This window comes from Sphingomonas faeni, assembly GCF_024273235.1.
GTDB lineage: Bacteria > Pseudomonadota > Alphaproteobacteria > Sphingomonadales > Sphingomonadaceae > Sphingomonas > Sphingomonas faeni_A.
Genome location: NZ_JANBVH010000028.1, coordinates 1 through 57,671 on the forward strand (window position 1 = coordinate 1; position 57,671 = coordinate 57,671).

The 57,671-nt window shown below is 62.9% G+C and carries 46 protein-coding genes, 2 pseudogenes and 1 other annotated feature (1 of these 49 running past the window's edge); of the genes and pseudogenes, 20 read left to right on the forward strand and 28 right to left on the reverse strand.

Annotation, left to right across the window (positions count from 1 at the left end):
- Positions 1–11: 11 nt before the first annotated feature.
- The 4 genes from NLI89_RS14940 to adh all read right to left on the reverse strand — a co-directional run bounded on the left by NLI89_RS14940 (position 12) and on the right by adh (position 5,526).
- Entirely contained in the window at positions 12–2,264 is a 2,253-nt protein-coding gene (locus NLI89_RS14940; protein WP_254687745.1) for a hybrid sensor histidine kinase/response regulator, read from the reverse strand.
- Positions 2,261–3,436 carry an FIST N-terminal domain-containing protein gene (locus NLI89_RS14945; RefSeq protein WP_439144525.1) on the reverse strand — a complete coding sequence of 392 codons (1,176 nt, stop codon included), beginning with the start codon at positions 3,434–3,436 and terminating at the stop codon, positions 2,261–2,263. The genes NLI89_RS14940 and NLI89_RS14945 overlap by 4 nt, the downstream gene beginning before the upstream one ends.
- Positions 3,437–3,476: 40 nt before the next feature.
- Positions 3,477–3,893 carry a DUF779 domain-containing protein gene (locus tag NLI89_RS14950; RefSeq protein ID WP_254687746.1) on the reverse strand — a complete coding sequence of 139 codons (417 nt, stop codon included), beginning with the start codon at positions 3,891–3,893 and terminating at the stop codon, positions 3,477–3,479.
- Positions 3,894–4,005: 112 nt separating this feature from the next.
- Positions 4,006–5,526: an aldehyde dehydrogenase gene (adh, locus tag NLI89_RS14955; RefSeq protein WP_254687747.1), complete on the reverse strand. Its 1,521-nt coding sequence runs from the start codon at positions 5,524–5,526 to the stop codon at positions 4,006–4,008.
- Between the two features lie 189 nt (positions 5,527–5,715).
- Between adh and NLI89_RS14960 the strand changes: the two genes are divergently transcribed.
- Positions 5,716–6,168, forward strand: a complete 453-nt coding sequence (locus NLI89_RS14960) for a pseudoazurin (RefSeq protein WP_254687748.1) — start codon at positions 5,716–5,718, stop codon at positions 6,166–6,168.
- Position 6,169: 1 nt separating this feature from the next.
- Positions 6,170–6,469: an EthD family reductase gene (locus tag NLI89_RS14965; RefSeq protein WP_254687749.1), complete on the forward strand. Its 300-nt coding sequence runs from the start codon at positions 6,170–6,172 to the stop codon at positions 6,467–6,469.
- A gap of 73 nt (positions 6,470–6,542) precedes the next feature.
- Here the strand turns inward: NLI89_RS14965 and NLI89_RS14970 are convergent, their stop codons facing one another.
- Entirely contained in the window at positions 6,543–7,094 is a 552-nt protein-coding gene (locus NLI89_RS14970) for a rhodanese (protein ID WP_254687789.1), read from the reverse strand.
- A gap of 73 nt (positions 7,095–7,167) precedes the next feature.
- On the opposite strand from NLI89_RS14970, the gene NLI89_RS14975 reads away from it, so the two are divergent.
- Complete coding sequence (locus tag NLI89_RS14975; protein WP_254687750.1) at positions 7,168–7,965, forward strand: quinoprotein dehydrogenase-associated SoxYZ-like carrier; 798 nt, start codon at positions 7,168–7,170, stop codon at positions 7,963–7,965.
- A gap of 47 nt (positions 7,966–8,012) precedes the next feature.
- On the forward strand, positions 8,013–8,912 hold the full coding sequence (locus NLI89_RS14980; protein ID WP_254687751.1) for a quinoprotein relay system zinc metallohydrolase 1: 900 nt from the start codon (positions 8,013–8,015) through the stop codon (positions 8,910–8,912).
- A 78-nt stretch (positions 8,913–8,990) separates the two neighbouring features.
- On the opposite strand, the gene NLI89_RS14985 is transcribed toward NLI89_RS14980, so the two are convergent.
- The 6 genes from NLI89_RS14985 to NLI89_RS15010 all read right to left on the reverse strand — a co-directional run bounded on the left by NLI89_RS14985 (position 8,991) and on the right by NLI89_RS15010 (position 18,425).
- Positions 8,991–11,483, reverse strand: coding sequence for a TonB-dependent receptor (locus NLI89_RS14985; RefSeq protein WP_254687752.1), 2,493 nt, complete (start codon positions 11,481–11,483; stop codon positions 8,991–8,993).
- Positions 11,484–11,574: 91 nt separating this feature from the next.
- A complete protein-coding gene (locus NLI89_RS14990) occupies positions 11,575–12,255 on the reverse strand; it encodes a response regulator transcription factor (protein ID WP_254687753.1) in 681 nt (226 codons plus the stop codon).
- A complete protein-coding gene (locus NLI89_RS14995; RefSeq protein WP_254687754.1) occupies positions 12,252–13,547 on the reverse strand; it encodes a sensor histidine kinase in 1,296 nt (431 codons plus the stop codon). Before NLI89_RS14995 ends, NLI89_RS14990 begins: the two co-directional genes overlap by 4 nt.
- A 471-nt stretch (positions 13,548–14,018) precedes the next feature.
- Positions 14,019–15,062 (reverse strand): NAD-dependent epimerase/dehydratase family protein, encoded by a 1,044-nt coding sequence (locus NLI89_RS15000; protein ID WP_254687755.1) that lies wholly within the window; start codon positions 15,060–15,062, stop codon positions 14,019–14,021.
- A gap of 188 nt (positions 15,063–15,250) precedes the next feature.
- Positions 15,251–16,327: an L-glyceraldehyde 3-phosphate reductase gene (mgrA, locus tag NLI89_RS15005; protein WP_254687756.1), complete on the reverse strand. Its 1,077-nt coding sequence runs from the start codon at positions 16,325–16,327 to the stop codon at positions 15,251–15,253.
- Positions 16,328–16,457: 130 nt separating this feature from the next.
- A complete protein-coding gene (locus tag NLI89_RS15010; protein WP_254687757.1) occupies positions 16,458–18,425 on the reverse strand; it encodes an alpha/beta fold hydrolase in 1,968 nt (655 codons plus the stop codon).
- Between the two features lie 629 nt (positions 18,426–19,054).
- Between NLI89_RS15010 and NLI89_RS15015 the strand changes: the two genes are divergently transcribed.
- A complete protein-coding gene (locus NLI89_RS15015; protein WP_302675809.1) occupies positions 19,055–19,951 on the forward strand; it encodes a VOC family protein in 897 nt (298 codons plus the stop codon).
- 30 nt (positions 19,952–19,981) lie between these two features.
- Here the strand turns inward: NLI89_RS15015 and NLI89_RS15020 are convergent, their stop codons facing one another.
- Together NLI89_RS15020 and NLI89_RS15025 are read right to left on the reverse strand one after the other, a co-directional pair.
- Positions 19,982–21,331, reverse strand: a complete 1,350-nt coding sequence (locus NLI89_RS15020) for a PQQ-dependent sugar dehydrogenase (RefSeq protein WP_254687759.1) — start codon at positions 21,329–21,331, stop codon at positions 19,982–19,984.
- A complete protein-coding gene (locus NLI89_RS15025) occupies positions 21,328–21,720 on the reverse strand; it encodes a DUF2231 domain-containing protein (RefSeq protein ID WP_254687760.1) in 393 nt (130 codons plus the stop codon). The genes NLI89_RS15020 and NLI89_RS15025 overlap by 4 nt, the downstream gene beginning before the upstream one ends.
- Before the next feature lie 360 nt (positions 21,721–22,080).
- Between NLI89_RS15025 and NLI89_RS15030 the strand changes: the two genes are divergently transcribed.
- Together NLI89_RS15030 and NLI89_RS15035 are read left to right on the forward strand one after the other, a co-directional pair.
- Positions 22,081–23,312, forward strand: a protein-coding gene (locus NLI89_RS15030) for an IS3 family transposase (RefSeq protein ID WP_432715116.1) whose coding sequence is annotated in 2 segments (ribosomal slippage) — positions 22,081–22,378 and positions 22,378–23,312 — 1,233 coding nt in all. Because the reading frame shifts where the segments join, the coding sequence is not laid out codon by codon here.
- Positions 22,365–22,481, forward strand: a sequence feature (AL1L pseudoknot). Its footprint overlaps the gene before it by 117 nt.
- A 56-nt stretch (positions 23,313–23,368) precedes the next feature.
- Complete coding sequence (locus NLI89_RS15035; RefSeq protein WP_254687761.1) at positions 23,369–24,175, forward strand: hypothetical protein; 807 nt, start codon at positions 23,369–23,371, stop codon at positions 24,173–24,175.
- A gap of 225 nt (positions 24,176–24,400) precedes the next feature.
- Here NLI89_RS15035 and NLI89_RS15040 read toward each other — a convergent pair whose 3' ends face one another.
- A complete protein-coding gene (locus NLI89_RS15040) occupies positions 24,401–25,066 on the reverse strand; it encodes a dihydrofolate reductase family protein (protein WP_254687762.1) in 666 nt (221 codons plus the stop codon).
- 231 nt (positions 25,067–25,297) lie between these two features.
- Between NLI89_RS15040 and NLI89_RS15045 the strand changes: the two genes are divergently transcribed.
- Complete coding sequence (locus NLI89_RS15045) at positions 25,298–26,407, forward strand: ABC transporter ATP-binding protein (RefSeq protein WP_254687763.1); 1,110 nt, start codon at positions 25,298–25,300, stop codon at positions 26,405–26,407.
- Here NLI89_RS15045 and NLI89_RS15050 read toward each other — a convergent pair.
- Genes NLI89_RS15050 through NLI89_RS15060 form a run of 3 tightly spaced genes read right to left on the reverse strand, consistent with a single transcriptional unit; the run spans position 26,368 to position 29,365 of the window.
- A complete protein-coding gene (locus NLI89_RS15050) occupies positions 26,368–27,219 on the reverse strand; it encodes a carbohydrate ABC transporter permease (RefSeq protein ID WP_254687764.1) in 852 nt (283 codons plus the stop codon). The genes NLI89_RS15045 and NLI89_RS15050 overlap by 40 nt on opposite strands.
- Positions 27,210–28,091 carry a carbohydrate ABC transporter permease gene (locus NLI89_RS15055; protein ID WP_254687765.1) on the reverse strand — a complete coding sequence of 294 codons (882 nt, stop codon included), beginning with the start codon at positions 28,089–28,091 and terminating at the stop codon, positions 27,210–27,212. The genes NLI89_RS15050 and NLI89_RS15055 overlap by 10 nt, the downstream gene beginning before the upstream one ends.
- The gene (locus tag NLI89_RS15060) at positions 28,088–29,365 is read right to left on the reverse strand and encodes an extracellular solute-binding protein (RefSeq protein ID WP_254687766.1); all 1,278 of its coding nucleotides are present in this window, start codon (positions 29,363–29,365) and stop codon (positions 28,088–28,090) included. Before NLI89_RS15060 ends, NLI89_RS15055 begins: the two co-directional genes overlap by 4 nt.
- Positions 29,366–29,536: 171 nt before the next feature.
- On the opposite strand from NLI89_RS15060, the gene NLI89_RS15065 reads away from it, so the two are divergent.
- The 4 genes from NLI89_RS15065 to NLI89_RS15080 all read left to right on the forward strand — a co-directional run bounded on the left by NLI89_RS15065 (position 29,537) and on the right by NLI89_RS15080 (position 35,452).
- Positions 29,537–32,431 carry a TonB-dependent receptor plug domain-containing protein gene (locus NLI89_RS15065; protein ID WP_254687767.1) on the forward strand — a complete coding sequence of 965 codons (2,895 nt, stop codon included), beginning with the start codon at positions 29,537–29,539 and terminating at the stop codon, positions 32,429–32,431.
- 72 nt (positions 32,432–32,503) lie between these two features.
- Positions 32,504–32,938 (forward strand): acyltransferase, encoded by a 435-nt coding sequence (locus tag NLI89_RS15070; RefSeq protein ID WP_254687768.1) that lies wholly within the window; start codon positions 32,504–32,506, stop codon positions 32,936–32,938.
- 337 nt (positions 32,939–33,275) lie between these two features.
- Positions 33,276–34,784, forward strand: coding sequence for a tryptophan halogenase family protein (locus NLI89_RS15075; RefSeq protein WP_254687769.1), 1,509 nt, complete (start codon positions 33,276–33,278; stop codon positions 34,782–34,784).
- Positions 34,781–35,452, forward strand: coding sequence for a DUF6445 family protein (locus NLI89_RS15080; RefSeq protein ID WP_254687770.1), 672 nt, complete (start codon positions 34,781–34,783; stop codon positions 35,450–35,452). Before NLI89_RS15075 ends, NLI89_RS15080 begins: the two co-directional genes overlap by 4 nt.
- On the opposite strand, the gene NLI89_RS15085 is transcribed toward NLI89_RS15080, so the two are convergent.
- The 4 genes from NLI89_RS15085 to NLI89_RS15100 form a co-directional block, all read right to left on the reverse strand.
- The gene (locus NLI89_RS15085; protein ID WP_254687771.1) at positions 35,449–37,470 is read right to left on the reverse strand and encodes a hypothetical protein; all 2,022 of its coding nucleotides are present in this window, start codon (positions 37,468–37,470) and stop codon (positions 35,449–35,451) included. The genes NLI89_RS15080 and NLI89_RS15085 overlap by 4 nt on opposite strands.
- A gap of 76 nt (positions 37,471–37,546) precedes the next feature.
- Positions 37,547–40,339, reverse strand: a complete 2,793-nt coding sequence (locus tag NLI89_RS15090) for a TonB-dependent siderophore receptor (protein WP_254687772.1) — start codon at positions 40,337–40,339, stop codon at positions 37,547–37,549.
- Between the two features lie 94 nt (positions 40,340–40,433).
- Positions 40,434–41,360: a FecR family protein gene (locus NLI89_RS15095; protein ID WP_254687773.1), complete on the reverse strand. Its 927-nt coding sequence runs from the start codon at positions 41,358–41,360 to the stop codon at positions 40,434–40,436.
- Positions 41,344–42,048: an RNA polymerase sigma factor gene (locus tag NLI89_RS15100; protein ID WP_254687774.1), complete on the reverse strand. Its 705-nt coding sequence runs from the start codon at positions 42,046–42,048 to the stop codon at positions 41,344–41,346. Before NLI89_RS15100 ends, NLI89_RS15095 begins: the two co-directional genes overlap by 17 nt.
- 389 nt (positions 42,049–42,437) lie before the next feature.
- On the opposite strand from NLI89_RS15100, the gene NLI89_RS15105 reads away from it, so the two are divergent.
- Entirely contained in the window at positions 42,438–43,460 is a 1,023-nt protein-coding gene (locus NLI89_RS15105; RefSeq protein WP_132737998.1) for an IS110 family transposase, read from the forward strand.
- Positions 43,461–43,785: 325 nt separating this feature from the next.
- Here the strand turns inward: NLI89_RS15105 and NLI89_RS15110 are convergent, their stop codons facing one another.
- From NLI89_RS15110 to NLI89_RS15120, 3 genes are read right to left on the reverse strand one after another with little or no spacing between them, the layout of a single operon-like run.
- Positions 43,786–44,214, reverse strand: a complete 429-nt coding sequence (locus tag NLI89_RS15110) for a hypothetical protein (protein WP_254687775.1) — start codon at positions 44,212–44,214, stop codon at positions 43,786–43,788.
- A gap of 47 nt (positions 44,215–44,261) precedes the next feature.
- Positions 44,262–44,651, reverse strand: a complete 390-nt coding sequence (locus NLI89_RS15115) for a type II toxin-antitoxin system VapC family toxin (protein WP_254687776.1) — start codon at positions 44,649–44,651, stop codon at positions 44,262–44,264.
- Positions 44,648–44,890, reverse strand: a complete 243-nt coding sequence (locus tag NLI89_RS15120) for an AbrB/MazE/SpoVT family DNA-binding domain-containing protein (RefSeq protein ID WP_254687777.1) — start codon at positions 44,888–44,890, stop codon at positions 44,648–44,650. Before NLI89_RS15120 ends, NLI89_RS15115 begins: the two co-directional genes overlap by 4 nt.
- A gap of 179 nt (positions 44,891–45,069) precedes the next feature.
- Between NLI89_RS15120 and NLI89_RS15125 the strand changes: the two genes are divergently transcribed.
- The 3 genes from NLI89_RS15125 (at position 45,070) to NLI89_RS15135 (ending at position 49,458) form a co-directional block, all read left to right on the forward strand.
- Positions 45,070–46,323, forward strand: coding sequence for a hypothetical protein (locus NLI89_RS15125; protein WP_254687778.1), 1,254 nt, complete (start codon positions 45,070–45,072; stop codon positions 46,321–46,323).
- Positions 46,320–47,372 (forward strand): site-specific integrase, encoded by a 1,053-nt coding sequence (locus tag NLI89_RS15130; RefSeq protein ID WP_254687779.1) that lies wholly within the window; start codon positions 46,320–46,322, stop codon positions 47,370–47,372. The genes NLI89_RS15125 and NLI89_RS15130 overlap by 4 nt, the downstream gene beginning before the upstream one ends.
- A gap of 70 nt (positions 47,373–47,442) precedes the next feature.
- Complete coding sequence (locus NLI89_RS15135; RefSeq protein WP_254687780.1) at positions 47,443–49,458, forward strand: hypothetical protein; 2,016 nt, start codon at positions 47,443–47,445, stop codon at positions 49,456–49,458.
- Positions 49,459–49,858: 400 nt separating this feature from the next.
- On the opposite strand, the pseudogene istB reads toward NLI89_RS15135, so the two are convergent.
- The 3 genes and pseudogenes from istB to NLI89_RS15150 form a co-directional block, all read right to left on the reverse strand.
- Positions 49,859–50,503: pseudogene (istB, locus tag NLI89_RS15140) on the reverse strand (IS21-like element helper ATPase IstB); the annotation flags it as partial.
- Positions 50,504–50,519: 16 nt separating this feature from the next.
- A pseudogene (locus tag NLI89_RS15145) lies at positions 50,520–51,004 on the reverse strand (transposase); the annotation flags it as partial.
- A gap of 149 nt (positions 51,005–51,153) precedes the next feature.
- Positions 51,154–52,020, reverse strand: a complete 867-nt coding sequence (locus tag NLI89_RS15150) for an AraC family transcriptional regulator (protein WP_254687781.1) — start codon at positions 52,018–52,020, stop codon at positions 51,154–51,156.
- 202 nt (positions 52,021–52,222) lie between these two features.
- Here NLI89_RS15150 and NLI89_RS15155 point away from each other — a divergent pair, with 202 nt between their 5' ends.
- Complete coding sequence (locus NLI89_RS15155) at positions 52,223–53,062, forward strand: sterol desaturase family protein (protein WP_254687782.1); 840 nt, start codon at positions 52,223–52,225, stop codon at positions 53,060–53,062.
- A 114-nt stretch (positions 53,063–53,176) separates the two neighbouring features.
- Complete coding sequence (locus NLI89_RS15160; protein WP_254687783.1) at positions 53,177–54,592, forward strand: sodium:solute symporter family protein; 1,416 nt, start codon at positions 53,177–53,179, stop codon at positions 54,590–54,592.
- 77 nt (positions 54,593–54,669) lie between these two features.
- Here NLI89_RS15160 and NLI89_RS15165 read toward each other — a convergent pair whose 3' ends face one another.
- A complete protein-coding gene (locus NLI89_RS15165) occupies positions 54,670–56,058 on the reverse strand; it encodes a UbiD family decarboxylase (protein ID WP_242201577.1) in 1,389 nt (462 codons plus the stop codon).
- Between the two features lie 129 nt (positions 56,059–56,187).
- On the opposite strand from NLI89_RS15165, the gene NLI89_RS15170 reads away from it, so the two are divergent.
- The gene (locus NLI89_RS15170) at positions 56,188–57,108 is read left to right on the forward strand and encodes a LysR family transcriptional regulator (RefSeq protein WP_254687784.1); all 921 of its coding nucleotides are present in this window, start codon (positions 56,188–56,190) and stop codon (positions 57,106–57,108) included.
- Between the two features lie 91 nt (positions 57,109–57,199).
- Positions 57,200–57,671, forward strand: the 5' portion of a protein-coding gene (locus tag NLI89_RS15175) for an SDR family NAD(P)-dependent oxidoreductase (RefSeq protein ID WP_242201579.1). Its footprint extends 287 nt past the window's final position; the window shows 472 of its 759 coding nt (coding positions 1–472); its start codon is at positions 57,200–57,202; its stop codon lies off the right edge, out of view.

Below are 57,671 nucleotides of genomic sequence, written 5' to 3' on the forward strand. Positions count from 1 at the left end.
CTTTGCGTGTTCTACCCCGTCAGCCGCGCCAGCAGCGCCCGCAACTGCGCCGGCTTCACCGGCTTCTGCAATACATGCAGCCCGGCACCCAACAGCCGGTCGCGCAGGTCGGGTTCGCGGTCCGCGGTGATGATCACCGCCGGTGTCGGCCGGTCGAGCGACGTCCGCAACTGCGCCACGACAACCTCCCCGGTCATGCCGTCACCCAGATGATAGTCCGCCAGGATCACGTCGACCGGCGCGCCCGACAAGGCGATCGCTTCTCTGGCCTCGGACGCGCCGACCGCGGTGAGCACATCGCAGCCCCAGCCCTCCAGGACGGCGCGCATGCCCTCCAGGATGGTCTCCTCGTTGTCGATCACCAGCACGGTGCGCGCGGCGATCCCGCGGGGGGCGACAGGGTTGGCCGCGCGAACCTGACGCGTGCCCTCGACCGCCAGCGGCACCGTCACGCAGAAGGTCGACCCAGCCCCGATCGCCGATCGTACGCCGATCGGGTGGTCCAGCATCCGCCCGGCACGTTGCACGATCGCGAGGCCCAGTCCCATGCCGCGCTCATGCCCTGCGTTCAGCCGGCGAAACTCTTCGAAGATATCGGCATGGTGCGCGGGATCGATCCCGGGGCCGGTATCGGTGACCGCGATCCGGACATTGGCTCCTTCGTGCCGCGCGGCCATCACGACGCCGCCCTGCCGCGTGTAGCGCAACGCGTTCGACAGGAAGTTCTGGAGGATCCGCCGCAGCAGGCGCGCGTCGGAGCGGACCCAGGCGGTGGTCGGCTCGACGGTCAGCGTCAGCCCGCGCGTGCCCGCTGCCAGCGCGAACTCGGCCTGCAGCGCGTGCAGCAATTCGCCGAGCGGTACGTCGACGATCTTGGGCGTTACCGCACCTGCGTCGAGCTTCGAGATCTCCAGCAGCGCCTCCAGCAGATCCTCGATCGAGTCGAGCGCGGAGCCGGTCTGTTCGACCAGCGTCCGGTTCGCGGGCGCCATCCGCCGCATCGCCAGCGCCGAGACGAACAGTCGCGCGGCGTTCAACGGCTGCAACAGATCGTGGCTCGCGGCGGCGAGAAACCGCGTCTTCGACAGGTTCGCCTGTTCCGCGGCGGTCTTCGCCTCGCGCATCGCAGCTTCCGCAGCGACGCGTTCGGCGACCTGCTGCTGGAGCTCGATATTGACCACGACGACCGCGGCGGTGCGTTCCTGCACCCGGCGTTCGAGCGTCTCGTTCGTCTCGCGCAACGCCGCGGCCGCACGCAGCCGGTCGGTGACGTCGTCGAAGCTCATCACCATGCCGCCACCGGGCATCGGCAGTCGCCGCACCTCAACGCTACGGCCGTCCTCCAACGCGCGAATCGCGACGATCTCCGGCTCGCCCTCGCTGAGCCAGCCGAGCGTGTCGGCGGCATCCGCACGCGGCAACGCGGTGCGGCACCACTGGATCAACGCGGCATGATCCGCGATTTTCAGCCTCGCCCGCGTCGGCTGCAGCTTGAGGAACGCGAGCAGCGGATCGTTCCACGCGAGCAGCGCACGTTCGCGATCGAACACGCACACGCCCTGCGGCATCGCATCGAGCGTCGCCTGCAGCACGACCGCGCGCTCGGCGAGTTCGCGCGCGCGCAATCGGGCATCCTCGGCTTTGATGTCGGTAATGTCGGTATAAACGCCGACGACGCCGCCCTCGGTCGTCCGCCGCTCGTTGACTTGGATCCAGCGGCCGTCGGCAAGCGCGATAACCTGGCCACCCTCGGCGATCTCGTGCGCCGCGCCGCGCTCCGAAATCCAGCGGTCGGGCGCGACCATCGCCCCAAGCATCCCGCTGGTCTCGCCGATCCTGCCAAGAATCTCATCGAAGCGCACGCCGGGCACGATCTGGTCGGCGACCTTGGGCCAAAGCGAAAGATAGGTCTGGTTGCACAGCACCAGTCGGTCTTCCGCATCGAAGATCGCGAACCCCTCGTTGATCGTCTCGATCGCATCGCCCAGCCGGCGGCGCGCGCTGTCTGCGGCTTCCTTGGCCTGCGCGAGTTCGGCATTCGTCGAGGCCAGTTCGCCAAGCGCGCGTTCGAGGTCGGCGGTGCGTTCGCGGACCTTGCCCTCCAGCGAGATCGCGGTCTCGAACACCGAAAAGGCATTGCCGCGCAGATCGGTGGATCGCTCGACTCGACCCATCAGCGATGCATTGATCCGCGCGAGTTTCCCCAGCTGGATCTCCAGCGCGGCGACCCGGTCGTCGCCATGGCCATCGGTGTCCGCGATCATCGCCCGATCGCCAGTCCACTGAACGTCTGGTTGACGTGCAGCGCATGATATTGCTCGCCGTACGTGTTGAATCCGACGACTCCGCGGTCGGCGAACAGCGCCGATACCGCGCTGCGCAACTGGCGCTGTTCGACTTCGACATTGTTCAGGACGCAGTCGAAGCCGAGGATACGGTCGATCCCGCCGACCGAACGATCGAGATCCTCGAACAGCTCGTGGAGGTTCTGCATGATGTCGGTCGCTTCGCCCAGCGTCAGGACGATACCCTCGTCGATCGCGCAATAGAAGGTGAGGCTGCCATCGGGGTTCGCGGTCTGGATCGATCGCACGAAATATTCGCCGCCTGCGCGGACCATCGGCGGATGTGCGGCAAAGTGGTTGGGGCTGAGTTCCGCCACGGTCGTGCCGATCAGCCGGGCATATTCCTCGACCGCGGGCTCGGCATTGATCTCATGAACGATGCGCGTCACCGGGTCGGCGACGGTGATGACCATCTTGACGTCGCCCGGTCCATAATGCTGCGCGCGAAACACCTTCATGCGGCGCGAGGACGACAGGATCGCGACGATCGCGGCGTCGCGGCGGAATTGGCCTTCGTAGAAGACGAACGTCTCGCGGAAATCGAGACCATCGCCCGACGATCCTCCGATCAGCGGGACTTCGCCGAGCGCGTCCTGCAACGTCAACGTCAGCATCTCTTCGCGGTGCGAAAGCCCGTCGACCAGGAAGATCGCTGCGTGGCTCGGCGTGTCGCCCAGTTGCGGTCCGGGCAGCGCGGCAGTGGCGACCATTGATCGCACCGTCTGTTGCGCGACGCGGGAATCGAACGTGTCGAGATTCTCGAAACAGGTCGCGCTCAACCGGAAATCGCTCGCGGGAAAGCCGATCGCGGTGATCGTGCCCTCGTCCAGTCCGTTTGGCGTGATCTCGCCGGACGACGTGCAACCGACGATCGTCAGACCCTCGGCACGGCTGCCGATCGCTTCGGCCAACGCATCGAGCGGATATCGGCTCGAACAGAACAGGACGATGCCGGCGAGCTCGGGCAGATCGAGCCGACCGAACAGATCGCGGATCGCCAGCTCGGGATCGGTGACGTGGGTCGCGGCGACACGGATCGGTGAGGACGGCGCACGCGACGGGTGAGGCGGAACGAACATCGCCGCGATCATGTCATGCTCGGGCAGTCTCGTCATCCGCCGATCGACCGGGTCAGGCGCCACGCTCGGGCGGGCCGGCCGCGTCGAGCGCATCGACTTCGGCGTCGGTGAAGACGCGGCTGCGGATCATGAAGCGCAGCCCCTCGGGTCCCTCGAGCGAGAACCCCGCGCCGCGCCCCGGCACGACATCGATCGTCACCTGGGTATGTCGCCAATAGTCGAATTGCGCGGCGCCGATCCAGACGGGGACGCCACCTTCCGTCGTGCCGGGCGCGATACGCCCGAGCAGGATGTCCTGCGTTCCGACGCGGAATTCGCCTGCCGGATAGCACATCGGCGCAGACCCATCGCAGCAGCCGCCGGACTGGTGAAACATCAGCGGGCCGTGTTGCGCGGCGAGCTTTGCGATCAGCGCATCGGCGGCGGCGGTCGACAGGACCCGGGGCGGAGCGAGCGTAGCAAGGGTCATGGAGCCAGCCTTTAGAACGGAAAAATGCGGCGGACCCTGGGGCCCGCCGCAGCGCGGTCGCGAGATCATGAGAGAAAGGGGATCCGATCTCGCGTGCGTACCAGAAGCTGAATCAGAAGAAGCCGAGCGCCTTGGCGGAGTAGCTGACCAGCAGGCACTTGGTCTGCTGATAGTGATCGAGCATCATCTTGTGGTTCTCGCGGCCGATGCCCGACTGCTTGTAGCCACCGAACGCGGCATGGGCAGGGTAGAGGTGGTAGCAGTTGGTCCATACACGGCCGGCTTGGATACCGCGGCCCATCCGGTAGGCGGTCGTGCCGTTGCGCGACCAGACGCCCGCGCCGAGGCCGTAAAGCGTGTCGTTGGCGATCGCGAGCGCGTCGGCTTCGTCCTTGAAGGTCGTGACCGCGACGACCGGGCCGAAGATTTCCTCCTGAAAGACGCGCATCCGGTTGTTACCCTCGATGATCGTGGGTTCCATGTAATAGCCGTCGGAAAACTCACCGTCATGCTGCGCGCGTTCGCCGCCGGTCAGGATTTTGGCGCCTTCCGCCTTGCCGATGTCTATGTACGACAGGATCTTCTCGAGCTGATCGTTCGACGCCTGCGCGCCGATCATCGTCGCGGGATCGAGCGGCGAGCCCATTTTGATCGCCTTCACGCGCTCGATCGCGCGCGCGATGAACTTTTCGTAGATCGATTCCTGGATCAGCACGCGGCTCGGGCAGGTGCAGACCTCGCCCTGATTGAGCGCGAACATCGCGAAGCCTTCGAGACACTTGTCGAAATAATCGTCGTCGGCGTCCATCACGTCGGCAAAGAAGATGTTGGGCGACTTGCCGCCGAGTTCGAGCGTGACGGGGATCAGATTCTCGGTCGCATATTGCATGATCAGGCGGCCGGTGGTCGTCTCGCCGGTGAACGCGATCTTGGCGATGCGCTTGTTCTGCGCGAGCGGCTTGCCTGCCTCGACACCGAAGCCGTTGACGACGTTAAGTACGCCGGGCGGCAACAGGTCGCCGATCACGTCCATCAGCACCATGATCGACATCGGCGTCTGCTCGGCGGGCTTCAGCACGACGCAATTGCCGGCACCGAGCGCGGGAGCAAGCTTCCACACCGCCATCAGGATCGGGAAGTTCCAGGGGATGATCTGGCCGACGACGCCCAGCGGCTCGTGGAAATGATAGGCGATCGTGTCGTGATCGATCTCCGAGATGCCGCCTTCCTGTGCGCGAACGCAGCCGGCGAAATAGCGGAAATGGTCGATCGCGAGCGGAATGTCGGCGTTGGTCGTCTCGCGGATCGGCTTGCCGTTGTCGATCGTCTCGACCATCGCGAGCAGATCGAGCTTTTCCTCCATCCGGTCGGCGATCTTGTTGAGGATGTTGGCCCGCTCGGCCGGGCTGCTCTTGCCCCAAGCGTCCTTCGCCTTGTGCGCGGCGTCAAGCGCCAGCTCGATATCCTCGGCGGTGCCGCGCGCGACCTGGCACACCGTCTTGCCGGTGACGGGGGAAGGATTGTCGAAATACTGGCCCTTGGTCGGCGCGACCCACTCGCCGCCGATATAATTGTCGTATTTCGATCGGATCGCGATCTGACCCTTCAACTGGTCGAGTGCCTGCTGCAGCATGGTAATCCCTCCTCGGTACAATGATCCGCGCTTCGGTGATTGCGGACGTATCTATGGCTTGCAGCGACCATCGACCCGTCGCGTCGCGGGCGCCATTGCACCAAAGGGCAATTGCGGGATTGCGCCGCAGCGTGCGTGAGGGGGACGTCAGTCGCGGATGGAGCCGCGCGCGTTTCAGGAGAGTATCGCATGAAGCTTACCATCGCATCGCTGGCCGCCCCCTCGCTGATGATCGGCGCCCTGTTCGCCGCGGCGCCAGCGGCCGCCAAGGACGTCACCGTGCACATGAAGACCAGCGGGAAGGGCGGCATGATGGTGTTCGAGCCGTCCTTCATCAAGGCGCAGCCGGGCGACGTGATCCACTTCGTCCCGACCAACCCGAGCCACAATGCCGAGACGATCCCGACGATGCTGCCCGACGGCGTCGCACCGAGTGCGGGCCTGATGAACAAGGAGTTCGTCCTCCCCGTCACCAAGCCGGGCATCTACGGCATCAAGTGCAAGCCGCATTACGCGATGGGCATGGTCGCGGTCGTCCAGGTCGGCAACGGCCCGTCCGCGAACCTCGCCGCGGCCAAGGCGGTGAAGGTCCCAGGATTGGGCGGCAAGCGCATGGCCGCGGCTCTGGCACAGGCCAAGTAAGATGGCGGGTATCCTGCTCGTCAGCTATCCAGCCACCGAAGGCGCGAGCTTCGATCGTGACTATTATACGGGCACGCACATGCCGCTCGTGGAGGAAAAATGGGGACCGCTCGGCCTGACCGACGCGGTGGCGCTGTTTCCCGACGACGATGCGCCGGCTGCCGTCGCGGTCGCGGTACTGACCTTCACCGACGGGGCCGCGCGCGATGCGGCGATCTCGGGATCGACTGCGACGACGGTGTTTGGCGACGTTGCCAACTTTACGACGATCACCCCCGCGGCGCAGCGCCTGACCGGTTGATCGAACCCCTAAGTCTGGGTCCCCGCGAAGGTGGGACCCAGACCGGGCACCCGCCTTCGCCGATGAACGTTCGTTAGTAGGCGTGAGTTCGAAACGGTAGGGCATCGACAAGCGGCCGCCCGCTTTCGCTCCAGCCATCGGTACCGTCCGCATACCAATAGACCTGCCCATACCCAGCCTTCGCCAATCGACGCGAGGCATTCCAGCTCATCCAGCAGTCTGCGAGGCAGAAGACGATCAGCGGACGCGGATCGCGCTTGCCGCGCAGCGAGGCAATGCCCGTCTCGAACCATGTCGCAATGCCGGGATCCACCACCCCGCGCCCCGCTTCGGGAAACCAGTGTGCGCCGGCAATGCTCGGACGCGGCCTGGCAAGTCGCCAAACCCCCGTTGCCGCATCGCGTACGCCACCCTCGGCAGGCATGACATCGATCAGGATGGCGTGCTTCTTCGCCAACAGCCGTGCGACGGTCGCGGTGTCGATTCTCGGTACGCCCTCGGGCGCAGCGGGCACGATCGCGCGGTAATGGGCGGTCCGGTATCCGGTCGCGGGGTCGGTGTCGGGAGCAGGCGCGACCGATTGCCCAGCGACTGCGACAGCGACTGCGGCAGCGAACATCATCATCCGGATCACGGCGGCTATCCTCCCAAAGTCGGATTGTAGCGCAAGTCTCTCTTCCGTACCTTTCTACCAAGGTATGAAGACACTTGGCATCTTGCTCGCAGGCCTTTTGGCCATCCCCGCCACCGCCGATGCGGCGTTGCCGAAGGATCAGCTTGGCTCGCCGATGTGGGGCTATGTCGGCAAGCAGGTGTTCGGCGAAAACGCGGTCGTCCGGTTCGATCCGCGGGTAAAGGTCGACTTTCCCAAGATCGCGGAGAATCAGCGTTCCTTCCCGGTCCAGGTCGATGCGCGCGCGATACCCAACGTCGTGCGGATCGTGATCTTCGCCGACATGAACCCGATCCAGCAATCGATCGACTTCAGCTTGGCGAATGCCGAGCCGTTCATCGCCACGCGGATCAAGCTCGACCAGCGCACGCCGGTACGCGGCGCTGTACAGTTGAAGGACGGCAGCTGGCTGGTTTCGGGCGGTTGGATCGATGCGGCGGGCGGCGGCTGTTCGGCACCACCGGTGAGCCGCGTGAAAGGAGACTGGGCCCAGCATCTCGGCGAGTCCCGTGGTCGGCTCTGGGAAAATGCCGGTGCTGCGCGCGTCATGCTGTCGTTCCGGCATCCGATGGATACCGGTTTCGTCGATAATATCCCGGCCTATTATCTCGAACGGATGACGGTCACCTCCTCGGGCGGTAGCGCGATCGGCACGGTGCATATGCAGGCGTCGGTTGCCGAGGATCCGGTCCTGACGCTCATGCCCAAGATCAAGCCCGGCGAGTCGGTCTCGTTCGACGGTCGCGATACCAACGGTATCGAATATGCCGGCATTGTGACCGCAGCGACGGTGGGTGCAGCAGTGCAGGGAGCAGGTCGCTGATTCACCGACGAGCATTCGTCGGCGGCTGCCTGGCGAGCGTTGCGGGAATGCCGGTCGCGGCAGCCGCGTTCCACTATGACCTGAAACCGGAGGTCGTCGCCGATGGCATCTGGGTGATCCGCGGCGCCGACGATGCGATCCTGATGGGCAATGGCGGCGCGATCGCCAACGTTACGATCCTGGATACCAAGGATGGCGCGGTGCTGGTCGATGCCGGCCCGTCGCTGCGGTATGGGACCGAACTTACAGCGCTCGCGAAGAAACTGACCGGCAAGCCCGTCGCGCGCGTCTATCTGACGCATCTCCATCCCGATCATACTTACGGCGATGCCGCGTTCCAACCTTTGCAGATCGCTGCGACGCCTGCGCTGATCGCAGAGCTGAAGAGCGAGGGGCCGGGCTTTTCGGACGGTATGTACCGCTTGCTTGGCGACTGGATGCGCGGGACCGAGTTGCACATCCCCGGTCATGTGATCGCCACACCCAGCGAGACGATCGGCGGTCGTACGCTACGGATGCTGGCGTTGGCCGGGCACAGCGGTGCAGACCTGGCGATCTATGACGAGGCGACAAAGACGCTGATCGCCGGCGACCTGGTATTCCACGATCGCGCGCCATCGACTCCGCATGCCGACCTGCCGCGCTGGCGTACGTCGCTCGATACGCTGAAGGGGCTTGGTCAAGCGCGCGTCGTGCCCGGACATGGGCCGATCGACCTCACGCCGCACGCTGCGATCGACCAGACCCGCGACTGGATAGACTGGGTCGACACGGCGTTGACCGATGCGATCCAGGCGGGGCTCGACCCAGTCGAAGCCGGCGAGATCGCGATTCCTCCCCGCTTCGCGATGATGAAGGCCGCGCGCTATGAACTGCAGCGGTCGGTGTCGCATTTCTATCCGGGGCTGGAGGAACGATCGCTGCCGCTGGTGGGCAAGCGAGCCTAGGACTCTGCTTCTGGCCCGCCCGGAGACAGTGCGGAAGGGCCCTGTTATCCTCGATACGAATGAGCGGCCACGAACGCGTCAGAACCGCACTTTGGCCCCCACCTGAATCGAGCGCGGGGCACCCGGTGCGTAGAAGGTCGACGACACCAACGGCCGTTCGCCGTCAATCACCGGCCCAGCGAACGGTCGCGCGACGAAGTTGCCGCTCGCGTCGAAGCCGGTCGCACCCAGTTGCGCGGCGGTCGCATAGCGCGTGTCGAACGCGTTGTTCAGCTGTGCGAAGATCGTCAACTGGCGTGCCGGGCGGACCTCCGCGCCGAAATTGACGACCGCATACGCGTCGGTCTTGCCCTCGCCGAGGTAATACACCCCGTCGGGCTCATGCTCGTTATTCTCGTTGCCGCGCGCATACACGCCCGAGATCGCGATCATGTCCGCGCTGAGCGAGAACGTCCCGGCCGGTTTCCAGCGCGCGCCGGCCTTCAAGATGTGTCGCGGGATCAGGGGGATGCGATCACCCTTTTCGATGTCGATCTCACCCTCGAAACCGGGCGCGACACGCTCGCTCGAACCGTTGCCCGAACCGTTGACGGTCTCGCCATTGCGATAAGTCGCGTCGAGCAGCGTGTAGTGGCCGGTCAGATGGACCGAGCCGACATCGCCGGCGAGATCGACGTCGATGCCCTGACGGCGGGTCTTCCCGAAGTTGCGGAAATAGCCGAAGCCCGCGGTATCGTCGGCAACGAACAGGATGTCGTTCCGACTGACGGTGCGGAATGCGCCGAGCCGCAGCGCGATACCGCGGAGGTCGGCGTTGAAGCCCGTCTCGACGGTGCGCGCAACGACCTGGTCGAGCGGCGGATCGCCCGCCAGGGCGTTGGGCAGGCGGCAGGGGCTCTCGGGGTCCGCGCAGCCAAGCTCGATCGCCGATGGCGCTCGGCTCGTCTGGGCAAGCGCCGCATCGATCGCGAAAGTCTTGGTCGGGCTCCAGCGGACCGCGATCGCCGGGTTCACGCGGTTAAATTTATGATCGCCGTCGAGCGATCCGGTACCGCCACCCGGTTGCAGCCCGTCGCGGTTATGGACGACGGTGCGATCGTAGCGCGCGGACACGTCGACATGCAGCGTCCGACTGACGTCGAACGCATCGAGCGCGTAGGCGCTGAGCGTGGTCGTGTGGCCGGTCAAGTCGACGCGCGCATCGAACGCGTTTTCGGAATCCTGCGTGCCGTCGGCGAACGCGCCGAGGCCGGCGACCGGAACAACGCCGCGGTCGGGAGTGAGATACCCGAATTGCGACGACTGCACGAACACCGAGCGACCGTTGACGTAGCTCGCGCCCAGCGTCAGCGCGTTGAAACCGCCCGCGACCGGCGTCCTCAGCATCAGCTCACCGGTCGCGCCGAACTCGCGCTGTCGTGTGCCCGAACGGTTGGCGAGCCCGTTGCACTTCTCGTTCGGCTCGCTGTTCAGCAATGCGTTGGCGATGCAGCGCCAACTGGGGAAGGGGGTGTTGGCCTGCGTTTCGCCCACGACCGGGAAGCCGCCATATCCGGCCGCGGCCAGTGCGGCGCGCTCGGCGGCGCTGGGCTGATACAGGTTTTCGCCGAGCGCATCGTCGTTGATGTCGCCGTTGAACGTACGCGTCCTGATGTTGCGGTAAAAGGCGTTGCCGGCGAACGAGACCGTGTCGGAAAACCGATGATCGCCGGTCAGATTGATCAGATACGCGGTGTTCCGTGTGGTGTCGGGATAGGTGTAGACGCTGGACCGGTCGCGTTCGAGCAGGCGCTGATCCTGTAGCCCGTTGCCGTTGAGATCTGTGCTCGCATAGCTCCCCGACAGCGCGATGTTGGTTGTCGTATCCGACCAGCCGAGCTTGCCGAACGCCTGCCCCGCCTCCGACCGCGAGACATCGCGCCAGCCGTCCTCGGCAAAATAATCGCCGCTGAAGAACCAGTCGAGGCCGTTATCGGCGCTGCCGCCAGCCTGCACGTCGACGGTGCGGCGATCAAAGGATCCATAGCTTGCCTCGATCTCGACACCCGGGTCGGATTTGCCGTCCTTGGTCCGGACGGAGATCGCGCCGCCCAGCGAATTCCGTCCGAACAGCGGGTTGGATCCGGGAACCAGCGTCATCGAACGGATCGCGGATTTGGGGATCAGGTCCCAGCTGACGACGTCGCCGAACGGCTGGTTGACCCGCACGCCGTCGACATAGACCGACAGCCCCTGCGGCGTGCCGAGCAACGGCGATGCGGTGAAGCCGCGATAGTTGATGTCGGGCTGCAACGGGTTGTTCTGGATGTCGTTGACGAACACGCCGCCCGCCATGCGCTTCAGATAGTCGGTGATGTCGGTCGCATGCGCGGCCTCGATTTCCTCGTCGCTCGTAGTTTGCGCGGGGAAGGGCAGCGTCCCTTCGCCAACGTCGTACAGCGGGGTCGCAGTCACGATGATCTCGGGGGAGGGGCTTGTTTGCGTTTGCGTTTGCGCCTGCGCCTGCGCGTGGCCGGCAGCTGGCATCACGACCAGGGCGACACCGGCGAGCCAACGGAAACGGGTCTTCATGCTGCATCCCCCCAAACGCCTGCGATCTGCGTCGCTGAGGAAACGATAACTTGGCTGATCGACACTTACCTGAGATCGGTCTCAGGTTACGTCATACCTTGGTTGGTGGCACCAGTCGGAAGCCACGACCGCGCAGTGTCTCGATAGCCGGCGCGCCGCGAAGTTCGCTCAGTCGTCGGCGAAGATAGCCGACATAGACGTCGAGCGCATTGTCGCTGACACCGGCATCGGCGCCCCAGACGGCGGCAGCCAGTGCCGCTCGTGTAGCAGTGCCGCCATTGGCCGCGACGAGCCGCTGGAGCAGGTCGAACTCACGCCGGCTCAGCACGAGCGGGCGGTCGTCGACCATCGCGCTCCGCGAAATCGGATCGAGCGCGATATTGACGTAGCGCATCGGCGGCGGTGCGGCGTCCGCTCCCCGCCGGACGATCGCCGCCAGCCGCGCGACGAGTTCTTCGAATGCAAACGGCTTGGGGAGATAATCGTCCGCGCCGCTATCGAACCCATCGAGCCGATCCTGTAACGTTCCTCGCGCCGTCAGCATCAGGATCGGCACGCGGATTCCGTCGTCACGGAGGCTGCGGCACAGGTCCATCCCGTCACGGTCGGGAAGGCCCACATCGAGCAGTGCCGCGGCAAATCCGCCGGTCTTCAGCATAGCCGGCACCTCCCGCGCTTCGCGTTCCCAGGCGACCTCATACCCGCGCGCGGTCAGTCCACGGCTGACGAAGCGGCCGATGCCGGCATCGTCCTCGACCAGCAGGATCTTCATGCCCGCACCAAGGGAAGCTCGATCGTCACGGTACAGCCGGAGCCCACGTCACTGCCAAACCCCACGTCACTGTCAAACCCGTTGGCGGCGCGGATCGATCCGTTGTGCTGCTCGACGACCCAGCGCGCGAGGGCCAGACCGAGTCCCGTGCCGCCCCGTGATCTTCCCGCATCCGCCTGATAATAGGCATCGAAGATACGCGGCAAGGCCTCGTCCGCGACGCCGGATCCCTGATCCACGACATCGATCCGCGCCGCATCTTCCGCACGCGTAAGCCGTACCGTGACGGTCCCCGCGAACGGCGAAAACTTCACTGCGTTATCGATGATTGCAAGCACCGCCTGTTGTAGCCACCGCGCGTCTCCCTGGATCGTCATCTGCGGCACCGGAGCCTCGACTGCCAGCGCGACCTCCGCCGATCGCGCATAGCCGCGCGCGCCGTCGGCCGCGGCCTGCACCAGCGTCGCAAGATCGATCGGCTCGTCCATCAGGTGCAGTTGGCCGTCGTCAGCACGCGCCAGGGCCAGCAGTTCCGCGATGCGGTGTTCGAGGAATTCGGCGTTGGCGACGACATGCCAGAGCGCCTCTCGCAGAGCAGGCGGCTCGGCGGCGGGATCCGCCAGCGCCACTTCCGCTTCTCCGCGCATCACGGTTATCGGCGTTCGCATCTCATGACTGGCCTTGGCGAAGAACAGCCGTCGCGATTGGTCGATCGTTGCGAGTTCAGCAGTCTTCTGCGCAACTTCGTTGGCGAGCTTGCGATTGGCTGCGATCAGCCCGAATGCGCCCAGCAACGCCGATCCGCCCGCCGCCAGCACGAGCAGTATGGCCAGCACCGTCATTCGCGTCCTCAGCCGGACCATGTCGCCGCCGATCCGCCCAGCTTCGTCGCGTTCGCGCGCGACGATGATCGCCACCAGATCCGCGAGTTCGCCGCGCCGCTGTGGATTGGTGGCCAGCGCAGCAAGTCGATCCGCGTCCATCGCCTCGCGTACCTGCGCCGTGTGCGCGGCGGACGCGGTAGGCAACAGCGCCGCCTCGTCGCGGATCGACCGTGCATACGCGCCGAGATGCGGACGCAGCGCCGCAGCGTCACCGGTGTTTGCCAGCGTTTCGATCCGCGACACGGCTGCGAGCTGCGCCTGCGCGATTCCGGCGCGGTCAAAGTTTCGTCCCGCACTCGCGAGGCTCAGGATGAACGCCGTCGCCAGCGCCGCCAGCGATATCAACAGCGCAATGCAACACAGCGCAGCGAGCGTTAGCGGCTGACGTGGGCAACGTTCGATCGACATGGCCCGATCCTAGTCGTCGCGCGCCGCCGAACAAGCACGCGCGCATTGCACTAACGCACAAGGAGACTGCCTCTCACGGCATCGCCTTACAAAATCGGTTGCACTCACGACATGAACAAATGGCAGAAGTTTGGGAACGAGAACTGCCTTTCGGATGTCCGGATGTGGGTCCAGTTCGTGAAGGTAGTCATTCAGCGGGCGACGAGGAGAGGCGCACCGCCGCCAAGCGAGACATGGGCGTCAACGTCGGTGCGCACCAGCCCGGGCACCGCAAAGCTGATGTCTTCGCCATCGATCCGCTTGAACGTTGGATGTGGCCCTGAATCGTACCTCCCATGCCTTGTTCTATTGGTTCATCAGACCTTGCCCTTGGCGATCGCAAGAAGGGTCCGTCGCAACTGTTTGCTGTTAGCGTCATAGTCGGTCGGCTCATCTCACTTAAGAGCACCCGCCAAGCTCTCACCAAGCGGGCTAACTGGCCGGCTTGATTTGAGGGATCACACCCGCAGCTTGTTGACGCTCGATTGCTCGGATCACTGCGTCAACCGGGTCGCGATCCTCGTGAAAGCCGGCAAGGCGGATCTTGGTCATGTCGGAGATAACATCGGCCTCGGTGCCGAAGATGAAGTCGCCAAAGCTCCACCCCACCGCCTTCGTGAAATCGGTCTGGAGTAAGCCCGCGGATATCTGCCGCCATACGGGCTCGAGCGCTGGCATATGGTTAGTGAGCGCGAACGGGATAGGCTCGCCAATTTCGATGCCGAAATGCCGGGCAACCTTTTCCCACATGCGCCGCCAGCGGAACGGCGGGTGAACGTAGTTGAAGGCCTGGTCGGCCGCTTCACTGGCGGTAGCGGCCCATAGGCTGGCGCGCGCCAGTGCATGTGCATCCGTCACCTGAACTAGACAGTCATCGTAGGTTGTACGGGAGCCAGGGAAGCGAAACGCTGCCCCGTCCGCGGCCGACAATGCGGCGTAGGCGCCGATTACCGTCGCGATATTCATCGCATTGCCAGCTGCGTCGCCAACGACAACATCCGGTCGCAGGATCGACCATTCCGGTCCACCGGCGGCACGGCGTCGTTGTAGCTCGCGTTCCTGCGCGAAATAGAAGTTTGGTCCGATCGGCCGCGGGTTTTCGTCCTCATAGAATGGCGTCGTTACTGGTCCGAGGTGAACGCCGTAAACCTTTGCGCCCTGATACAGCACCACTCTCTCGAGCGGGGCGCTGGCAGCCTCTAAACCGTCGAGCAGGTTGCGGAGCATGGTCGAGTTGCGCTCGTCCTCCTCTGCCAAGCCTCCGCCTGGCCCATAGGCCGCATAAAAAAGGTGGGTGACATCGCTCGCTTTAGCCAGTGCAGTTCGGCTTGCCTCCGCGTCGCTAAGATCAGCAAGGATATCACCATGGCTACGCGACAGGGCTACATCATGCCAGCCTGGCGTTCCGGCGATCTCTTCGAGGAGAGCCTTGCCGATAATGCCGCCTGAACCGGCAACGAGTGCAACGTTGGTCAAGAACCTGCTCCTGGATCATTGCGGGGAGGCTAACGGAACGATCCGCTCCGCCAAACTATCCAGTCAATCGGTTCTGGCGTTAGCGTCCTCGAGGAATTTGACGCCAGCTGCATCACCTTCCTGAGCGAACGACCGGAATTGAATCTGTAAAAGTTGCCACGACCGCTTTTGGTCGTGACCGCCCTCGTTCAGCCCGGGACTCCTTGCGGTGCTGGCAGAGCAGTAATATCAGACGATCCTGACCAGAGATTGACGCCACCGTCGTCGGCAGCCTTGTCGATGGCAGCGAGTTCGTCGGCAGAAAAGTCGAGCATCTTAATCGCGTCCAAGGAGTCGTCGAGCTGTTCTACCGTGCGTGCGCCGATTAGTGCCGACGTGACCCTCGGGTCACGCAGAGTCCACCCGATCGCCATCTGAGCGAGGGTTTGGCCGCGCTCACCTGCAATATCGTTCAAGGTGCGAATGGCGGCGAGGTTTTGATCCGTGAGCAAAGACTGTGACAGCGACCCATCGCGGGTAGCTCGCGCATCCTGTGGGACGCCTTTGAGGTATTTGTTCGTCAGCATGCCCTGCGCCAACGGTGAGAAGGCAATGCAGCCGATGCCCAGCTCCTCCAGTGTTGCCAGCAAGTCCCGCTCGATCCACCGGTTCAGGATGGAATAGCTGGGCTGGTGGATAAACAGCGGGACCTTCTCCTCGCTCAGGATCTGGGCCGCCTGACGAGTAAGTCCCGGCTCGTAGGAGGAGATGCCCACATACAGAGCTTTGCCCTGTCGATGAAGTTGCACCAGTGCGCCCATCGTCTCTTCAAGCGGGGTCGCAGAATCTACCCGGTGCGAATAGAAGATGTCGACATAGTCCAGGCCCATCCGCTTAAGGCTCTGGTCACAGCTCGCGATCAGGTATTTTTTGGATGAGCCGACATCACCGTACGGCCCGGGCCACATGTCCCAGCCTGCCTTGGTCGAGATAATGAGTTCGTCGCGGTGGGCGGCAAAATCAGAGGTGAGGACGCGACCGAAATTCTCTTCCGCCGAACCATAAGGCGGTCCGTAGTTGTTAGCGAGATCGAAGTGAGTCACTCCATGATCGAACGCCCGACGCAGGATGGCTCGCCCCGTTTCGAACACATCGTGTCCGCCGAAGTTCTGCCATAGCCCTAGGCTGATTGCCGGCAGCCTCAGCCCGCTTCGGCCGGTGCGTCGATAGGGCATGCCGCTTTCATACCGGAGCGGGGACGCGACGTACGGACGAGGAAACGACATTGGTTACTCCTTGTGTATTTCTCTAACGCACGAAATCCAAACCGTTTCAGCGCAGGGTGCCCCTTGTTGAACTGCATATCGAGTGGGGAAGCGGCGACCGAAGTCGACACGGATGCTGTGCTAAAGGTGGCTAAATCAGCCAGTCGAAAGCGCGCTTCAGTTGCGCCGTACCATTGCTTTCGAACGGTCGACCGTGAGCGAAGATCACCCGGTCAGGCTCGAGCGCCACAATCGCTTGCACAGCCTTTTTAGCGTCCGCGCCACCTAGCCGTACAGGTAGCCGCAGGTAACGTGCGGTAGTGCCGTCGGTGGCAGCGGATGCCTGCATCAATAGCCGCGCGATAGGTGGCAGCTTGTCAGGATCGAGGTTCTCGATGAGGTCGACGAGCACGAGCGTCTTGGTCTGCCGGTGGAAGAACCAGACTTCGTTGAAGCCAGCACCCCCTGGCACGACGCCCTGATCAAGTGTGTCTGCCCATTCGACTGGAGCCGTCTCACCGAGTTCAGCATCGAACCGCACCGATGATGCGCGGACCTGCGCCCGGTCCTGTAGCCCAGGCGCTGCCCAAGTGGTTGCATCAGGGTAGGCCCGTTGCCAGTCGACAAGGAAAGTCCAGTGCGCGATGTTGGGTGCGACGAGATGCCGCACTCGCCCAAGTGCCTCGACGGCCTTGGCCACCTCGACCGAAAAGGGCGTTGGCGAGTGCAGCAACAGGTCGCCGTTTACGAGCCGGAGGATCGTCATGCGCACAGGTAACGTCAGGCCCATCGCGTTTATTGGCCCGCTGTCGACGATCCAGACACCCTCGGCAAAAGCTTTCGGGACATCCAGTGGTGGATAAGTCGCGCGGTGCCGGGCGTCTTTATTCTCTGGACGTCGATTAGCGCCTGCCAACGCGCAGAAACCTATGGCAGCGACGCCAACGAAGCCAGCCGCACCGACCAACCGACGCCGTCTGCGGGCTTTTGACGACGCTTGGGCGGCAAAGAAGCGTCGCATGTCGGCGAGCAGGAGCTCAGGCTGTTCCAGCGCCGCGAAATGGCCGCCTGCTGCCATTTCGCTCCAGTGAACGATGTTGTAGGTCCTGCGAGCATGCGAACGCGGGGGCGGTGGGAAGACCGGATCAGGGAAGGCTGCGACGCCGGTTGGTACCTTGATACGGCTGCCGGCGGGAAATTGGCCCGACCCCTCCAATACGCGACCTCGATACATCCAGGTCGATGTGATGAATGACCCCTCGACAAGGTAGAGCATGATGTTGGTGAGGAGCGTATCCTCGTCGAAGGCCTGCCAAAGATCGGGCCTGCCCTGTTCGTCGCGCGGCACGTCCGCCCATGCGCCGAACTTTTCGAGGATCCAAGCGGCAACACCGACGGGGCTATCCGCCATGGCGACGCCGAGCGTCTGCGGACGTGTGCCCTGCTCTTGCGAGTAACCGGTCTCCTCCTTGGCCAGCGTCGCACGTCGAGCTGCCCAGGCGAGTTCGTCTGGCGTCTTCGGCGATACGTCTGCCGCCTGGATGAGAACCATGTTGAGGTGCAGCGCGCCGACGGCTTCAGGATGATCGTGCGCCATCCAGCTTCCGATCGCTGCGCCCCAGTCGCCGCCGTGCACCAGATAGCGAACATTACCGAACAGTTCGGTCATCAGGCCATGCATGATCTCGCCAGTTCGGCGCGGTCCGATCGGCGCCGTAGGGCGCCCGGAGAAGGCGTAGCCCGGAAGCGAGGGCACCACGACGTCATGGCCGTCGGCGACTAACGGAGCGACCAGCGCTTCGAACTCGATGAATGAGCCCGGCCAGCCGTGCAGCAGAAGCAGCGGTGGGCGCGAACCATCGCCACGCGAATGAATGAAATGGACCTTTTGTCCCAGCACTTCGCTGGTGAAGTGGGGTAAAGCATTCAACCGACGTTCCTGCGCACGCCAATCGAACCGAGTACGCCAATAGTCCACGAGCCGCTTGAGGTCGGCGAGGCCGACACCTGATTGCCAGCCTCCGGCGTCCGGCAGAGCGCCCCAGTCGAATGATGCGACTTTGGCGTTGATGAGGGCGAGCCGCTCGTCGGGTACTGCGATCGTAAAGGGCTTTGCCATCTCGTGTCCTAACTTTTGGGGGTGCACCCCTTTTCAAGCCCCACCAACGCACTCGCGTACGTCCCGTTCAAATGACCAGTTGGCAGAGCACCTCAGGCAGATCGAGTAAGCACGCAGCCTTGGATCGAAGCCGACCAAATTGCGGAGATGAATGGGCGTTCGAATTGAAAGGCGGTAGAGAGAGTAAAGATTTGCGAACGGCCTTGGCGCGATATCAGAAAATTAAATAAAAGGTGCCATCGAAAGCGCGAAATCCTAGCTGTCGAAAAAGTAAAGTATGCGCTCTACGGCAGGGTATTGTTTTTTCGTAAAGATCTATTGGTAGACTAACAGCGAATTAGCAAATGTTACCAAATCAGGATATTTTACTAGAAGTCAAAGTGAGAACTTTAATAATCGATGCCAAAGACTCATCAAGCGCGAGGCCCGCGCCGAAGTGATTACTAGCAGGATTTAGCTAAGACCTAAACTGCGACATTTTTCTTTTTCGGCCTCTTTTGACGGATCCATCCTGACAGGCGTGTCTACGTGACAAGCGTTATGGAGCCCTCTATACCGTCCAATAGGCGGCATACGATCGCGCGTAGAACAGTGGGAGGATTGAACCTTTGACGACTCGCCTATTATTGTTGGCATGCTGTGCGACTGCACTGATTGGGGCCAAGACACCTGAGCCTCGACCCGCAATCACGGGTATATCGCATCTCGCTGTCTACTCGCGCGACATGGCCAAATCGGAGCATTTCTACACGCACGTACTTGGTGCACGGAAAGGTATGGACCCGGAGAACGCAGCCGGGATCCGCTTTTATTTCAGTTCTCGTCAGTTCGTCGAGGTGCTGCCCGCGCCTACCGGACACGGCGCCAGCATGCTTGCCCATGCGGCCTATCTCACGACGGACGCAGCGCGCCTGCGCTCATGGCTCGTGGCGCAGGGCATGACGGAGCTTGGTCCGGTCCGGGGCGTGGCTGGCGGCGATCGTTGGTTCGTTACGCATGATCCGGAAGGTAACGAGGTCCAGTTCGTTCAATCCGCCAGCCCGGATGCCACTGCGGTACCTGGCGCGATAAGTAGTCGCGTCATTCATGTCGGCTATGCGGTCCATGATCGCTCCAAACAGGACAGCTACTACCGCCGCCTGCTCGGCTTTCGACCCTATTGGTTTGGTGCGTTCGAGCCGACAAAGGTCGACTGGGTATCCCAGCAGGCACCGGATGGGCGTGACTGGATGGAATACATGATGATCGGGCCGGGATCAGACGTGCCGATCGCCAAGGTGAACGCCAACCAGCTTGGCGTCCTCAACCATCTTTCGCTTGGCGTGCCGAACATGCAGGCAGCCGTCACGACATTGTATCGGGAAAGCCGCTTAAGCCCGCGTCACGATGGACCCCAGATGGGGCTGGACGGCAAGTGGCAGGCCAACTTCTACGATCCAGACGGGACCCGGGTCGAGTTGATGGAGTTCCAGCCAGTCACCAAGCCATGCTGCTCCCCCTTCACCGCTGAAAGCCCCACGGACTGAAGCCAATGTGATCCTCCGGCGCGTATCGCGTCACCGCGCCGCCGAGACCCGCCAAACGACGTTGCCGGTATCATCGGCAACGAGGACCGCGCCTGCTCGGTCAACAGTAACGCCGACGGGACGACCGCGAACCTTGCCATCGGCCGACACGAAGCCGGACAGAAAGTCCTCGGCCTTGCCGCTTGGACGCGCGTTGCTGAACGGTACGAAGGCAACCTTGTAGCCATTCAGTTCATCGCGATCCCAACTGCCGTGCTCGCCGATCAGGGCACCGTCGCGGTAGCGGGGCGGAAGCGACGACCCGGAATAGAATGTGAGTCCAAGCGCCGCGACATGGCTGCTCAATGCGTAGTCTGGCACGATTGCGCGCGCGACCAGATCAGGTCGCTGTGGCATGACGCGTGGATCCACGTGACGGCCGTAATAGCTATAGGGCCACCCGTAGAATCCGCCATCGCGTACCGAAGTGAGATAATCCGGAACAAGGTTCGGCCCCAGTTCATCGCGTTCGTTCGCGACGACCCAAAGCGTGTTGGTCCCTGGGTAAAAGTTGGGGCTGTTCGGATTGCGCAGTCCCGTGGCGAACACGCGGGAGCGGCCCGATGACCGATCGATTTCCCACACTGCCGCGCGGTTCCTCTCGGCCTCCATGCCGTTCTCGGTAATGTTGCTGTTCGATCCAACCGTCGCATAGAGCAGTTTGCCATCCGGGCTCAGCGTCAGGCTCTTCGTCCAATGATGGTCGATTGGTCCCCCGGGCAATTCGGTCAACCGCACGGGGGCGGCCGTGATCCGGGTTTGACCCAGCGTATAGGGATATCGCAGGACTGCGTCGGTGGCTGCGACGTACAGATAATTGTCGGCAAAGACGACGCCGAAAGGCGAGAAGAGATGGTCGACCAGAACCGTACGCAGTTCGGGTACGCCGTCACCATTGGTGTCCCGTACCAACGTGATCTGATTGGTCCCGCCCTTTGGTTTAGCACCGTTCTGGCCAGTGGCGCGCTTTTGAACCCATGACACGATAGGGTTCTTCGGGCGCGTGATCGGATCGAGGTTCGGGCCCTGGGACTCGACAATGAGTACGTCGCCGTTCGGCAACGCCAGGACGTTTCGCGGATGATTCAGATCGCGTGCCAGCGCCTGTACGCGAAGGCCAGCCGCAGCGGTGGGTGCTTGGCCGGCACTCCATCCCACGACCTCGGCGACGTGGATGGGCGGAACCAGATATTGCTTTGATGCGGGCAAGACGGGATTGGACCCGATCTGAGAGTTGCGATCGAACTCTGCGCCGCCATCGTTGCAGCCGGAAAGCGCGATCACCGATGCCACCGCGACACCCGCGAGAAGGTTCCGGGCGCGCGCCCGTGCGACGATCACGACTTCACCCCGACGCGATGCCTGTAGACGAGCGACCCGCCAAGCCACGCACTGACCCCGAGCAACACCACCGAGATCACCGATAAGGTCAGGCCCGTCGGTACCACGCTCGTCCAACCATCGCGGCTGTGAACGAATGCATTGAAGAGCTCGATCACGAACACCCCTAGGTTGATGATCATATGCGGCGTCGCCGGACGTGCCGCGCGCACTCGCCGGTCACCGGCATAGTCGATCATCCCGGTCACGGCAGCTAGTCCACCCATCACCAACCCGGCGGTGATCAGCCAGATAGAAAAGTTGCTCCACATGATGTTTGCCGACCCTAGATAAGCAAGATCGGTTAGCAGTGCGCCTATGAAGCAAACGATCGGGAACGGTACCAGCATCGGATGGAGGGGGTGGCCAAAAAGCTTGGCCGTGGACCTTGGGTTTCCCCCGTCGGTGCGATGCTCTTCAGATCGAATGCTCATACTGTCTAAGCGTTAAACTGGGCAGTCAGTTCCCGGCCATAAAGTATCCGAGCAAGTATCGATCGTATTTAAATGTAGATCAGTACGTTTTTCCCCAAATTAACCGCCGTTCTTCGGTCATACTAACGACGATGGTACACGAGGCTAAGTAACATGAAATTTCTGACATGTTGTCGTGGCGCGCGCTTTGCGTGGTCGGCAATCGCCGTGCTGGCGTCCATCGATGTGAACCGCGCCGGGTTTGTCGGAGGCTCCAACTCCTGAGAAGGTGGAGCCATGACGAGCAAGACGACGAACAAGTTTGCGCCCGAAGTCCGCGAGCGGGCGGTACGGATGGTTTTCGATCACGAGCGTGATCACCCGTCCAGATGGGCGACCGTGGTATCGATTGCCGAGAAGATCGGCTGCGTTCCGCAGACGCTGCATGAATGGGTGAAGAAGGCCGAAGTCGACAGCGGCAAGCGTGGCGGTGTCCCGACCGAGGTGGCCGACAAGGTGAAGGCGCTGGAACGCGAGATCCGCGAGCTGCGGCAGGCCAACGAGATTCTGCGTAAGGCGTCGGCATATTTCGCGCAGGCGGAGCTCGACCGCCCGTTCCGGCGATGATCGCTTTCATTGACGATCACCGCGATGCCTATGGGGTCGAGCCGATCTGCCGCGTCCTGCCGATCGCCCCATCCACCTACCACAAGCACGTCGCGCAGCGACAGGATTCAGCGCGTCTGTCGGCGCGGGCGCGGCAGGATGTGGCCCTCAAACCCGAGATAGCTCGCGTGTTCGCCGAGAACTTCGCGGTCTACGGCGTGCGCAAGGTCTGGCGGCAGATGATGCGGGAGGGCTTTGCGGTCGCGCGCTGTACCGTGGAGCGGCTGATGCGCGAGATGGGCTTGGCAGGGGTAATCCGGGGCAAGCCGGTGCGCACGACCATCAGCGACAAGACGGCGCCGTGCCCACGCGATCACGTCAATCGCCAGTTCTTTGCGCCAGCGCCAAACAGGCTTTGGGTGTCGGACTTCACCTATGTCGCGACCTGGGCGGGGTTCGTCTACGTCGCCTTCGTCATCGACACCTACGCCCGCCGGATCGTCGGATGGCGTGCCAGCAGGACAGCACATGCCAGCTTCGTCCTGGATGCGCTCGAGCAGGCGCTTCATGACCGCCGGCCGGTTCACCGTGGTGGCCTGATTCACCACAGCGACCGCGGGTCGCAATACGTGTCTATCAAGTACACCGAGCGACTTGCCGAGGCAGGGATCGAGCCGTCGGTTGGCAGCGTCGGCGATAGTTATGACAACGCTTTGGCCGAGACGATCAACGGCCTCTACAAAGCCGAGGTAATCCACCGGCGCGGACCCTGGCGCAGCTTCGAAGCTGTCGAATATGCCACGCTCGAATGGGTCGACTGGTTCAATCATCGTCGGCTGCTCGAGCCTATCGGCAACATCCCGCCTGCCGAAGCCGAACACCAATATTATGCTGCCGCAGACAACATCGATATGGCGGCGTGACTCACAACCCAAGGCCTCCGGCAGACCCGGGGCGGTTCAATGCGTCAGCGCAGTCGGTGCCGACGATCGATACTGAGGATGCGACGTTAGGGTCGGCCAAAATATCCGGGGCCGGCGACCTTCATCCTCAACTGGCCTTCGACGTTCGCAATGGCGACTTCGCGCGAGGCAATTATGATGACGATCGTGCGGACCTAGACCGGCTGCCTGTCCATGCGCAACTCGGGGTCGCGATCGATCTGTCGCACGGCTCGGATGGCGTGGCGACTAGCTGGCTGGTGTTGCGCTCCTCCAATGGTTTTCATGCGCCGTCGACGGGAGAAATGTCGACACCGCGAATATGGTACGAGAGCAACAACCTCGCGGCTCTGGTGTTCACGCCGGTGAAGGGGCTGAGAGCCGCCGGAGTCTATACGATCAAAACGAGTCCCAACGGCGTGTCGGCCACGACGCACGAGGCGAGTCTGTCGCTTGCCTATGACGGCGATGACGTGGTTGGCAAATTGTCGCCGACCTTCGCCATCACCATGCGACCGAAGGGAGACAACGGGGTCTTCACGCTGGCGGCGATCGAGCCGGGCTTCGACCTTTCCGAGCGCAAAGACGGGCCGAAATTGAGCATACCGGTCGCGATCGGGCGAGGATGGGGCGGCTTCTATCGTTCGGGAAGTGGCAGCCGCAGCTACCTCAGCGCCGGCGCAGCCCTTGAGCAGCCATTTCTGCTGGGCACCATGCAGTGGAGTACGCGCCTTGAGGCGCTGGCAGTCGTACGTGATGATCGCCTTGCCGTGCTGAGCGGTCCACGCGGGGAAACCGGTACCGTCGTGCCGTTGATAACATGGTCGGTTTCAACCGCATATTAGGTCAAGTGCTCTAGAAGCTCCGCCAATGACCGCTCCTGGGAGATGGTGTCGTTCGTCGTGCGGCCTGCAACCAACGGCTTCATCCCACGTCGTTTCATTTCACTATCGATCATTGAGGCGCCGAACGGACATGAACAAATGTCTGAAGTTGGGAAGCGCCTAACGACTGCTGAATGTCGTCTTGTGGGTCAGGTGTGACTTTAGGTTGGGAGCGTAGATCTTAGACTACCACGTCCCCTCGTTCATGCGTCGCTGGCGTTCAACCTCCGCTGCACTAGTGCTGGGGTGGGGATGGTCGACGCTCGGGATCGGCCCGGCTTGTGCCCAGCGTGTGACGATCACGCCTTTTGCGCCAACCTGATGGTCGAGCAGGCGCAGTGCGCCTGAAGGGGTGCCGTCGCCGAACAGACGCTTGCCGGTCCCCAGCACGACAGGAAAGGTCATGAGGACCAATTCGTCGATTAGCCCGGCAGCGAGGAGTGGAGGGTAGAGCGTTGAGGAGCCTTGAATCAGCAAGTCTGGACCGCCGCTTTCCTTAAGGGCTCCGATCGCGGCAATGCCGTCCAGGCGATAACTGTTTGCCCAGTCGAGCGGCTGATCACCATGCGTTACAACATGCTTGTCGGCGGAAGTCAGTGCATCACCCATGCCTTCCATCTCGCCTTCGACGAATGGCCAGTAGGCCGCAAAGATATCGTAGGTCCGTCGACCTAGAAGCAGAGCGTAGGGCGGCTTGAACAGCTCGCCGAGCACTGGATCGATCTCATTGTCGCCGATGCCGAATACCCAGCCGCCCTGGCCAAAGTCTCCGGTCGGATCTTCAGTAGGCCCGCCAGGTGCCTGCATTACGCCGTCAAGCGATACGAATGCCGCACCGGTCAACTTTCGCATGGATCAAATCCTTCCGGTTGCTACTCTCGACTGGAACGGCTCGCGCAGCAAGGGCTCAATCGCAGCTCCGCGAGACCTGAATAAACGGCCAGTCTCGGGAAGCGGCTGCGAGCTGCTGAACGTCCGGTACTGGGTCCTCGTCAGCGCGTAGCGGCTTGGTTGCAAGGTACGATAGCTTTGCCCGCTGTCGTGTCAGCCGCTACCCAACGTGTGATAAGTAAAGGACATGCGGTGGCGAACGTCGAAATCAGCGGACTTTCCAAGAGCTTCGGCGACACCACAGTGCTCCTGCCGACCGACCTGACGATCGAGGAAGGCGAGTTCGTCGTCCTCGTCGGGCCGTCGGGTTGCGGCAAGTCGACACTGTTGCGGATGATCGCCGGGCTTGAGGTGCCAAGCACTGGAAGGGTGGTGATCGGCGGACGCGATGTGACCGATGCGGCGCCGTCGGATCGCGGGCTGGCGATGGTGTTCCAGTCCTACGCGCTGTACCCGCATCTCACAGTCGCGGAGAACATCGCGTTTCCGTTGAAGGTCGCAAAGGTCGCCAAGCGCGAGATTACCGAGCGCGTCGCGGAGGTCGCGGCGATGCTCGATCTGTCGGATCTGCTCGACCGGCGGCCGCGGGCCTTGTCGGGTGGGCAGCGTCAGCGGGTATCGATCGCGCGCGCAGTCGTGCGTCGACCGAAGGTATTGTTGCTCGACGAGCCGTTGTCGAACCTCGATGCCAACCTGCGCGCACGGATGCGGCACGAATTTGCGCGGCTGCATCAACAGCTTGGCGCTACGATGATCTACGTGACGCACGATCAACTCGAGGCGATGACGCTCGCCAACCGCATCGTCGTGATGAGCGAGGGGCGTGTCGAGCAGGTCGGGCCGCCCATCGAAGTGTACCGGCGACCGGCGAGCCTGGCGGTCGCCGCGGCGATCGGCTCGCCCGGGATGAACCTGCTCGCGGCGACGATTGCGTCGGTCGACGCCGACGGCACGACGGTAAGACTGGCAGGCGGCGAGATGGTGAGGACCGGCGCGATCGTGTCGGAGGAGGCGGTCGGCGCGGCGGTTACACTCGGCGTCCGGCCCGAACACCTGCACGTCGACGATGCAGGACCGTTCGTTGGCGCGGTCGAGCTATTCGAGCGGCTCGGGCCGTTGTCGTTCGCGCATCTCGGCGCGCGCGGCGCGGCGGATACGATCGTCGCGCAATTGCCGGGGGACCGCTCGATCACGCTTGGCGAAGCCCTGCGGGTCGGCGTTGCGCCCGACGACGCGCATGTGTTCGGCGCCGATGGCTGCGCCTATCCCTTCACGCTGCCGCCGAGCAGCCCGGTCAGGTAATAACGCTGCATCGCCAGGAAGAGCAGCAGCACGGGCATCGTCGTGACGACCGCGGCGGCCATCATCAGCTCGCCATCCGCCGAATGCTCGCGCGCGATCGCCGCGACCGCGACCGGCAGCGTGTAGAGATGCTGGTCGGCCAGCACGATCAGCGGCCAGAGGAAGTCATTCCACGAGCCGAGGAACATGAACAGCGCCAGCGTGACGACGATCGGGGTGAGCAGCGGGAGGACGATCGTCACGAAGATCCGCGCCTCACTCGCACCGTCGATCCGCGCCGCGTCGATCATCTCGTCGGGGATCGCCAGGGTCGCCTGCCGTACGAATAGGATCGCGAAGATGCCAGCGAGCGACGGCAGGATGACGCCCGCATAGCTGTTGACTAGCCCGAGCTGCTTGAAGATTAGGAAGAGCGGCAGCATCGCGACCTGGCCGGGTACGACCAGCGACGCGATCAGGATCTTCAACAGCCGCTCGCGCCCGCGGAAGCGCAGTTTGGCGAAGGCGTAGCCGGCCGGCACCGTGAGCAGCAGGCCGAGCAGCGTCGAGATCGCTGCGATGGCGATGCTGTTGAACAATGCCGGGACGATCCGGTAGTCGAACCACGCGCCGTCGATCAGCCGCCGGACGAGCAGTTCGTGGTAGTTCTCCATCGACCAATGCGATGGCCAGAGCGGTGTCGGCGGATTGCTCGACTCGCCGCGCGGCATGAACGAGACGATCACCATGTAGAGCAACGGTGCGATCGTCAGCGCGGTCAGCAGCGCGACGAGCGTATTGGCGAGGATCGCACGCGGTTTCATCAGAGCCATTCGTAGCGCCTCCCGATCCACGTCTGGAACATCGTCAGCGCGAGGATCATCAGGAACAGGACGAACGCGACCGCGCTGGCCTGACCGAGGTTCCACCATTTGAAGCCCTCGTCGAACATGAAATACAGGATCGTCGTCGTGCTCTGCGCAGGCCCGCCGAGCGTCATGACATAGGGCTCGGCAAAGATCTGGAGGAAGCCCGCGACGCTCATCACCGCGGCGAGCAGTAACGTCGGGCCGATCGCAGGGAGGGTGACGTGGCGGAAGCGGCCCCAATGACCGGCGCCGTCAAGCCGCGCGGCTTCCATCAGGTCCTGCGGCACGGCAGACAGCGCGGCGGTGAAGACGATCATGTTGTAGCCGAAGATCTTCCACGTGACGAAGATGAGGATCGCGGGAATCGAGGTGTGCGGGTTGCCCAGCCAGTCGACCGGCGCTGCCCCAACCGTCGCCAGTGCGCGGTTGATCAGCCCCGAGCGTTCGTTGAACAGGAAGCGCCATACCACCGCGGTCGCGACGATGCTGGTGACGTCGGGCGCGAACAGCAGCACGCGCCACAGCGGCTTCCACCGCACCGTCGCGTCGTTGAGCAGCAGCGCGACGGCGAGCGACGCACCGATCGCAATCGGCACGCCGAGCAGGGCGAACAGCGCGGTATTGCCGATCGCGCGCCAGAACAGCGGCGTCGAGAACAGGTCGATGAAATTGCCGAGCCCGACGAAGCGCAGGTTCGCCCAGTCGGCGAGCGCGTAGATCGAGTAATCGGTGACCGACAACGCCATCGCCAGTGCGGTCGGCAGGACGAAGACCAACGCGATGATCGCGAGGACCGGTGCGGAGAAGAGCCAGGCGGCCCGTTCCTGGCGAGTCATGCGAGCGTGCCCGCCTCGACCAGCGCGCGGCGCTTGGCGAGCAACTGGTCGACGCGCGTGTCGAGCCCGGCGAGCGCCTGCGGAATCGTCTGGACGTTTCGAACTACGCGTTCGGCGGCGAACTGGATCTCGAGCTTGATCCGCTCCCATTCGATCACCTTCGGTGCGGTGGCGGGGAAGCGCATCTGTGCCTTGAACGGCGCGAGTATCGGCGCGCGGAGTTGCGGCGACGTCCACGCACTCAGCCGGGCCGGGAGATTGCCGATCATGGTCTGGTAGCGGAGTTCGCTCGCCGGTGAACTGAGGTGGCGGACCAGGGCCCAGGCTTCGGCCGGGCGCGGCGTCGACGCGGAGACGCACAGGCTGGTGCTCAGCCCCGACACTGCGCCGACGCCGTGCGGACCCGCGAGCCGCGCCGTCGCCCAGCGCTCGGCCGGGATCTCCGCGGCACGTCGATGGAGGTCGAGCATCGTCGTCGGCCCGGTCGGCCAGATCGCGAAATAGCCTTGCGCGAACGCCGCGACCGGATCCTGGATCTCGGTCGAGAGCGCTTTTGGCGCGAGCCCTTCTGCGAATATACGCGCGTAATAGGCGAACGCGGCACGAGCCTCCGGCGTCTGGAAATTGCCGCGCGTATCATGGTCGCGCAGCATCGTCGCGCCGGTCTGGCCGAGCATCGTCATGAGCATGTCGGGCCAGTTGAGCAGAAGCATGAACACGAAGTCGTCGGGCCGTTGGCGCTTGATGGCATGACCCATGCGGAGCCAGCCATCCCAGTCCCCGGCAGGTTCCGGATAGCCGGCTCTGGCGAGGATATCGCGGCGGTAGAACTGGACCTGCGGCGCGACCGACCAAGGCACCGCGAAGTCGCGCCCGCCGACCCGGGTCGCGTCGAGCACCCCGGGGAACAGATCGGCGACCATGGCCGGCGACGGGACGGGGGCGATCGCCGCGATTGTCGCAAATTCCTGGACCCAGCCGGTATACAGCATCAGCACGTCGGGCATCGCGCCGCCGGCCTGCGCGGTCAGCAGCTTTTCGTGCGCTGCGGTCGCGGGCAGCGATTGTACGTCGACCAAGATCCCGGTCGCGGCGGTGAAGGCGGGCATCAGCATCGGCGAATAATCGCCCTCGTAGCTCATCGCCCAGAATTTCAGCGGTTCGGGGGCGCGCGATCGGGCACAAGCCGCGAGGCCGAGCGTCGGCAGAAGCCCGAGCGCGCTTCGTCGAGTCCAGTCGTGCGGCTGTGCCCCCATCGCCGGATCGTGGCGCATTGCGGCGTTCCACGCCACCCTCTGCGGGAGGCGATAACCAGCGAAATATTGCGTAAGGTTAAAGCCTTGGCGGGAATTGCACGGGCGACATGCTTGCCCCGTGGCGGCCGATGAGCTTAAGCCGGAGGCGACGCCGGCGGGGGCCGATGCCGGCGAACAGGGAGAGAAGTCATGCGTATCCTTCGCCGCCGTCATCTGCTGTTTGGCGTCGCGATGCTTGCCGCAACGTCGGTACAGGCACAGATCGCTTCACCGGCCACCGATGCGCCCGCGCCGGCGCCCGCCGCCGACCCGGCCCCCGAAGCAGCAAGTGAGATCGTCGTGACCGGTTCGCGCATCGCCCGCCCCGATTATGCGGCGCCCAACCCAATCGTCTCGTTCAGCGCGGCCGACCTCCAGCAGTCGGGCAACACCAACGTCACGACCTTTCTCCAGCGCGTGCCGGCGCTCACTAATTCGCGCGACAGCACGCGGACGGCGGGCAACGCCCAGGCCGACGGCAGCTTCGGCCAGGTCGGGCTCAACCTGCTCGACTTGCGCGGGCTTGGCCCCAACCGGACGCTGGTGCTCGTCAACGGCCGCCGCCATGTCGCCGGCCAGCCTGACACCGCTGCTGTGGACATCAATGCGATCCCCACCGACCTGATCGAGCGCGTCGATGTACTCACAGGCGCGGCGTCGGCTGTGTACGGCGCGGACGGCGTCTCGGGCGTCGTTAACTTCGTGCTGAAGCGCGATTTCGATGGCGTCGCGGCCCGCAGCCAGTTTGGCATCTCCGAGCGTGGCGACGCCGCCAATCGCTTTGCGTCGCTGATCGCAGGCCGCAACTTCGCCGACGGCCGCGGCAATCTGACGCTCGCCTACGAGTATAACGCCGACCAGCCGCTCGCGAACGACGATCGTCGGTATCTCGCACGGGGCGACCGCCAGTATTTCGTCAACCTCGACAATTACGACCCGACGCGCGCTGGCAGCTACAAGATCGGACCGATCGGCGACCTGCGCTATCCGTACAGTTCGAACCAGGGCATCGTGTATATCGGCGACCAGACGTTCCGCGGCGACGGCGGGCTCTACACGCCCGGGCGCTTCCTGCAGAACGACGGGTATTCGATCGGCGGCGACGATACGCCCGTCGCTGGATATATCGGCGATATCTTCCCGCGCACCCGGCGCCATGCCGTCAACGCGTTGACGCATTACGACGCCTCGGACGCGTTCAAAATCAGCCTTGAGGGCAAGTTCGTCCAGTCGACCGTGACCAGCTTCGGCGGTTATGGCGGCAATTATCCGGCGACCATCGCGCTCGACAATCCGTATATCCCGGCAAGCATCCTGGCGGCCGCGACAGCTGCCGGGCTCGGCTCGGTCGATGTCAACCGTAACAATTTCGACATCCCGCGGCGTGGCGAGGAAGACCGCCGGCGCACCTATCGCGGCGTCGTCGACGTCACCGGTCGCATATCGGAGCATGCGAGCTACGACGTCTCCTATACCTATGGCCAGTCCGACGTCCGCGCGACCAAGCTCAACGACCGTCTCAACGATCGCTTTCTGAACGCGCTCGACGCGGTGCGCGGGCCGGGCGGAACGATCGTGTGCCGCTCGGCCGACGCCCGCGCGGCCGGCTGCATCCCCGTCAACACGTTCGGCGGCAACACCGTAAACCCCGCGTCGTTCGGGTATTTCCTGAGCAACCCAGCGAGCGATGCACGGCTGACGCAGCATGTTGCCAACGCGTCGCTGAACGGCGACTTCGGGCAGTTCTTTGAGCTGCCCGGCGGCCCGGTCGCGTTCGCGGTAGGCGGCGAATACCGGCGCGAGTCGAGCAGCTTCCGCCCCGCGCAGGCGATCAGCGACAACGCGTTCTATCAATATGACGAATATATCCTGCCGACCCCGTCGAGCGGCCGTTTCGATGTCCGGGAAGCGTTCGGCGAGCTCAACGCGCCGATTTTGAAGGACGTGCCGTTCGCCAGCCTGTTGTCGGTCGGTGCCGCGGGACGCTATTCGGATTATTCGACGGTCGGCTCGACCCGCGCCTATCAGTTCAACGGCATCTACGCGCCGATCCGCGAGATCAGCTTCCGCGGCTCCTACGGCCGCTCGGTCCGCGCGCCTAACATCGGCGAGATCTTCCGCCCACAGACTGGCAGCAGCAATTTCTTCTCCGACCCGTGCTATCTCGGCAACCGCACGCTCGGGACGCAGTTCCGCACCGCGAACTGCCAGACGCTGATTACCGGCGCAGGGGGCAATCCCGCCACCTTCACCGCGCAGAACAACCCGAACGCGACGATCTTCATCCCCGGCACGCAGCAGGGTAATCCGGACCTGCGCGCCGAAGTAGCCCGTACCTGGACCGCAGGCGTCGTGGTACGGCCAATTGCGGGGTTGTCGATCGGGCTCGACTGGTACGATATCCGGTTGCGCGACGCGATTAACACGCCCGATGCGAACACGATCGCGTCCCTGTGCGTCGACCAGCCGACGCTCGACAACGCCTATTGCAACGCGATCAGTCGCGAGCGCGGCACCGGGTTCATCAACGGCTATGTCGTCCAGCCGCAGAACGTCGCGGCGTTCCGCACCGCCGGCGCCGAACTCAACATTGCCTATCGCTTCCGGACGGCGCGAGCAGGCGCGTTCGACATCCGGCTAGTCGGCGGCTATCTCAACAAGCTCGAACAGGTCGCCACGCCGGGCGCCATCACCGAGGACAATGTCGATCAGCCGTTCCGTCCGAAATATACCCTCACTTTCTCGCCGAGCTGGACCGTGGGGGCGCTGACGGTGAGCTACAACCTGCGCTGGCAGGACGGCGTCCGCCGGTTTGCGAAGGTCGATACCGATGCGAACCCAAGCCTCGTTGATCCGCGCTATCTCCGGTACAAGGAGCTGTGGCAGCATGACGTGCAGACCGAGGTCGCGGTTGACGAGAGATTCTCGTTCTATGGCGGGGTCAACAACCTCGCCGACCAGAAGCCAGACATCGGCTTCGAGACCAATGTGCCGATCTCGCCGGTCGGTCGGTATTTTTACGCGGGTGCGAAGGTCCGGTACTGAGACGGTCGGGAGTTGACCGCGAGGGACGCCTCGACGACGGACGGTGGATTGCAGAACTGAGAAAAGACGCCTGTGCTGACCGAAGACATGCTGCGCCTCATCACGATGGAGGAAGGGGCCTTTATCGATCCGAGCTGCACGGTTATCGATCCGCATCGCCTGACGCTGCGTAAGGGTGCGTTCGTCGGCCCGGAAGGACTGATCGACGCCGGCGGTGGCGTCGAGATCGGCGAAGCGGTGCGGATCAGCTACCGGTGCACGATCATCTCGCTGACCCACCACATCACACGCTCGGTCTGGCGACGGGGCGTGGACGGGGATCGACTTCGGCCTGTCCTGATCGAGCGCGGTTGCTGGGTAGGCGCCAACGTCACCATCTACCCAGGCGTTATCGTGAGAGAGGGGTGCGTCATCAACGCCGGTTCGGTGGTTGCGAAATCTACCGAAGCACATGGACTTTACTGTCCACCATATGCCGTGCGTATCAAAGACCTTGAGTTCGAGTGACGGCTAATCACGATCGCGTCGTCAAGACCACCTCTCTACGTTCCTTCTGCCCGAAGCTCTCGTACGACGCGCCGAAAAAAATGGCGTATCGCCAAATGAACGGACGGCCGGAGTTGGGGCGAGGCTATGCGGCCCTGAGGGGCCGTTTGTGGGTTCCTTCACGGGCCCGAATGACTGACCCGCTGCATGCGCGCTGCCAGTCTATGCGAGTGATCGATCACGCGCCGGCAGAACGCCGCTGGCCAACCGGGACTGTACCTATCGACGCTAATTGTCACGCCGGCATGAGTAAGAAAGCAGCTTGCTATCCAAGAGAAATTGCGCAGGACTGCGTGGCATGAAGCGCGTGCAACGTCTTGTTATCCTTGGCGGAGGAACCGCGGGGTGGATGACCGCCGCGGCCATGAGCGCCACGTTCGGCGACCTGCTCAACATCAGCATCCTCGAATCTGACGCAATCGGCACCATCGGTGTCGGCGAAGCGACTATCCCAACGATCCACTGGTTTAACCAGTTGATCGGACTGGACGAGGAGGCGTTCGTCGCGGCGACGAAAGCGAGTTTCAAGCTCGGCATCGAATTCGTCGATTGGGCGCGACCCGGCATGCGGTATTTCCACCCGTTTGGTCGCTACGGCGTCGATCTTGGACCAGTGCCGTTCCATCAGCACTGGCTGCGGGCGAAGGCAGATGGGCTTGATCGGCCGCTTTCGGCCTATTCGCTGGCCGCGCAGCTTGCCGCCGCCGGCCGCTTCGCGAAGCCCGTGGACGATCCGCGGTCGATCCTTTCGACGCTCGGCTATGCCTATCATTTTGACGCTAGCCTATACGCCCGCCACCTGCGCCAACTTGCCGAAAAACGCGGTGTCGTCCGACACGAGGGCCTGTTGCGCGACATCAAGCGTGATCCCGACACGGGCTTCGTGACCGCTTTGACGAGCGACCGGGGTGAGCGATTGGAGGGCGATCTTTTCATCGACTGCTCAGGCTTCCGTGCCCTGCTTATCGGCGAGACGATGGGCGCGCAGTTCGAGGACTGGTCGCATTGGCTGCCCTGCGATCGCGCAGTCGCCGTGCCGTGCGCGCGCATCGCGGCGACTACGCCGTTCACGCGGTCGACGCTGCGCCCCGCCGGCTGGCAGTGGCGGATCCCGCTCCAGCACCGCACCGGCAACGGCTATGTCTATGCAAGCAGTTTCGTGTCGGACGACGAGGCGGTGGCGACCCTGCTCTCCAACCTAGACGGCGAAGCGCTGGCAGATCCACGGATGCTGCGCTTTACCGCAGGGTTCCGGCGCGAGGCATGGCGCGGCAATGTTGTTGCGATCGGGCTGTCATCGGGGTTCCTCGAGCCGCTCGAATCGACCAGTATCCACCTGATTCAGAGCGGTATCGCCAAGCTCATCACGCTGTTCCCGGATGCCGATTGCGACCCCGTACTGGCGCGTCAGTTCAACACGCTGTTCGCACGTGACATGGACGGCATCCGCGACTTTCTGATCCTGCACTATCACGCCACGCAGGGCCATGACGCGCCGCTCTGGCAACACACTCGCCATATGACGCCGCCTTCCACGCTGGTCGACAAGATGGCGCAATATACGCGCGCCGGACGTCTGATGTTGAGTGCCGACGAACTGTTTCGCGAGGCAAGCTGGCTCGCCGTGCTGGAAGGGCAGGGGGTGGGCGCCTTGGGCCATGCGCCGTTGGCCGATACCCTCGATGCGGCGACAAACCGCCGCCAACTCAACCAGATCGAGACGGTCATCGCGCGCGCGACGCCCACACTGCCCTTGCATGACGCGGCCATCGCAGCGCTCGTTGCCCCGCAGGTCGCCGCGAGATGACGACGCCCGACGTGCGGGCGCGCCGTATCGGTACGGAAGGAGAGCCGGTGGTCGTCATCGACCACTTCGTCCCCGATCCCAACGCGCTACGAGTTTTTGCAGCGACGCAGGATTATGGCCCGGCAGGACGACATTACCCCGGCATCGCCGCGTCGCTTCCAGATAGCTATATGCGCGATCAAGGAGCGCTCATCGCGACGATTGCGAAGCAGGTTTTTGGGATGTCGGCCGGACTGTCGGTGTTGGAGGCGCGCTTCTCGATCGTGACGATGGCGCCGTCCGCGCTGTCGATCGAGCAACGCCTGCCGCACGTTGATGCGGTGGAGCCTGGACGGCTGGCGCTGATCCATTATCTCGTGCCCGACAAAACCGGCGGTACCGCGTTCTACCGGCATCGTTCGACCGGGTTCGAGACGATCGACGCCAGTCGCCGCGATCCTTATTTCGCCGCGCTTAACCGGGATCTGGTGAAGCACGGCGCACCCGAGTCCTATATCGCCGATGACACCCCGCTGTTCGAACGGATCGCGCGCATCGGCGGCGTGTTTAATCGGGCGCTGCTGTATCGCAGCAGCCTACTGCATTCGGGTGAGATCGCGGACGACGTGTCGCTGGCGTCCGACCCGCAAACCGGACGCCTGACGATCACGGGCTTCTTCGCCGGTTAGCGAGTTCCGGGCGGCTGCACGGCCAGATAGACCGTGCTCCATAGTTGCGCCGCGTTCGATTCATCGACATCGGCCTTGCCCGCGCCGAATGCGACGATGCGGTAGCCGCCGTCCTTGTACGCCCAAGACCAGAGTTCCGATCCGCGGATCGTCCTGCCTGCCGCGATCGCGCGCCACAACGCCGCCTGTGCCGTCCTGAGCCGAGTCCGGGTCGCCGCGGGCAGGTCAGTCCGCTGCAACTGGCGTTCAAGCCCCGCCGCCAGCAACGCCTGCTGCCACGACCAGACGACTGCGCCGTGATATGCCGCGGGCGTAAAGCGCGCCTGTGCTGCCCCATCGGCGAACGCCGGATTGGCTACCAGCAAGCCGATGTCGGTCATCAGACCCGCCGGGAAGGGCCGCATGATCCCGCCCACAAAGGTATCGAGATCGATTGAGGACGGTCGCCCAAACAACAGCGCGAAGCCCTCGTCCGAATTGACGATCTTAACCGGCGCGCCATCGGCGCCCAAAGATAGCGCATGAAATACGACCGGGGCCTTGCCCAGTGCCGCCAGCGCCGGTGCTGCGGGCACGCCGAGGGTCGCTGCATAGCGCCGCACGTCCGCCGCGGCCGTTGCAGCAGGAATTTTGACGCGGAACAGCGCGGGTGCCCTTGTCCGCCAGACTTCGGCCATCGTGCTGGCCCGCCCAAACGCCGCGCGATCGCTCGCCGACAGATATCTGTCGAGTAATCCGGCCTGCGCGAGGCGATCTGCCGCTTCGATCGCCGCGGGGACTAGGGCGGCGTTCACGTCATACGCGTAAATGCCGCGGCCGAGGCCTTCCTCGCTGTCGCGCCACTCGCCGGTCATCCGCCCGGGCTTGATCGCGACGAGGTTGCGGGCCGATGGGGCTGCGGCGAACGCACTCGCCTGCGCCAGCACGAAGCGGAGATTGCGGACCAGCGCCGCACCGACCGGCTCGCGGCGCCCCGGCTGGCTCTCGCTCGCGATGGGTGCGGCCAGATAGGCGGACGCGCGCTGCTTGCCCGTCCCGAGTAGATAGTCGGCGGCGACCGGCCCGAGCATGTAATCGTCGTCGACCATGCCATAGTCGAGTTCGGCGGCGTCACCGCTGCGGCCCTCCTTGCGATTGGCGAGGATCGCAAATTCACCGATCCCTTCTTCATGCGCGACTTCGCCGCCGGGCGACAGTCGTCCGATGACGGCGCTGAGGCCCGACTCGATCGCGATGGGTTCGAGCGCCGGCATCAGCAGCCGCAACGACATCAACGTGTCGCGCCCGAAGTAGGTATCGAAGCGCCATGAACCCGCCAGGAACTTCTCCCGGTAGCTGAGAAACGCGAGTGCATTGCGCGCGGTGGGATCGGCGGCCGCCGTCGCATTGAGCAACTCCACGGCCGGGATCGGGGTCAGCGGTGTGTCGCCGGTCAGCGCCGTGATCTCCAACCGAATTTGCCCGTTCGCGCCGGCAACGATCGCGCCCTGGGCGATCCGTCCCTCCATAACCCGTAGCGTCAGCTCATACCCTGCCGCGCCGTCGAGGCGCTTGCGGCGCCACGTGATCGTGTCCCCGGCGATTACCGGCGTCGCGGTGAGCTCCGCGGGAAACGTACCGACCGCCTGATAGTCGCGCAGGAAGCGGATATTCGACAACACAGCCTGCTTTGGGACCAACCGCGACGCATCGACGGTCGCGACCCCGACGATGCCGTGCAGGCTCCCGCGGTTCAGCGGCAGCGGCGCTTGGTCGAGCCGCCAGGTCACGGGGCGTGCGGTGTTCGCGAACCACAGGCCGACACCGCTGTTGCCCGCCGGAAACGCTACCAGGATGCGCGGATCGTCACCGTTGCGCAGCAGGACATGCGCCGCCACCGACTTGTCGCGGACGAAGGCGTTGAGGTTTTTTCCTTCGGTCAGCTGATACGCAAGCTCCGGTCGAGCCGTAACCGGCGCCGCGGCGCAGGTGAGGAGAGCGAGGCCACCCGCCATCGCCATGCGCGCTATCGTCTTCATGATTGTCACTCCGCAAAGGGGCGGCAGAACAGTTGCCTGCTCGCCGCCCCGTTTGAACCCTCACATCGTCGTTCGATCAGAATTTCAGCGTGACCGATCCGCCATAGGTCGTGCCGACAATGCCGCGGGCATAGAAATAGCCATCGGTTACCGCCTGTGTCTGGCCTTGGCGCGGATTGCCCTCGGTCAGGCCAACGACGTTGAAGATGTTGTCGGCGTTGAAGTTCGCCTGGATCCGGTCGTTGACGTTGATCGTGATCCCCGCGCTGGTCACGCCGTAGCTGGGGAGCGCGACCCCGTTGCCGGCATCGGCGAAAATGCGCCCGACATATTTGTAGCGACCGTACACTTCGCCCAAGCCATTTGGCAGCTTGATCGCTGGCGTGATCGTGAACAGCTTGGCGGGTGTGCGTTCGGGGCGGTTGCCTTCGTACTGCGCACCCTGGCTAACGCCGTCGATCTCGAGGTTGAGCAACTTGGGTTGCTGGAACACGCCCTGGAAATCCACCGAGAACCATGTGATCGGACGGACGTTCACATCCACTTCGACGCCGCGCGTGCGCAGGTCGGCGTTGATGTTCTGCTGTTGCGATGGGTTGGTCGGGTTGGCGAAATTGTAGTTCTGATTCTTGAAGTTCGTCTGGAAAATCGTCGCCGAGCCGCTGATGAAGCGCTGGTATTGATAGCGGACACCAGCCTCGTACAGCTCGATCGTCGTGATAGGATCGGTGTTGTTGGTCTGGAAACCGTTCGCATAGCGCGCGTAGATCGCGAGGTTCGGCGTGAACTGATAGTTCGCGCCGGCGGTGTACGCTGCCTTCGACTGCGTCCGCTGCGTCCGTGCAAAGGTCCCGTCGAAGGTCGATCCGACCGTGCGGATGAGGCCGGGCACGTTTGGCTGCACCGGCTGGTTCACCGCCGCTGCCTGACCGTCCAGGAACGTCGCAGAGTCGCGCTCCCAGCGGATGCCGCCGTCGAGATGTAGGTCGCCGATCGACAGCTCGTCATTGGCATAAAACGAGACGGTGGAGTCCTTGCGCGTGCGGATGCCAGCGCCCCAGTCGCCATACGAAACCAGGCCGTTATCGGACAGCGTACCGACGACGCCATTAGCCGCGTTCAACGCGACGATGTCGTAGATGTCGCTGTTCGACCGCACGTCGTTGACGACGCTAGCCGTCGCCGACTGGTCCTGCTCGCGTGTCACGTCGTAATACATCGCGCCGACGGTCAGCGAGTTCTTGAAACCGCCGCTCTCATATTCCCACGTGCCGCCGCCGTTGAGACCGAAATCCTTGCCGTCGATGTAATCGTGGTTGAGCGTCGTGCGCTGGAGGAAGCCGTTACCGTTCAGCGCATTCAGGTCCGTGGTCTGGTTGCTGCCCAGCACCGTGCCGGTCCGCAGGTTGCGGATGCCGAAGCGCGTCGCGGTCGGAAACGCCGTTCGCCCCGCGCTCAGCAGGTCGTTGATCGGCGAACCGGCGCCGGGCGTCAGATAGTTGACGGCGCTGGTCAGACCGGCGTTCCCGGTGCCCGAGCCGGGGAACAGGCCGTTGAAGTCGTAAGAGTATTTTAGGTAGCGACTGTGGAGGAACAGGTTGACGCTGTCGCTGACCGGCGTTTCCATGTCGATGCGGAACTGAGCAGTCTTCGCCTTGATGCCATCCTGATAGCGAAATTCGCGGAAGCCGCTAGGATTCGCGAAAGTCGAGACCGGGACTTGGATGCTCTTGAACGCATCACCGCCGACATTGCCGAACTGGGTGCTGAGGCTCGGTATACCGCTCGGCTCGCCATCAATGAAGCGGTACGGCTGATCCGCGTAAAAGGCATTCTCAATATCGCCGCCCTTGGCGGAGATGCGGATATAGCCACCGGCCTCGGGGCGATATTCCAGCGCGCCCTTGATGCGCCAGCCGCGATAGTCGAACGGGTTGTCGCGCACGCCAGGGCTCGACTGGAAATAACCGCCGACGTTGAACGCCAGCTTGTCGGTGATGGGCGACGACAGGTACAGTTCGCCGCGCTTCTGGCCGTAATTGTAGTAGCTGCCGCGCGCCATCGCTTCGGTACGCGTGAAGTTCGGCGTCTTGGAAATGAAGTTGATCGTCGCGCCGGCACCGTTGACGGTCAATACGCCTGACGAGCCACCCTTCACCGCTTCGAGGCGATCGATCGTCAGGTCTTGGTCGAAGAAGAAGTCGGCACCGCCGCCGCTGTACAGGATCGGCATGCCGTCCTCTTCCAGCTGGATGAAGCGCTGGCCGCCGCCTTGCAGGCCGCGCACCGAATAATTGTTCGATACGGCGCCCGCGGTCGACTCGACGAAGATGCCGGGAATCAGTTCGAGCATGTCTGCTGTCGACCGCGGAGCCTTGCGGTCGATATCGGCGCGCGACGCTAGCGTGATATCAGCCGACGATGTGATTAGAGCTCGGTTACGGGTTGTTTGCCCCGTGACGACGATGTCCGCGTTCTCATCAGGTGCGCTCACCGCAGTTGGGGCGGTTGTATCCTGCGCAACTGCGGTTGATACTTGAGTTGTCGAGCGGGGGGCCGCCATAACCCCAGTCGCGAGCACAGCCGTGCGGCCATTGAACGACACGATCTTGAGACCGGAGGCGCTGGCGATCTGGCGGAGGCCGTCGGCGACTGCAAGATTGCCCTTGATTGCGACGATCCGTCGGCCGCGCGTAGCGTCTTCAGGCGCAATGATCTGGATGCCCGCCTGGCGTGCGAATGCGACGATACCGGTCGATGCCGACTGGGCGGCGACATCAAAGTTTCGGGTCTGTCCGAAAGCAACTGCTGGCGATGCGGCAACCGCGACGCTGGTCAACATGAGGCCCATATAGAACTGCGAACGCATTATAATCCTCCCCTTACGATCTGCCGACCGCGTCTTTAGCGCGTCTGCAGGAGAAGATGCGTCGCGCTCCCGTTTCCGTCAGGATTTGCGAGATTTATTTTATGATCCGTAAATCAGTGCCGTCTCTCTCGATCTTCGCACCCGTCATTATCGCAGCCGCGCGTGCGAACCCGTCCAGATCATCGGTGCGAAACCAACCCACGATCCTGCGGTCGGCTAGTTGTGTATCAACGGATAATTGTCGCCTATTGTACCGGTTGAACTCGGCTGCAGCGTCGCCAAAGGTCATACCATCGAGTATGATTTCACCCTGTCGCCATGCTAATGACTCGGCGGGCTTCGCATTTGCGACGACGGTTTCGGCGGTACCGGACACATCTGCTACGCTTGCTTGCTTGCCAGCGCTTAACATGACGAAGCGTTCTGGGGCAGCAACCGACCAGACTCGAACACGCCCTTCCGTTACCGTCACCTCAGCGCGGCCCAGATAACGGCGAACCGCGAAGGCCGTTCCAACCGCACGAACCCGCACGTCGCCCGCAGAGACCACAAACGGTCGAGCATGATCCGTTGCTACCGCGAACCAGGCCTCGCCATCGTCAAGCGCTACCGACCGCTGCTCCGGCGTCATTCGCACACGAGTCCGGCTAGCGGTGTTGAGAACGATGGTTGACCCGTCTTCAAGCTTGGCTAGACGGCGTTCGCCGACAGCTGTTTCTATGCCCATATTGCCGTGCGTTTCTAGCCAGACCACGCCTAAGGCCGCGGCAGCAACCGCTAAGCCCCCGCTGACCGTCAGTACTCGCCGACGAGAGAATAACGGTCTCGCTACTATGCGGGCATCGGCCGCATCCAACCCACTCCAAACAGCACGGGCACGCAGCAAGGCACCAACGTGGCGCGGATGTTCTGCACACCAACGGTCGATCTCGCCTGCCAAGTTCGCATCGTCTGGTGCGCGATCCAGCCGCGCGACCCACCTCGCTGCAGCAACGTCGATAGCGTCAGGATGGTCGCGCATTGCGGTTCCTTTCGTTTCGCGATGGCAAGTCAGCCCTGTCATCTGTTGAAAGGCCACTAAGGATAATTTTTAATCCCCGTGCCAGATCGTTCTCAACGATCATCTCAGTCACGCCCAATTCTTCTGCGATATGCCGCTGCGACAGTCCTTCGACCTTTCGCATGCGAAAGATAATTCGGCTTCGCTCTGGAAGCGCGGCTAGAAGATGTTCGACTTTCGCTAATAGTCCCCGCCCTGCGACGATACGTTCAGGTGAAAGATGGTCGGCAGCTAGCGCAAGTTCGAGATCGGCAATGGTTCCAACGGCTTCAATACGCACGACGCGAGCTCTGCGTATCTCGGTCAGAACCACGTTGCGTGCTGTCTGAAACAGATAACGACGCGGATCCTCTACACGCTTAAAATCTGCCAACGCGGCCAACCGGCAATAGGCTTCCTGGACGACATCATCTACATCAACACCAGGAAATCCGGCCCGGAGCCACCGTCGCAACTCGGGCTCATGCGGCAGAATCTGCCGGGCAACCCAGTCTACGAGTTCGGTAGTTACGTGCCTCATTTCACTCCTGACCACAGCATAGATGCATGGCCCCGATATTTCCGTCACGGTTTTACCGAGCGAAGACCAAATCTGTGCTCTCATCATTCGATGACGCCGGTTGTGGATCGGCGTCGAAAGCTCTGCCATGGCAGAGTATCGCTAATTTATTGGAACTACCTCGAAAACCTACATGGTAGGGGACTAGATCGGTGCCGATCGGAACCCTTCCCTGATCGACATTTTTCAAAAGATTGCAGTCAGTTGCTTCGCTAGCAGCAGGGGCTCGCTTTCGACGCTGATCCACACCGCTGATAGATCGAGTTCGTCTCACTGAGGCATGAGCATTGGGCGGCATGGCTTGCGCGTACAAAGCCTCTTTGAGTTCGAAAATCGGCGACATTTCGTGCAGGCTGAAGATGAACGAACGGCAGAAATGTGGAAAGAGGAAAGGGCTCGTGAGTGTCCACTTGTGATGACGTGGACGGCTCTCCAACCCTCAAGCAGGATGTCCTGCGGAGAGTCGAAGGAGAGTCACGATGGGAAACGTCACAACGATCGGTCTGGATATCGCGAAGAACGTGTTTCAGGTGCACGGAGTGGATGCTGATGGCGCAGCGGTTGTTCGCCAGCGTCTGACGCGTGGGCGGATGTTGAAGTTCTTCGCTAAGCTGCCCCGGTGTCTGATCGGCATTGAGGCGTGTGCGACATCACACTTCTGGGCGCGCGAGCTGGTCGCGCTCGGGCATGACGTAAAGCTGATGCCGGCGCAGTACGTGAAGCCGTACGTCAAGCGAGGCAAGAACGATGCGGCGGATGCCGAGGCGATCTGCGAGGCAGTGACCCGGCCGACCATGCGCTTCGTCGGGATCAAGTCGCCCGAGCAGCAGAGCGCGATGATGCTTCATCGTGTCCGCCTGATCCTAAACCGCCAGCGCACGCAGCTGTCGAACGCGATGCGGGCGCACTTGGCCGAGTTCGGGATTGCGGCGCCAATTGGTAGAAACGGCATCGAGCAGCTCCTCGACGTGATCGCTGATCCTACCGATGAGCGCGTACCGGCCGATGCGCGGTTCTGCCTAGAGATGTTGGCAGCGCAGCTGCGCATCGTAAAGGAGCAGATCCTCGAGAACGATCGTCGCATCCTGGCGAGCGCACGCGAGACCGAGCTCGGTCGCCGGCTGATGGAGATACCCGGCGTGGGTCCACTGCTCGCCAGCGCCATCGTCGCCACGGTTCCTGACCCCGCGATCTTCCGCTCGGGCCGCAACCTTGCTGCCTGGATAGGCCTGGTGCCGCGGCAGAACTCGAGCGGTGGAAAGGAGCGGCTGGGCAGCATCACGAAGGCGGGCCACCAATATCTGCGTCAGATGCTGATCGTCGGCGCTATGGCAGTCGTGCGCTATGCCGAGCGGAACGGGGCCAAGCGGCCCTGGCTCGTGCAACTGCTTGCCAGGCGGAAGGCCAAGGTCGCCGCGGTCGCGCTAGCCAACAAGAACGCCCGCATGATCTGGGCGATGATGGCCAGTGGCGAACGGTATCGCGAGCCGCAGATCGTGTAACAGGATACGGGGCGGGCGACCGCACCGGACGAGGTTGGAAAGGGCGGATAGGAGCTAATGCAACAAGCCGGTTGAACCGCCGGATCGGGAAAACCCACAAAGACCCAAGCACCTCGAGTGCGTATTTGTGATCGGGACCCGAACCGCGCGAATGGCATTATGGCCAGCGGCGCTATGAGCCGCGCTAACAGGTCGGACACATGGCCGCACCAACCAGCATTGCAACGCGACTGTTCAAGCTTGCCAACGGAGGGCCGTCCACACATGGGTCTAGCGGATTGCGATCTACCGGTTGATAGTTGCAGTGTCCGGCATCAGCCAACAGCTATTTGCGGTTCAACGCTCGCTTTGCCTCAAACACGGCATCCGCAGCTTGGCCACCAACCCGGTCCACGTCGTGGTTAAACTGATCGACAATGCGCGGTGCGGTCAGTCCGTTGAGCCCCTTGCGCAGCAGTCGCTGATACTCCTGCCGGGAGTTGGCCTTGGCGAAGGTCCGGGCCTTGAATTCGGACAGCGCGGCTTCGAATTTGAGGCGATCTTTCGGGCCAAGGTCAGCCTTTGCCGCGCGTAAGGTCTGATCGAAGGTCGCAGCGCTGCTCCCGTCGATAACGGTAGGCGCGCTGGTGCCGACGCCGCAGGCCGAGGCGAGGAAGCAGGCGGAGAGCAGGATCAACGGTCGCATATCATCACTCCTAATGCGAAATACGGTGGTGCGGCCTTTCAGAGCGGCGCGATCCAGTACGGTTGTCACGAATTGCCTCCACTCGCGCGGTGGAGACCAACATCAGCGTGACGTAATTACCGAATGACCACGACCTTGGCACCGGCCTCGCCAGCAATATCCTTCCAGGCCTTATCGGCTGTATAAGCCGGCGCCCCGACGCGTTTGGCCAGCGCCAGGCAAAAGCGATCGCCCAACGACAGCCCGGCGGATGCAGTCACCGATCGCAGGCCACCTGCCTCCCATGCCAGCGCATCGTCGGCAGGCACTACTATATAGGGCAGGGCACCCAGCATGGCGCGAATGTCCTCAAGCGGCGCGCCGAGATGGACGAAGTGACTGATCACCTCGGCCTGATTGACTGCACAGACCGACGCGTCCGCAATCACGCCGGCAACCTTGCTGGCACCACGCTCGCCTTTGAGCAAAGCCAAGATCGCCGAGGCATCGAGCACGACATGGGTCATTCGCCGCTCTCCGCACGTCGCGCCGCAAGGAAGGCATCAACCGAGGCGTCGGGATGCTGGGCATAGCGCTTGGCGATTGCCTGGGCCTTTGTCACGGCCTGCTCTACTGTACGCAGGATAACACCGTCTGGCGTTTCCTCGACTAGCACAGCTCCACCGCCTTCAAGCCCCAAACGTTTGCGAATTCCAACGGGAAGGCTCATGCGGCCGTTGGACGTGATGTTTACTTGGAGAGTCATAAGGCAATATCCGACGCGAGTGGCATTACGGCATCATCATACCACAAACCACGTAAAAGGTGGAGAGGCTCTACCGGTGCCCAATTGCACCCATGTGCCATAATAGTTACTAGCGATAAATAGTATTCCTGCTAGCAAGACAACACCGCAAATTTGTTGGTCGTAACGGAGCCGAAACAGTGATCATGGACGTGCCGACGTCGGTTGAGTTCCACACCGCGGGCCTCAATCAGCTTTATCTGGCGTGGGAGATCGCGATGCGAACCGTCCGCGAGTTCGACGGCGCGATGGAGGCCAGCGCCGGTGAAGAGAGTGCGCCACCCGAATATTGGCAGCGCGTTCAGCCCGCGCTCGCCAACGCCTTCAGCCTCATCCAGCAGGGCATGGAGTTGGCGCTCAAAGGGCGGATCGCGGACGTGTCACCGTTCCTGCTCGTCGGGCGGGATCCACGAGATTGGCCAAGAGGCGTTGATAGCGGTGATGTGTCGTTTGGCGAGTTTCACACCCTGAACGCCTCGGATCTCGTGAAGGTACATAATAGCGTCATCACGCCGCGGTTCGATGAGCCATTTAAAGACTTCTGGGAGCAGGTCCGGCAGGATCGCAACAGGATCATGCTCTCGACCTCGCGACCCAGCTTCGAGGCCGGTGATGTGGTGCGAACAATCCTGACGGCCATCGAGGCGCTATATCATGACATGCCGTGGCCGCAGCGGCTGCTCGCGTTCGAAGGCGATGGGAAGTTTACGGTATTCGGATTCGTTGACGACGTGCGCAACAATGTGATGCGCGAGGTGGATGATGCTCAGAAGCTGTTGACCACTGCGGAGAAGAAGCGGTTCTTTGGCATCGACAGCAAGCGTCACGCCTATGTCTGCCCAAAGTGCTATTATGATGCGAACCGCGACTGGCAGGACGACTGGCCGCGGCTGGCGCAGCTTGTCACTAAAACACCCGGTGAGACGGGGCTGCGGTGCATCGTCTGCGCCACGACGACGACCGTTGATCGCGACGACTGTAGCTACGCTCGGTGCCCTGGGAATGTGCTTTTCGAGGACTTGTGCCTAACGTGCATGCGCTCGCAGTGCGACAATTTGGACGTTCCATCGGCGCTCGTCGACAACTGCCTTGGGCCTGAGCATCGATACGAATTCGTCTTCGGCCAAGGCTCGCAGGCATGGGGCGGAGACTATATCAGCCGACAGCACCGGCTGCTCGATGACGACCGCGCCAAGGACTACGCCGCGCTTGCCTTGGCTAACCCTCATCTGGCTAGGTGGGAAACGGTGTCGATCTTTCATAAGCAAACCGGTGTCTTTCCGCTTCGCAGCGCTGATGACCGGGCAGTGGGCTATTGGCTGCGGGATGGCGGCCACCTCCATTGGTACGGTAGTGCCAGTGCGTATCAGCCCGAACGGGACGGACCGGTATGATTGGCGACGATGATGGTGCTGCAGATCGCCGGCCGCTCGCCGCGATCGCGCCGCTCGATCCCGCGCCAGCGTTGCTCGATCTTCCACCGGACCTGACCCAGAGTGATCGCGCCCGGGTCGAGCATTTTCTCGCACGCGCCTCGGCAGACGCGACCTTGCGTGCGTACCGTTCTGACTGGCGGCTGTTCACGACATGGTGCGACGCGCGAGGCTATGCCTCACTTCCGGCTTCGCCCATTGTTACGGCGGCGTTCCTAAGCGAACTCGCCAGCGACGGTAGCGCACATTCCAACGGCCGACCGCTATCTAAATCCTCCATCGGACGCCGCTTGGCTGCGATCGTTTTTGCACACCGCGCGGCCGAGCTCGAACCGCCAACCGCGCAAGCCGGTGCGGCCGCGCTCGATCGCGTGATGCGGGGTATCCGCAACGCCAAACGCAGCGATCGCCCGGCGAAGAAACGGCCGGCCGACAGCGACGTGCTGCGGGATATGGTGCGCCATATCACCGGCTCCACCCTCATCGACTGCCGCGATCGCGCGCTGCTCAGCATCGGCATGATGGGGGCGTTCCGCCGCTCCGAGCTGGTCGCGATCGACGTCGCCGATGTGGCCGAAGACCCACGCGGGCTGCTGGTCACGATCCCGTTTTCAAAGGGTGATCAGGAGGGCAGAGGACAGAGCGTTGCTGTGCTCGATGGTCGTCGCATGGAGCCGGTGCGCCATTATCGCGCCTGGTTGAAGGCCGCGGGCATCACCGAGGGCGCCGTGTTCCGCCGTCTGACCCCGCATGGCCGCCTCACCGACAAGCCACTCAGCCCGCAAACCGTGGCGCTGGTGGTCAAGGCGCGCGCAGCCGCAGCCGGCTATGATCCGGCACTGTTCTCAGGCCATTCGCTACGCGCCGGATTCCTGACCGAGGCGGGCCGGCATGGTGCCAATTTGTTCAAGATGAAGGAGCATAGCCGCCACAAGTCGCTCGAGATGCTCAGCGAGTATGTTCGCGACCAGGAGGCGTTCCGCAATCACGCCGGCGAAGGCTTTGCGTAATGAGCAGGCGCGGAAGGGATGGGTTGGCGTTGGCGAGGATGTCGCATAGGCAAGAGGGCGAGGGGACGCTGTGAAGACCGACACATCCGATGACTTCCAGTTCAGCCTGGCGGGCCGCGTGCGCAACCTTGGTTTCGCGCCCTCGCCACTGAACGCGCTGTTCCCGCTGTTCGAGGCGATCGCCAACGCGTTCCATGCCATCGAGGCGCGCTGGGATCGTGAGGCGGCCGCCAAGGGAGTTATCACAGTGACGATCCTGCGCAGCAGCTCGGACGATGAAAACCCGCCGGTCGCTGGCTTCCTGATTGAAGACAACGGGATCGGGCTGAACACCGACAACTGGCGCGCGTTCCGCACCGCGGACACCGCCAGCAAAATCAGCCGCGGCGGTAAGGGGGTCGGTCGCCTTTCCTGGCTAAAGGTGTTTCAGAACACGCACGTCAACAGCAGCTTCACGGAAGGCGGCTCAACGCTGCACCGGTCGTTCGACTTCGCTGTCGCCCAGAACGATGCCAGTCCGCTGATCAACCATGCGTTGCGACCTGCAGGGACAAGCCCGACCATCGGGACGAAGGTGCGGCTCGAGCCATACGTGCAATCGTACAGTGCGCACTGCCCGCGCAAAGCAGAGACCATAGCCGCGCACATCATCGGCCACTTTTTACGCAATTTCGCCAGCTACGAAGTGCCGTCATTCTCGCTCGTTGATCGCGCCGAACGGATCAGCCTTCTCGATTTCTACAGCAGCAACGTGGAATCCGACACACCCGAAACACTGAAGGTCGTCCTCGAGCCCGGGGAGGATCCGATTGATGTCGATATGTACCATATTCTGCTCAACAAGGGTCTCCGCTTGCATGACGGTGGCAAGCACTGGAACCTCTACGTCGGTGACGGCCGCGTGGTTCGTGACGAGAAGATCGATAATCAGCTCGGGCTTGGCTACATCGGCGAAAATGGGGACTCGGTATACATCGGCTTGGTTTCCGGCGATTATCTGAACGGGCACGTCAATCAGGAGCGTACCAACTTCACGTTTCGCGAGGATGACTATCGCAGCTTGCATCAAGCGGCAGTCGATGCGGCCAAGCGGCACCTGGCGCCGTATATACAGCAGGTTCGCACCAAGCAGGCAGGGATAACTTTGCGGGTCGTGCGGGAGAACCCGCAATTTCTGGCTGTCGCAACCAACATCCCGGCCTTCGTTGAGGAGCATCTGTCGCTCAACGCCAAGTCCGAGGAGGATATCTACATCGAGTTGGCGCGCCAACGCCGGCGCAAGCAGCGTGAAACGAAGCGTGAGATCAAGGCCTTATCGGAGGGCAACGCCAGCGAGGTCGTTGACCGCGTGCAAAAGGTCGCCAGCGCGATCAACTCGGATAAGAAAGCCTCGCTTGCGGAATATGTCGTCAAGCGGAAGGAGATTCTCGATCTCTTGGACAGCTCATTAGCGTACGTTGATCCGGAGAAGCGGGATTATCTGCGCGAGGAGATTGTCCATGATCTCATCATCCCGATCCGCTCGGACGGCGAAGCGCTCGACTACGAAGATCATAATCTATGGATTCTGGACGATCGCCTGGCGTTCTATTCCTACCTTAAGTCGGATAAGCCATTCACGACGTTCCTGACCGACAGCACCAGTACCCGCGAACCTGATGTCGCCGTCGTCTTCGACCGGTCGCTGGCGTTCGATCGTGAAGGCACCGATGAGCCAATCATCATCGTCGAATTCAAACGGCCAGGCCGAACGAACTACAGCCATGGCGACAATCCGGTGACGCAGGTGCTGGAGTATGTGAACATCATGCGCAACGGCGGATCATTTAAGGATCGTACGGGCAAGTTTCGCAGGCCGATCCCCTCCAGCACACGGTTCATCTGCTTTGTCGTGGCTGATTTCACGCCGAAGCTGGTCGAGGTCGTGTCGATGTCAATCGCGCAGAATAAAAGCGCGGATGGCGAAGGTTATTTCGGTTTCTCGCCCATTCACAACGCCGTTGTAGAGGTTCTGCCATACAACAAGCTGCTTCATGACGCGCGGCTCAGAAACGAGGCGTTCTTTGCCAAGCTTGGGCTGAACTAGTCGCATCGGATGACGGGTCGCGGTTGACGACGCCGATACGGCGCCAACGTCAGCTGGGAAGGCCATCGGGCGGCAGTACCGTCTCCGGTGGCGTATACACCTGGTCCCGAGCGGCGCGAACCACGTCGTTCACATATTCTGGCCAAGGGCCGGCGCCTGGCGGTACCGCAGCTTCTTCCCGGCGGTCGCGCAGGCGGTTACGGATTGTGCGGGCAGCGGTGCGCGTCGCCTCGTTGTCGTCGCGCCAAGCGCCGCAGCGAACCCGCCAGTTGACGTATCGGGGAGCGAAAACGAGGAAGATCAAGGTCCCGGCGCTTCGCGCTGGTTGCGGCAGAGGGCGGGCGTAGCCCGACCGGAGGCGCAACCAGCGCGAAGCGTGTTCTGCCGGTGGGCCCGGGCATCAGCTGCGATGCTTTAAGCGCCAGCTGTCGTTGCCGGTCTCGACGATGTTGCAGTGGTGGGTGATGCGGTCGAGCAGCGCAGTGGTCATCTTGGGGTCGCCGAAGACGGTTGGCCACTCGCCAAAGGCCAGGTTCGTCGTGACAATGACCGAGGTGCGCTCGTAGAGCTTGCTGACCAGGTGGAAGAGCAGCTGACCGCCTGAGCGGGCGAACGGCAGATAGCCCAGCTCGTCGAGCACCACGAGATCGAGCCGGGAGAGCTGGACCGCCAGCGTGCCGGCCTTGCCGAGGCGGTTCTCCTCCTCGAGCCGGTTCACCAGGTCGACCGTATTGAAATAGTGCCCGCGGGCACCGGCCCGCACGACGTTGGCGGTGATGGCGCTGGCAAGGTGTGTCTTGCCGGTGCCCGTTCCACCGACCAGCACGACATTGCGCTGGCCCGCCAGGAAGGACCCGCCGTGCAGCGAGCGCACCAGACCCTCGTCGATGGGCGTGCCGTCGAAGACGAAGGCGTCGAGGTCTTTCTCCGCGGGCAGCCTGGCGGCCGACATTCGGTAGCGGACCGACGCTGCATGGCGGTGGGTTGCCTCGGCACGCAGCAGGTCGGTCAGGATCTCCATCGTCGTACGCTTGCGTTGCAGGGCGGTGGTCCTGCCGGTGCAGATCGCGCAACATCCGGCTGCCCGAGAACGGGTAGAGCAGGTGCAACTCGTCGATCCGTCGCATGATGGCCAGGTCGACCTCCGGTACAGGGCGCGGCATATAGTAGATGCTGCCGCGGCTGATCCCGAGCTGCCGCGCCTAGACAATCAGCGGCAGCGCATGACCCCGGTCGATCATCGCCTTGCGCTCGGCAACAGACCGGCCTTCCCGAGCGCACCAGCCAAAAAATCGTTCGCCAGCGTCAGTTCGCCGATCTTCGCGTGCAGCACCGTAATGTCCACTGCAGGCTCGGCTGCGATGGGTTCCGCGCCGAACACGTCCGCCGCGCCCTCCAGCAGTCGCGCCCGCCACTGGTTGATGAGATTCGGATGCACGTCATACTGCTGTGCCAATTCGGCCAGTGTCTTTTCGCCCTTCACGGCAGCCAGTGCCACCTTCGCCTTGAACGCCGGGCTGTGGTTCCGGCGCGGTCGCTTGCTCATCTTGCCTCCTGCTCACGGCCAGTATCGCCGCTGTCAGATCAGCAATCCACTTATCCCCGCTGTGCAAATTTTCCGAGCGCACCTCTCAGGCGCCGGTTTCGTTCGGTCTGGTCAGTAGGCGCGGGGCCATACTTTAAACGATGGAAGGATCACCCTGCACGGAATTCCGGCTGTTGCCCATCGTTTCTCAAAGCTTCCGCAACTCGACGAAACTCGCTCGGCACGACGCCCACGTGCTGCTGAAAGAAGCGGGTAAAATTGCTTTGAGCACTGAACCCGAGTGCGTCAGACACCAGATTGATTGGCCGGCGTGCGATGCCGAGATCGTTGACAGCGAACTCAAGCCGTAACGAGGCGTGGTAGATACCCGGACTTACGCCTGTGCAAGCGCGGAACAGCTGGTTGAAGCGCGGCCGCGATAACCCTGCGCGCTGCGCGATCTGCTCCAGACCCAGCGGTGCATCGATGCCGTGCATCATACGGATGGCACGCCGAATGCGATAATCGCTGAACCCGTATTGCGAAGCCGTGTCGCGAACCAGCCCCGTCGCTGCGGTGCCGTGCATGACTTCCGCCGCAAGCGTGAATATAGTTTCACTGATAAGGGACGGATCATGATGCTCCGCCCGTAGCATCTCGATAAGGTCCCGGACACGTCGCCGTATCGTCGGGCCGATGACGATGCCCGGCCGCGGAAAGAAGCCCGGGCGGTTGCACGTCATGAACGCCCGTTCGAGACTCGCAAGCCACGCTGGCTTCAGGTAAAGGGCGAGAAAGATCGTGTGCGCGTTGGTATCGAGCGGCGTGTAGCGATGCGGCTGCCACGCATTCACAAGCACCGCGGTGTCTTCGGTCATCGGTACGCGCGTCGAGCCCACGACGAAAACCTGGTCTGCGCCGCTCGCTTTGAAGAGGATGTGGCAATGCGGATGCGCATGTCCGACTAGCGCCGTATTCATGTCGAGCAACGCCACGCGTCCGAACACACCCTGCGCGATCGCGAGGGCGGATGTCATGCTGCCTCCCGAGGCGGATCAGGGCCCATTGTCATGATGATCTTCTGGCATCCGCCACGCGCCCGAGCCAGCAGCAATCCCAAAAAATCATCCGATCCGATAAATCGCAATCTTTGGGGAGCGAGCATTCCCGCGACCGATCTGCTGTTCTTCGAAAATCCCAGCGCGTCGAACGCGCGGGTAGGTCGAAGGAGAGATGCTCATGATCGAAGTTCAGTTTCAGTCGCGCGAGCGCGATGCACGCGAAAGACAGCGCCAGAAATACATTCGAAAACAGTTCGTCGACGAAACGCCGCATGGCTACCGTGGCGAAATCCACCTGCTCAAGACGCTCGTCGTGACGGTTGGGACGATCGCCTTCTGCCTGTCCCGAATGGTCCCCCCGACCGTCCTGGAATGGACGATGATCGTGCCGATCCTTCTGCTGGGAAACTGGATAGAATGGGCCGCGCACCGCTACATCATGCATCGGCCGATCCCGGGACTCGAAGCGGTCTACAAGCGCCACGTAACCGTCCACCACCAGTTCTTCACCCATCATGACCTGTCCTACAAGGGTCATAAGGAATGGCGTGCGCTCTTATTCCCGCCGCTCGCTTCGATCGCCTTCCTCGTCGCCGCGTTACCCTTCGCGCTTCTCGCGGGCTGGCTGATCTCGAAGAACGCGGGGTTCATCATCATGGTGTCGATGGCGTCCTATTACCTCCTGTATGAAGGCCTTCACACGCTCTCTCATCTCGAGGACAAGGATTATCCGTGGCTGCGTAGAATACCGCTGATCAATACCGTGCGACGCATGCACGCAAAGCATCATGTCCTGGGATTCATGCAGACCCGGAACTTCAACCTGACCTTTCCGATCTGCGACGCCCTGTTCAAGACCAGCGACCTCGATCGCGGCCTGATCGGCACCTTGTTCAACGGACCGGGCGACCGTCATATGCTTCAGGAGCTTCGGTTTAATGGCGATCATTCTGATGATGGGCCGACCGCCAAATCCAGAGGGCAGAACGTATCTGATACCCCCCATAACCATCGCTGATTTGCCGGTTCGACCACCAATCGGGCAGATTAAGCCAAGCAGCCAAAAGACGCTGCCGGACTAAGAGCGGATGCGATATGCACTGGAACGCCTCATGCCATCATCATAACCATTATGAAGATGGTCGGAGCGCCCGACATGGGACGTGACGCGATCATCCTGACCGGCACGATCGGCTATATGATCGCGCTCGCCTTCGTCAGCTTCACTGCGCGCAAGAACGCACGCACGGCCAAGAGCTTCGCGTCGGGCGGGGTGCATTACCCGGGCGTGCTCATCGGCTTCCTGCTGATGTCCGAGTTCATCGGCACCGCGGCCAGCGTCGGCACCGCGGAGGCGGGCTACAAGGTCGGAATATCGGCGGCGTGGAACGTCGCCGCACTCGGCATAGGGTTCGTCTTTTACTCGCTCTTCCTGGCGCGCAAGTTCAAGGACACCGGCGAGAATACCATCTCGGGTGTCCTCGCGCGCACCTATGGCCAGCCGGTGAAGGTCGCGACGTCGATCATCATGATCTTCGCGTTGCAGATCGTCGCCATTTCGACCTACACCAGCGGAGGTGCGATCATCTCGCCACTGTTCGGTATCGACCGGTCCGCAGCGATCGTCACGACCGGACTAGCGGGCGTCTTGTATGTCGGGCTCGGCGGCATGAGCTCGGTCATCTATACCAACGTCATCCATGCGATGGTGAAGTATCTGGGCATCGTCATCGCGCTCGCAATCGGCCTGTCTCAGGTCGGCGGCGTGGGAACGTTGCGGACGCGCCTGCCTGCGGCGATGTTCGACGCGACCGCGGTCGGCTGGCCGCAGATCTGCGCTTGGCTGGTCGCAGGCATCGGCGCTGTGTTCGCGACGCAATATGTCGTGCAGGCAATCAACACGGTCGAGGACGGTGCGACCGCGCGGCGTGCGAGCTTCTATTCGGCGATGCTGCTGATCCCGTTCGGCATCCTCGCCGCGATGATCGGCATGGTCTGCCAGGTCCTCTATCCCGGCATCACCGCGACCGCGGCCTTTCCGACGCTGGTCGCCGACATGAGCCAGCTGCCCGCGACGATCGTCGTGGCCGGGCTCGCGGCGTCGTTGTTCGGGACGATTTCCGCGCTCAGCATCGGCGCGGCGACTCTGGTCTACAAGGACTTCTATCTGCCGCTCACCGGGCACGACGGCGAGAGCACGGGGTCGTTGCGCTTCATCCGCTGGGCGACGATCGCGGCCGGCCTGCTGCCCATCCCCCTCGCGATCCTGTCGACCGAGGTCCTCAGCGTGACGTTCCTGGCAAAATCGCTGCGCGCATCGCTCGCGCTCCTTGTCTTGCTGGCCTTCTACGCGCCGACATTCGGCACGCGACGCGGTGCGTTCGTCAGCATCGTGGCGTCGCTGGTCGCGACGATTCTGTGGTTCATGGCAGGCAACCCGTTCGGGATCGACAACGCCTATGTCGCGGTTGCCATCCCGATCCTGGTGATGGGGTTCAGCCATCTGTTCCGCGGCGCCGATACCGGTCCGGCGTCGGTCGCCTCCTGACGCGCATAGTCCGGACATGAAAAAGGCGGCGTCACCGCGTGGTGGCGCCGCCTTTTTCACTTCGGCGCGAAGACCGTTCAGCCGGCGTCACTCCACCGCGCGTCGGGCGCCAGCACCGCGTCGAGGTCGAGGTCTTCCGATCCCGGCACGCGGATCCGCTTGAACTGCATCTCGGGCGCATCGACCGGTATCGTCGCATCCAGTCCCATCTTTGCGCCGAGCCCGTCGCGGGTGGACGGATCGAGCTTAGAACCCTGGCTGTCAGCGATGACGACCAAGTCCCTGTCGGCCTGGAACCGCGTCGAGACCGCCCATTCGACTTCGCGCGGATCGTGAATGTCGACATCGGTGTCGACGACGACCGCGTGCTTGATGTCGTAATGCGCCGCGAAGGCGCCGAGCAGGACGTTCTTGCCCTCCCCCTCCTGCGTCTTGCGCAGCTTAACGTATAGATGATAGCGCCCGACGCCTCCCATCGCGAGATGGACGTCGACCACGCCCGGAAAGCTGCGCTGCAAGGTCGAGAGGATCGTCGCCTCCCGCGGGATCGCGCCGAGCAACAGATGCTCGTACCCGCCGCCGACAATCGTGTGGAATAACGGGTCGCGGCGATGCGTGATCGCATCAACGTGGATGACGTGGCGCTCGCCGCGCTCGCCATAATATTGCGGGAACTCGCCGAACGGCCCTTCGAGCTCACGCGTCTTGGGGAGAATGCGCCCTTCGATCACGATCTCGGAATCGGCGGGCACGCGGACGTCATTGGTCAGGCACTTGACGACGTCGAGCGGCGAGCCGCCCAGCGCGCCGGCGATCTCCAGCTCGTCATGGTCGATCGGCACGATCGCCTGGCTCGCGAGCAGACATGCCGGCGACACCCCGATCGCGATCGCGATCTCTAGTGGCCGTCCGAGCTTTTCCGCCTTGCGATAATAATGGTCGGTATGCCGCGGCAGCAGCAGGATGCCGATCCGATCCGGGCCGCTGATCTGGCAACGATGGATCGCGACGTTCTGGATTCCCGTCTCGGGATCGCGCGAGACGAGGATGCCGGCGGTAATATAAGCGCCGCTGTCATGCTCGTTGTGCGTAGGCACCGGCAATTGGCGAAGGATGTCGACATCGCGGTGCACCACCTCGTGTGTCGGTGCGGTCTCGCTCTGCACTTCGTTCCATGGCAGCGGTTCGGCGGCGGCACGCTGGACATGTTCGAGAAGGTCGGCGGGTGCGACGCCCAGCGACTCGGCCATCCAACCCCGGTCCGAAACGATGCCGGATATCACGCTCACCGGGTGCTCGGACGGTTCGGGGAACAGCGTCGCGCGCCTGCCGTCCAGCGCCTGCGCCACCGCCGCGACCTGATGGCGCAAATCGAGTCCAGGTTTGGCGACTGACAGACGGCCCGTATCCTGAAGCCGCGTCAGCCATTCCCGCAAGGACAAGGCGTGGTTGATGTCGGTCGTCATCGATCTCTCCCTCACGCCATTTCCCGGCGCTGCTCGACTAACCTAGACACCGCGCGCATAAACAGAAATAATTCCTACTGATCCCTCGTATCAGCAGACTTGAACAGCGGCAGCCTCGGAGTTCGGATCATGGACCTTCGCCAGATCAATTATTTCATCGCCTTGTTCGAGGAAGGCAGTGTGACGCGCGCCGCACAACGACTCCATGTCGTCCAGCCCGCGGTCTCGATGCAGATCGCTCGGATGGAGCGCGAACTGGGTCAGAAACTGTTCGACCGCACACCGAAATCGATGGTCCCGACCGCTGCCGGTCGTACGCTCCATCGCCTCGTGCTGCCAGTCGTGCGCAACCTTTCGCTCGCGCACGAGCATATGGCGCGGCTGTCAGGCGTCGTGTCGGGCAGGGTCACGATGGGCATGCTCGCGTCGCTCGCGACCAGTCTGATACCGGGTATGCTGACAGGGTTCGCCGACGATTATCCCGAGATAGAGGTCGCGGTCGTCGACGGCTACAGCTCGACTTTCATCGATCTGGTGAACGAAGGACAGCTCGACTTCGCGGTCATCAACCGCCCGTCGCGCAAGCTGGGACTGATCGTCGATCCGCTGGTCGAAGAGCAGATGGTGCTCGTCACCGGCGCAGCTGACGATGAGGGCGAGGACGAAGGTGCGGTTTCGATCAAACGGCTGACTGACTACAAGCTGGTTCTGCCGACGCGCCGACACGGCCTGCGCACCGAGTTGGAGCGGCATCTGGCAAACCGCAACGTCACGCTCGAACCGCGGCTCGAGCTGGATGCGATCGAGGGAATCGTCGAACTTGTCGCAGGCAGCGACTGGGCGACGATCCTGCCGAGCCTCGCCATCCGCCGTCATCTCGCACGGCGACGCGTACACATACGCGCGATCGAACCGATGATGGTCCGCCGCCTCGCCGTCATCCACCATCCGCGCCATCCGCTGAGCCCGGCCAGTCACGCCTTTATCGATCATCTCCGCCAGGCTCTGGTCGCGATGGCGGGCGACGGCTGGATCACTGCGCCTGATTGAACCGATAAGCCGTTATTATTCGACGTGATCCCTGGCCCGTCCTTAGTATCTGCGCAAAGATCAGGCCGCATTGCGGTGGACAGGAGAGCGCATGACCCGACTGACAGGACGCAGCATCATCGTGACCGGCGCGGCGCAGGGGATCGGCGCGATCTACGCGATGGCTCTGGCCAAGGAAGGCGCGCGCCTCGCGATCTGCGACATCGCCAGCCCCAACGACACCGCCGACGCGATCCGCGCGGCGGGCGGAGAGGTGTTCGCCGCAGCCTGCGACGTCACCGATGCACGGGCGGTTGCGCGCTTCGTCGCCGATGTCGAGGCGACCTATGGCGGCATCCAGATACTCGTCAACAACGCCGCACTGTTCGGCAATCTCGCGCTCAAGCCCTTGGAGCAGATCACGTCGGACGAATGGGACCGCGTGATGAGCGTCAACGTGCGCGGATCGTTCGAATGCGTGAAGGCGGTGATGCCCGTCATGCGCCGCCAGGGTTACGGCAAGATCGTCAACATCGCGTCGGGCACGGTGTTCAAGGGCGCGCCGATGATGCTCCATTATGTGT

Coding starts and splice junctions, on each gene's coding strand:
- NLI89_RS15105 (WP_132737998.1), top strand. CDS start 42,438: ATGGGAAACGTCACAACGATCGGTCTGGATATCGCGAAGAACGTGTTT.
- NLI89_RS14990 (WP_254687753.1), bottom strand. CDS start 12,255: ATGAAGATCCTGCTGGTCGAGGACGATGCCGGCATCGGCCGCTTCGTC.
- NLI89_RS15050 (WP_254687764.1), bottom strand. CDS start 27,219: ATGGCTCTGATGAAACCGCGTGCGATCCTCGCCAATACGCTCGTCGCG.
- NLI89_RS15115 (WP_254687776.1), bottom strand. CDS start 44,651: ATGACCCATGTCGTGCTCGATGCCTCGGCGATCTTGGCTTTGCTCAAA.
- NLI89_RS15130 (WP_254687779.1), top strand. CDS start 46,320: ATGATTGGCGACGATGATGGTGCTGCAGATCGCCGGCCGCTCGCCGCG.
- NLI89_RS15150 (WP_254687781.1), bottom strand. CDS start 52,020: ATGACATCCGCCCTCGCGATCGCGCAGGGTGTGTTCGGACGCGTGGCG.
- NLI89_RS14950 (WP_254687746.1), bottom strand. CDS start 3,893: ATGACCCTTGCTACGCTCGCTCCGCCCCGGGTCCTGTCGACCGCCGCC.
- NLI89_RS15065 (WP_254687767.1), top strand. CDS start 29,537: ATGCGTATCCTTCGCCGCCGTCATCTGCTGTTTGGCGTCGCGATGCTT.
- NLI89_RS14980 (WP_254687751.1), top strand. CDS start 8,013: ATGCCGGTCGCGGCAGCCGCGTTCCACTATGACCTGAAACCGGAGGTC.
- NLI89_RS15155 (WP_254687782.1), top strand. CDS start 52,223: ATGATCGAAGTTCAGTTTCAGTCGCGCGAGCGCGATGCACGCGAAAGA.
- NLI89_RS15090 (WP_254687772.1), bottom strand. CDS start 40,339: ATGCGTTCGCAGTTCTATATGGGCCTCATGTTGACCAGCGTCGCGGTT.
- NLI89_RS14970 (WP_254687789.1), bottom strand. CDS start 7,094: ATGATGATGTTCGCTGCCGCAGTCGCTGTCGCAGTCGCTGGGCAATCG.
- NLI89_RS15080 (WP_254687770.1), top strand. CDS start 34,781: ATGACGACGCCCGACGTGCGGGCGCGCCGTATCGGTACGGAAGGAGAG.
- NLI89_RS15095 (WP_254687773.1), bottom strand. CDS start 41,360: ATGCGCGACCATCCTGACGCTATCGACGTTGCTGCAGCGAGGTGGGTC.
- adh (WP_254687747.1), bottom strand. CDS start 5,526: ATGCTGCAGCAGGCACTCGACCAGTTGAAGGGTCAGATCGCGATCCGA.
- NLI89_RS15165 (WP_242201577.1), bottom strand. CDS start 56,058: ATGACGACCGACATCAACCACGCCTTGTCCTTGCGGGAATGGCTGACG.
- NLI89_RS15100 (WP_254687774.1), bottom strand. CDS start 42,048: ATGGCAGAGCTTTCGACGCCGATCCACAACCGGCGTCATCGAATGATG.
- NLI89_RS15170 (WP_254687784.1), top strand. CDS start 56,188: ATGGACCTTCGCCAGATCAATTATTTCATCGCCTTGTTCGAGGAAGGC.
- NLI89_RS14940 (WP_254687745.1), bottom strand. CDS start 2,264: ATGATCGCGGACACCGATGGCCATGGCGACGACCGGGTCGCCGCGCTG.
- NLI89_RS15055 (WP_254687765.1), bottom strand. CDS start 28,091: ATGACTCGCCAGGAACGGGCCGCCTGGCTCTTCTCCGCACCGGTCCTC.
- NLI89_RS15025 (WP_254687760.1), bottom strand. CDS start 21,720: ATGCTGGTACCGTTCCCGATCGTTTGCTTCATAGGCGCACTGCTAACC.
- NLI89_RS15085 (WP_254687771.1), bottom strand. CDS start 37,470: ATGAAGACGATAGCGCGCATGGCGATGGCGGGTGGCCTCGCTCTCCTC.
- NLI89_RS15120 (WP_254687777.1), bottom strand. CDS start 44,890: ATGACTCTCCAAGTAAACATCACGTCCAACGGCCGCATGAGCCTTCCC.
- NLI89_RS15160 (WP_254687783.1), top strand. CDS start 53,177: ATGAAGATGGTCGGAGCGCCCGACATGGGACGTGACGCGATCATCCTG.
- NLI89_RS14965 (WP_254687749.1), top strand. CDS start 6,170: ATGGCGGGTATCCTGCTCGTCAGCTATCCAGCCACCGAAGGCGCGAGC.
- NLI89_RS14995 (WP_254687754.1), bottom strand. CDS start 13,547: ATGTCGATCGAACGTTGCCCACGTCAGCCGCTAACGCTCGCTGCGCTG.
- NLI89_RS14945 (WP_439144525.1), bottom strand. CDS start 3,436: ATGATCGCGGCGATGTTCGTTCCGCCTCACCCGTCGCGTGCGCCGTCC.
- NLI89_RS14975 (WP_254687750.1), top strand. CDS start 7,168: ATGAAGACACTTGGCATCTTGCTCGCAGGCCTTTTGGCCATCCCCGCC.
- NLI89_RS15075 (WP_254687769.1), top strand. CDS start 33,276: ATGAAGCGCGTGCAACGTCTTGTTATCCTTGGCGGAGGAACCGCGGGG.
- NLI89_RS14960 (WP_254687748.1), top strand. CDS start 5,716: ATGAAGCTTACCATCGCATCGCTGGCCGCCCCCTCGCTGATGATCGGC.
- NLI89_RS15060 (WP_254687766.1), bottom strand. CDS start 29,365: ATGCGCCACGATCCGGCGATGGGGGCACAGCCGCACGACTGGACTCGA.
- mgrA (WP_254687756.1), bottom strand. CDS start 16,327: ATGTCGTTTCCTCGTCCGTACGTCGCGTCCCCGCTCCGGTATGAAAGC.
- NLI89_RS14985 (WP_254687752.1), bottom strand. CDS start 11,483: ATGAAGACCCGTTTCCGTTGGCTCGCCGGTGTCGCCCTGGTCGTGATG.
- NLI89_RS15040 (WP_254687762.1), bottom strand. CDS start 25,066: ATGCGAAAGTTGACCGGTGCGGCATTCGTATCGCTTGACGGCGTAATG.
- NLI89_RS15010 (WP_254687757.1), bottom strand. CDS start 18,425: ATGGCAAAGCCCTTTACGATCGCAGTACCCGACGAGCGGCTCGCCCTC.